Source organism: Bradyrhizobium sp. STM 3843, assembly GCF_000239815.1.
Lineage (GTDB): Bacteria > Pseudomonadota > Alphaproteobacteria > Rhizobiales > Xanthobacteraceae > Bradyrhizobium.
Map to the genome: position 1 here is coordinate 1 of NZ_CAFK01000006.1, position 51,198 is coordinate 51,198.

The following is a 51,198-nucleotide window of genomic DNA, read 5'->3' on the forward strand; positions in this document are numbered from 1 at the left end:
CGCTGTGCCGCGGCACGGTCGAGCAGAAGGACATGGCGCAGGATGCGCTGAACCGCTGGTGGTGGCCGGTCCTGATGATGTTCGGGCCGCCCGACAGTGCGAGCCAGCACAGCGATGCCTCGACGAGATGGAAGATCAAGCGCTTCTCCAACGATGAGCTGCGCCAGAAATTCATCGATGCCACGGTGCCCCAGGCCCAGTATCTCGGCCTCACTATTCCTGATCCCAAGATGAAGCAGGACGAGGACGGGCATTGGAGCCACGGCCCGATCGACTGGAACGAGTTCAAGCAGGTGCTCGCCGGCAATGGTCCCTGCAACCGCGATCGCATGGCGGCGCGGCGTAAGGCGCATGCCGACGGCGCCTGGGTGCGCGAGGCGGCCGCCGCCTATGCGCAGAAGCGGAATTATCGCGCAACCGCGCAGGCGGCCGAATAGAGCCGGCGAATTAACAGGGAGGGTGTGATGGCCACGCCGAACACGCCGCTGTGGGAGGTCTTCATCCGCAGCCGCAACGGACTTGCGCACAAGCATTGCGGCTCATTGCATGCGCCCGATGCCACCATGGCGCTGCAGGCGGCGCGGGACATCTACACGCGCAGGGGCGAGGGGCTGTCGATCTGGGTGGTGCCCTCCAGCGCAATCACCGCGTCGGATCCCGCAGACAAGGACATGATGTTCGAGCCCGCGCAGTCGAAAATCTATCGCCACCCGACCTTCTACGAGGTGCCGGACGAGGTCGGGCATATGTAGCTCGATCTGTTTCTCCTCATGGTGAGGAGGCGCGAAGCGCCGTCTCGAACCATGAGGCCCGATTGGTTCTTGGCCTCGTCCTTCGAGACGCCGCTGTGCGGCTCCTCAGGATGAGGAGTTACAGCGGATAGTAAATGGCCACGCCCTCCATCACTGTTTCCGAAACACCGCTGGTGCTCTACACGTTGCGCCGCGCGGACGATGCGCTGATCCTCGGCCATCGCCTGTCCGAATGGTGCGGCCACGCGCCCATGCTGGAAGAGGACATGGCGCTATCCAACATGGCGCTCGACCTGATCGGCCAGGCGCGCGAGCTCTACAGCTACGCGGCCAAGGTCGAGGGACGCGACAATGACGAGGACAAGCTCGCGTATCTCCGGGACGTGAGGCAATACCGCAATCTGCTGCTGGTCGAGCGTCCGAACGGCGACTTTGCACAGACCATGGTGCGGCAATGGCTCTATTCGACCTTCGCGGACCGCTACTGGCTGAAGATGATGCGCTCCACCGACCCAACGCTTGCGGCCATTGCGGCGAAATCGGAGAAGGAAAGCGCTTATCACCTTCGGCATGCATCGGAATGGATCATCCGGCTCGGCGACGGGACCGATGAGAGCCACGCCCGGGCACAGGCTGCGATCGACGATCTCTGGGCCTATACCGGCGAGATGTTTGGGGTCGACGACAGCGAGCGCGGGCTGATCGATGCCGGCATCGCGATCGATCCGACCGAGCTGCTGCCCGAGTGGCTGGCTGCCGTGGCGGATATCGCGCGCGAGGCGACGCTGGTTCTGCCTGAGAACGACTGGATGCAGCAGGGCGGCCGCGACGGTTGCCACAGCGAGCATCTCGGCCATCTCTTGAGCGAGTTGCAACACATGCAGCGCAGCTTTCCGGGTGCGTCATGGTAGCGGTCGCGAGCAGCGATGCCGATCTGCGCCGGCGCGCCTGGGACGCGGCCGCTGGTGTGACCGATCCGGAAATTCCGGTGCTGACCATCGACGATCTCGGCGTGCTGCGCGAGGTCGACGTGAACGGCGACCGTGTCGAGGTCGCGATCACGCCGACCTATTCCGGCTGTCCGGCGATGAACATGATTGCATTGGAGATCGAGCTCGCGCTGTCGCGTGCCGGCTTCCGTGAGATCCATGTGCGCACGGTGCTGTCGCCGGCCTGGACCACCGATTGGATGAGCGAGCAGGGCCGCCGCAAGCTGAAGGAGTACGGCATCGCGCCGCCGCTGCCTGCGAGCACGCGTCGTGCGCTGTTCGGCGTGGAGCAGGTGACCTGCCCGCAATGTGGCTCGGGGGATACCGAGCTGTTGTCCGAATTCGGCTCGACCTCCTGCAAGGCGCTCTGGCGGTGCAAAACCTGCCGCGAACCGTTCGATTATTTCAAGTGTCACTAGCCCATGTGCATCCGTCATTGCGAGCGCAGCGACTTGTCCGCCATAGCCCGAAGGGCAACGGCGGAAGCAATCAAGAATGCCGGGATGGAAAGAGTCTGCATTGCTTCGTCGCTTTGCTCCTCGCAATGACGGAGGGATAAGTTCGATGTCCACCCCACGCTTCCATCGCCTTGCCGTCAACGATCTCCGCCGCGAGACGCCTGACGCGGTGTCGCTGACCTTCACGATCCCAAAAGAGCTCGCCGACGATTACCGCTTCGCGCCCGGCCAATATCTCACGCTGCGCGCGATGCTCGGCGGTGAAGAGGTGAGGCGCTCTTATTCGATCTGCTCCGGCCCTGACGATGGTGAAATCCGCATCGCGGTGAAGCGGGTCGATGGCGGCGCGTTCTCGGGCTTCGTCACCGACGAATTGAAGCACGGCGACGAGCTCGAGGTGATGACGCCGACCGGCCGCTTCGGCGTGATGCTGCAGCCGGATACGGCGCGCATCCACGTCGGCTTTGCCGCAGGCTCCGGCATCACGCCGATCCTGTCGATCGTCAAGGCGGTGCTGGCGCGCGAGCCGAACAGCCGCTTCTTCCTGTTCTACGGCAACCGCACCACCGCAGGCATTCTGTTTCGCGAACAGCTGGAGGAGCTGAAGGACCGCTTTCTCGACCGGCTGTCGGTGTTTCACGTCATCTCCGGCGAGGACCAGGACATCCCGATCCTGCACGGCCGGCTCGATGCCGAGAAGGTGAGGGTGTTGCTGCGCGCGCTGGTGCCGGCCGACAGCATCGACCACGTCTTCATCTGCGGTCCCTCAGGATTGAGCGAGGAGGTCGAGCCGACCTGCCGTGAGCTCGGCATTCCAGAAGACCGCATCCATGTCGAGCGCTTCGTCTCCGGGCTCGGCGGCCGGCCGCGGCCGAAAGTGCCGGTGCCCGCGTCGGCGCCGCCGAAGGCGCTTGCCGCCTTGATCATCGACGGCAAGCGGCGCGAGGTGCCGGTCGCCGAAGGCGAGGCGATCCTCGACGCCGCACTCCGCGCCGGCGTCGATCTGCCCTTCGCCTGCAAGGGCGGCATGTGTTCGACCTGCCGCGCGAAGCTGGTCGAGGGCAAGGCCGAAATGGAGCTGAACTACTCACTGGAGCCGTGGGAGCTCAAGGCCGGCTTCGTGCTGACCTGCCAAGCCAAGCCGACCACGGAGCGCGTTGTGGTGGACTACGATCACGTGTGACGGCCACGGTCCTTCCGGAGACGCGTGAGCAAGCTCTTTCCCCTCATCCTGAGGAGCCGCGAAGCGGCGTCTCGAAGGATGCGGCCCGGACTTCGGCCTCATGGTTCGAGACGGCGCTGCGCGCCTCCTCACCATGAGGATTGAGCGCAATGCTCGGACAAATTGGATGTTTTTGGTTTATGATTTGGGATTCACAACCTGCGTTTTTCTTTCCGAAAGCCGCCGAAGCGCGGCCATATCGCCGCGAATGAAGGCCTCCTTTTTCGCCCGCGTCCATCTCTTGAGCCTGCGTTCGTTCTCGATCGCGTCCGTGATCCGTTCAAACCACTGCGAATAGACGAGCGTGACCGGCCGTCGCGTGGAGGTGTAGCCGCCAAAGCTTCCATCATTGTGTTGGGCGACGCGCATTTCCAGGGATGTCCTGGTCGTGCCGATATAGTAGCTGCCGTCGCTGCAACGAACGATGTAGAGAAATGCGCCTTCACTCATTCACTGCTCGCTCCGCTATTTCCCTCATCCTGAGGAGCCGCGAAGCGGTGTCTCGAAGGATGAGGCCCCCGGCCGGGCCTTCATGGTTCGAGACGGCGCTACGCGCCTCCTCACCATGAGGAACTAGCATAAGTAGCCCCGGTCGCTAATCCCGCGGCCGCTTGTCCTTCACGCGCCGCGCCTTGCCGGCGGAGCGCTCCAGCGAGTCGGGGGCGACGACCTGCACCTTGGCGGTGAGGCCGATCGTGTTCTTGATGTGGGTCGAGATCAGATCGGCATGACTGGTCAGCCCGCTGCCGTCCCAGGCCTCAGGCCTCGCTTCGGCGAAGATCGTAAGCTCATCCATGCGGCCGTCGCGCGTCAGCTCGAGCATGAAATGGCCACCGCACCAGTTGGTGGCGAGCAGGATCTCCTCGATCTGGGTCGGGAACAGGTTGACGCCGCGCAGGATGATCATGTCGTCCGAGCGTCCCGTCACTTTCTCCATCCGCCGCATGCCTGGTCGCGCCGTGCCCGGCAACAGCCGCGTCAGGTCGCGGGTGCGATAGCGGATTACGGGGAAGGCTTCCTTGGTCAGCGAGGTGAAGACGAGCTCGCCGATCTCGCCCTCCGGCAGCACTGCGCCCGTATCTGGATCGATGATCTCGGGATAGAAATGATCCTCCCAGATGTGCAGGCCGTCCTTGGTCTCCAGGCATTCCTGCGCCACGCCGGGGCCGATCACCTCGGAGAGCCCGTAGATGTCGGTGGCGTCCATGGCGAAGGCGTCCTCGATCTCGGCGCGCATCGCATTGGTCCAGGGCTCGGCACCGAAGATGCCGAGCTTGAGCGAGCTCTGCCTGGGATCGAGCTTCTGGCGCTTGAACTCGTCGAGGATCGCGAGCATGTAGCTCGGCGTCACCGTGATGATGTCGGGTCGGAAGTCGTTGATGAGCTGCACCTGGCGCTCGGTCATGCCGCCGGAGATCGGCACCACGGTGCAGCCGAGCTGTTCGGCGCCGTAATGCACGCCGAGCCCGCCGGTGAACAGGCCATAGCCATAGGCGTTGTGGATGATCATGCCGCGGCGGCCGCCGGCGGCGCGGATCGAGCGCGCCATCACGCTCGACCATGTCGCGATGTCGGCCCGGGTGTAGCCGACCACGGTCGGCTTACCGGTGGTGCCCGAGGAGGCATGCACGCGCACCAGCTGCTCGCGGGGAACGGCGAACATGCCGAACGGATAGTTGTCGCGCAGGTCGGTCTTCACGGTGAACGGGAATTTGGCGAGATCGGCGAGCTCGCGGAAGTCGGACGGATGCACGCCGGCCTGATCGAAGGCGCGGCGGTAATGCGCGACGTTGTCATAGACGTGCTTGAGCGACCAGGCGAGCCGCTCGGTTTGCAGCGCCATGATCTGGTCGCGCGAGGCGCGTTCGGCATCGTCCATCTCGGGCACATAGCCACCCGGCTGGGATTGGAGCTTGGTGAGGGCCATGGCGCTTCGTCCTCCGAATCAGCTTGGGCCGCCGGTATCGCCGAGCGGCACCAGCATGCCGCCGATGCTGCGGGAATGGCCGCGGAATTCGGCAATGACAGTGTCGCCCGCGGTGACGCGAACGTCGTAGATGCCGGAGCGGCCGGTGCGTGAAATCTCAACGGCACGCGCGACCAGCCGGTCGCCGAGCTTGCCCGGCCGGACGAAGGTGATGCTGCCTTGCGCCGCGACCGTGCGCTCGTTGTGGGTGTTGCAGGCGAAGGCGAAGGCGGAATCGGCGAGCGTGAAGATGAAGCCGCCGTGAGCGATGCCATGGCCGTTCACCATGTGCGGCTGGATGGTCATCTGCAGCGTCGCCCGGCCGGGACCGACCTCGAGGATCTCCATGCCGAGCCCCTGGCTCGCCTGGTCGTCCTTCCACATGGCCTCAGCACAGGCGCGCGCGAGTTCGCCCGGCGTCGCCGGCCTCCCGGCGGTCATCGCCAAATCTCCCGGCGCCGGCGAATCCCCGGATGCGCAGCCACGGCGTTTTCTCCCGCGTGATGCTTGTTGGAACAAGCATTCTGAACTAGTTAAGCACGCATCGTGTCAAAGATTCCGCGCGCGTCAAGCAAAAGACGGTTGTGCGGCGCCGCTCGTTCAGCCCTCGTTTCCAAGCTGTAAAACAAGGACCCCGACATTGCCCGAACCCGCCGATCTGGCTGTCCTGACTGGTCTCGTGATCGGTCTTCTCTATGGCGCGGTCGGACTGCTGAGCGGGTTCTGCATGATGAGCTCCTTGCGCGGCTGGTGGGCCGACGGCGACGGCCGCCTGGTGCGCACCTATGCGTTGGCGATCGGCGTCGCCATGGTCGCGACGCAGCTGTTGGCGACCGCAGGCCTGGTCGATCTCGGCAAGTCGATCTATCTGCAGCCGTCATTCTCGGTGCCGTTGATGTTCGCCGGCGGGCTGTTGTTCGGCTACGGCATGGTGCTGGCGAACGGCTGCGGCTCGCGGGCGCTGGTGCTGCTCGGCCGCGGCAATCTGCGTTCCTTCGTCGTCATCGTCGTGCTCGGCATATTCGCCGAGATGACATTGAAGGGGCTGATCGCGCCGCTGCGCATCGCGCTGTTGCAGGCTTCGCAGACCACCACCGCGGCGACGTCGCTGCCGGCGGTGCTGTCGAGCGGCGGGCTGCATGGTGCGCCGGCGCGACTGCTGCCGGCCATCGTGATCGGCGGCGCCTTGATCGTGTTTGCCGTCGCCCATCGGCCGTTCCGCCGCGCGCCGGGCCAGATCGCAGCTGGGCTCGTGGTCGGACTATTGATCGCGGCGGGATGGTTCGCCACCGGATATCTCGGCGCTGACGATTTCAATCCGGTGCCCGTGGCGTCATTGACCTTCGTGGCGCCGATTGCGGATGCGCTGCAATACGTCATGCTCTCGACCGGGCTCACGGTGAATTTCGGCATCGCCACGGTCGGCGGCGTGTTCGCCGGCAGCCTGCTGACAGCGCTCGCCACGCGTCGTTTCAAGCTTGAAGGATTTCACTCTCCCCGTCACATGCTGCGCTCGAGCGCTGGTGCAGCGCTGATGGGCGCGGGCGGCGTGATGGCGTTCGGCTGCTCGGTCGGGCAGGGGCTCACAGGCCTGTCGACCCTGGCGCTGACCTCGTTCGTGGCCGTGGCCGGCATCCTTGCCGGCACTGCGCTCGGTTTGCGCGGGGCGTTGCGGGTCCGGCCGCTGAAGCATGATGCTGAACCTGCCTTGCAGGGCGAGCCCGCGCGCTGACGCCCGGTCAATCCGCGCGCCGCGTGACGATGCGGATTTCGGAGGTGAGGGTCCGGTGCACCGGGCACTTGTCGGCGATCTCCATCAGCTTGGCACGCTGGGCCTCGTCGAGCGCGCCTTCCATGGTGATCACGCGGTCCAGCTGGTCGATCATGCCGACCCTGGTCTCGCACTCCGCACAGTCCTCAGCATGGATCTTGCTGTGCTTCAGCCGCACGGTGACGCGATCGAGCGGCAGAAACTTGCGGTCAGCATACAAGCGCATGGTCATCGAGGTGCAGGCGCCGAGTGCCGTGAGCAGGAAGTCGTAAGGTCCGGGCCCTGAATCCTGACCGCCGGCTGCGACCGGTTCGTCCGCGGTGAGCTGGTGCGGACCGATGGCGATCGTCTGCTGGAATTTGCTGGCGCGGGTCTCGCGCACGATCACCTCGCGCGGACCATCCTCGGCCGCCGCGGCGGCCGGCTGTGAGATCGGCACGTCGATATAGCGGCTGGCCCAGCTCGCGACGACGTCCGCGATGTAAGCCGCGTCCTGCTTGTTGCTGACGAGATGGTCGGCGTGATCGAGCGAAACAAAGCTCTTCGGATGCTTGGCGGTAACGAAGATCCGGGTCGCATTGTCGATGCCGACGGTGTCGTCGACCGGCGAATGCATCACCAGCAGCGCCCTGTGCAGATGCACGACCTTGTCGAGCAGGCGCTGCTCGGCGACGTCGTCGAGGAAGGACCTGTTGATGCGGAAGGGACGGCCGGCAAGCGAAACCTCCGCTGAACCCTGCGCACGGATGTCCTCGATCCTGTCCTTGAAGAAGCCGGTGACATGGGCGGGATCGGACGGCGCGGCAATGGTGACCACGGCCTTGGCCTCCGGGATCTCTGCGGCGGCGGCGAGCACGGCGGCGCCGCCCAGGCTGTGGCCGATCAGGAGCGCGGGCGCCGTGCGGGTCTCGCGCAGATGATTGGCCGCGCGAACAAGGTCCGCCACGTTCGAGGAGAACGTCGTGTTGGCAAAATCACCTTCGCTGGAGCCGAGCCCGGTGAAGTCGAACCGCAACACGGCAATGCCCTTGGCGGCGAGCGCCATCGCGATCCGCCGCGCGGCGTGGGTCTCCTTGCCGCAGGAGAAGCAATGCGCGAACAGCGCATAGGCATGCGGCGCGCCATCGGGCAGATCCAGCGCAGCGGCGAGCTTGTCGCCACCTGCGCCCTCAAACTGGAAGCGTTCTGTCGGCATCATGTGGTCCCCGTTTGTTGCGTGTTCACTGCCGCTCGAGCGATGACACAGCACGTGCGCCCGACACAGCGATGATCAGTTTCGAGGAGGCAACAGCTGAATCTCCTGTTCGCCGTGCCGGATCACTGACCGCAGGTCTTGGGCGACAATATCGGAAATCCATCGGATGAGCGCTGGAAGGGCTTCTTCCTTCGCTCGCCGACGAAGTTCGGGCAAGTCTCGCTCGATCGCGGTGCCCACTTTGATGTGGAGACGTTCATACAGCACATCGCCGTTTGGCGGCCAGTATCGCGCATCAAACAGACGCCTGCCGTGGCTACGAACGAGATGGATGTGAATTCCGATGTTTGCCTTGGTCAGTGCCTCGACGATGACGCTCGGCTTGAGGAGATAGCCGTAGCCTTTCGGTATCTTGCCCGTCTCTGAGGTGAACTCCATGCTTCATCTCCGGCGCCTTCCCTCATGAAGAGGTTGACCTTCTCACTCCGAATAGCGCTGCTCGGCCCAGGGATCGCCGCGGTTGTGATAGCCGCGCACCTCCCAATAGCCTGGCGCGTCCTTATCGAGGAATTCGATCGCCTTCAGCCACTTCGCACTTTTCCAGAAATAGAGATGCGGCACGACGAGCCGCACGGGGCCGCCATGCTCGGCGGTCAGCGGCGCTCCGGACCAGCTGTGCGCGAGCAGCGCATCCCCGGCCGCAAAATCCTCCAGCGGTAGATTGGTGGTGTAGCCATCATAGGAATGCAGCACGACGAAATCAGCCTCGTCGCGCGGCCGGCAAGCCGCAAGCAGGTCGCGCGTCGCAAGCCCCTCCCACTGGTTGTCGTAACGCGACCAGGTGGTCACGCAATGAATGTCGGAGACGAACTGTCTCTGCTCCTGGGCCAGGAAGGTCGAAAAATCCCAATACAGCGGATTCTCGACCGCGCCGTAGACATCGAGCCGCCAGCGCTCGCGCGAAATCTCCGGCGTGAGGCCGAGATCGAGCACCGGCCAATCGCGTGTGAGGTGCTGGCCGGGGGGGAGCCGCTGGTCCTCCGGGCGCACCATTTTCCCGGTCAGGAACTTGCCCTCGCGCGCCCAGCGCTGCTTGCTGCGGGTCAGCTTGCTCTCGGGCGGAACATCGTCCTCACCGGCCATCCTGCGCCCTCATTCATGCCGATGCATCGCCGAGGCATGCTTGGTGTCGCGCATCGTCGCATAGATGATGAGCGACAGGAAAATCACACCCGAGAGATAATAATAGAACCAGGTCTCGTGCCCGATGGTCTTGAAATACAGCGCGATCGCCGGCGCGGTGCCGCCGAAGATCGAAACCGTCAGAGCGTAGGGAACGCCGACGCCGAGCGCGCGGACATTGGTCGGGAACAGCTCCGCCTTCACCACCGCGTTGATCGAGGTGTAGCCGGCGACGAAGATCCAGGCTCCGCAGATCAGCAGGAAGGCGATGAACGGCTCCTTGGTCTCCTTCAGCAGCGTGAGGATCGGAATCGTCGCGAGCGTGCCGGCCACGCCGAAGAAGATCAGCAGCGGCTTGCGGCCGATGCGGTCGGAGATCGCGCCGTAGATCGGCTGCAGGATGGTGGCGAACAGCAGCGAGCCGAAGATCACCGTGGTGGTCTGGTCCTCGGTGAGGCCGACCGAGAGCTTCACGAAGGTCTGCATGTAGGTGGTGAAGGTATAGAACGCCGCGGTGCCGCCGGCAGTGAGGCCGACCACCAGGAGCAGCTCCCGCGGATATTTAAACAGCTGCACGATCGAGCCTGAGGGGCGGACCTTTTTCTTCGCTTCCACGAAGGCTTCGGTCTCCTGCAGGTTCCGGCGCATCACCGCGACGAAGATCGCGAGTCCCGCGCCGATCGCGAACGGAATGCGCCAGCCCCAGGCCTTCAGCTGGTCGGGGGTCAGAAACACCTTCTGCAGCAGCAGAAGAACGATGATCGCGGTCAGCTGGCCACCGATCAGCGTCACATACTGGAAGCTCGAATAGAAGCCGCGATGCTTGGCATCGGCGACCTCGCTCAGATAGGTGGCGCTGGCGCCATATTCGCCGCCGAGGCTCAAGCCCTCGATCACGCGGGCCAGAGCCAGGATCACCGGCGCAGCGAAGCCGATCGAGGCATAGGTCGGCGTGACCGCGATGATCAGCGAGCCGAAACACATGCAGAGCACGGAGACGGTGAGCGACAGCCTGCGGCCGAAATGGTCGGCGATGTAGCCGAACAGCCAGCCCCCCAAGGGGCGCATCAGGAAGGTCGCCGCGAACACCACGGCAGCGTTGAGCTGCTCGACCACTGGGTCCTTGGACGGGAAGAAGGCCGGTGCAAAATAAAGGGCGAAGGCTGTGTAGGCGTAGAAATCGTACCACTCGACCAGATTGCCGGCGGAGCCGATCAGGATCGCCCGGATCCGGCGCTCCACATCGACGAAAGTCGTGGTTTCTTGTGCGGCAGGCTGCAGCGCCTGGTCGGTCATTGTTCGGGTCTCCCGGAGCGTCTTTTTCTTATTCCCTTCTACGGCAGGAGCCCGATTTGTCAAAATGCGCCAACGGATCGGGCCGGCCCTCATCCCCAGCCGGCGGATATCCCCCCGTCGACGGTGAAAATCACGCCCGACGTGTAACTGGAGCGGTCCGAGGCAAGAAACGTCATCAGGTCGGCGATCTCGCGCGGGTGCGCGGGCCGGCCGAGCGGCAGGCCTTTCTGGAATTCCTTATAGCGGCTCTCGTCGCCGAACTGATGCTTGGCGCGGGTCTTGAGCAGGGTGACATGGCGGTCGGTGCCGACCGGTCCCGGATTGATGCCGACCACGCGGATGTTGTCGGTGAGGCTCTTGCTGCCGAGCGCGCGGGTGAAGGCCATCAGCGCCGCATTCCCGGCGCTGCCGCAGATGTAGTTGGCGTCGAATTTCTCGCCGCCGACGCCGATGTCGTTGATGATGACGCCGGTCCCACGCGCCTTCATCCGTGCATAGACCAGGCGCGCAAGATTGATGAAGCCGAACACCTTGAGGTCCCAGGCATGCCGCCAGGTCGCCTCGTCGATCTTGTCGAGCGCGCCGCCGGGAATGTCGCCGGCATTGTTGACGAGGATATCGATGTCTTCAGCGTCCTGCGCGAGCCTGGCGACGTCTTCGGGCTTGCGCAGGTCGACGGCGTGTGCCGCCGCATCGATCTGGTGTTTGGCGCGGAGCCGTTCGGCAAGCGCTTTGAGCTGATCGCCGCTTCGGGCGGCAAGGCGCAGGTGGCAGCCTTCCTCGGCGAAGGCTTCGGCCGCGGCGGCCCCGATGCCTTTGGAGGCGCCGGTGATCAGGACACGCTTGCCGGACAGATGCAAATCCATGGGATGACTCAGTTGAGGGTGGGGGGAGGCAGGGTGGTGGGATGAATTTCAAGTGACCCGCCGGCGGGGTCAACATTGCAGCGCAGCGTTGCGCTTTACGTTGCTTTGAGCCATTGCATGGGCCGCAGACAGCGGCTGGCCCAACCGGCCCGGAGAACAAGGAACCTCATCGATGAGCGCCAAGAAACCCTATCGGATCGCAGTCATTCCCGGCGACGGCATCGGCAAAGAGGTGATGCCGGAAGGCCAGCGCGTGATCGAGGCCGCCGCGAAAAAGCATGGCGTCGCCGTGCAGTTCGACCATTTCGATTTTGCCTCCTGGGACTATTACGAGAAGCACGGCGAGATGATGCCGGAGGACTGGAAGGAACAGATCGGCAAGCACGACGCGATCTATTTCGGCGCCGTCGGCTGGCCGGCGAAGATTCCGGATCACGTCTCGTTGTGGGGCTCATTGATCAAGTTTCGCCGCGAGTTCGACCAATATGTGAACCTGCGGCCGGTCCGGTTGATGCCGGGCGTGCCGTCGCCGCTCGCCAACCGCAAGCCGGGCGATATCGATTTCTGGGTGGTGCGCGAGAACACCGAAGGCGAATATTCCTCCGTGGGCGGGCGAATGTTTCCGGGTACCGAGCGCGAATTCGTCACCCAGCAGACGGTGATGACCCGCACCGGCGTCGACCGCATTCTGAAATTTGCCTTCGAGCTCGCCCAATCCAGGCCGAAGAAGCATCTGACCTCGGCGACCAAGTCCAACGGCATCTCGATCACGATGCCCTATTGGGACGAGCGGGTCGAGGCGATGGCGAAGAACTATTCGACCGTGAAGTGGGACAAGTACCACATCGACATCCTGACCGCGAATTTCGTGCTGCATCCGGACTGGTTCGATGTCGTGGTCGGCTCCAACCTGTTCGGCGACATCCTGTCTGATCTCGGCCCGGCCTGCACCGGCACCATCGGCATCGCGCCATCCGGCAACATCAACCCGGAGCGGAATTTCCCATCGGTGTTCGAGCCGGTGCACGGCTCCGCGCCTGACATTGCGGGGCAGGGCATCGCCAACCCGATTGGCATGATCTGGTCGGGCGCGATGATGCTGGAGCATCTCGGCGAGAAGACCGCGGCGCAGGCGATCGTCGGCGCCATCGAGCGCACGCTGGCCGAGCGCACGCTGCGCACCCGCGACCTCGGCGGCAATGCCGACACGACCGCCTGCGGCAAGGCGGTGGCGGATATGGTGGAGTAGTTAGACGCTCCTCCGGGCGAGATGTGCCATCTTCCCCCTTGTGGGAGAGGGTGGCAGCCGAAGGCTGCCGGGCGAGAGGTTCTCTCCTCATCGAAGATCTAAGATCGTCGCACCAACCCCTCACCCAAGAGAGTATGTCGCAACCCGTGGTGATGCCCTCTCCCACAAGGGGGCCCACAAGGGGAGAGGGCGCAGCAATGCGCATCGCGGCTGTCGGCTACGGCGTTTCAATCCTGGACCGGCAAAGTTGTAGGGTAGGCAGAGGCTGTTAGTTGGTGTCGCCCCGGCGAACGCCGTAACCGCAAGCCGTCGTTATTCGGCATTTGTAGCCTAGCAGGCGGTATACCCTCTCCCCTTGTGGGAGAGGGTGCACCGAGCAAGCATGCTATCCACCCGCTAGCCGGCGGCAATGCTCCCAGGCGGCGTGGATCAGGTTCTCGCTCGCCTCGGGCGTGCGGAAGGCCGAATGCGCTGATAGCGTCACGTTCGGGATGCTCGTGAGCACGTGATCGGCCGGCAGCGGCTCGATGTTGAAAACGTCTAGGCCGGCATGGCGGAAATGCCCCGATCGCAGCGCCTCGATCATGGCGGCCTCGTCGACGACAGCGGCGCGCGCGGTGTTGACCAGGATCACGCCCGGCCGCATTTGTGCGATGCGCTCGCGCGAGAGAAAGCCACGGGTCTCGTCGTTGAGCAGAAGATGCAGCGAGACGACGTGGCTGGTCGCGAGCAGCTCGTCGAGGTTGACGAAGGTCACGCCTGGATGGCTCTTTGGCGAGCGGTTCCAGGCAATCACCTTCATGCCGCTGCCGGAGGCGATGCGCGCGACCTCCGCGGCGATGCCGCCGAAGCCGATCAGGCCGAGCGTCTTGCCGGTGAGCTGCATGCCGTCGTCACGCAGCCAGTTGCCGGCGCGCATCTCGCGGTCCATCTGCGCGAGGCCGCGCGCGGAGGCCCACATCAGAGCGATCGCGGCTTCGGCGACGGCGGTGTCACCATAGCCCTTGATCAGGTGCACGGTGATGCCGAGCTCAGCCAGCTCTTCCGGGTTCATGTAGCTACGCGCGCCGGTCCCTAGGAACACCACGTGCTTCAGCCCCTTGCATTGCCTGGCGACGTCGGTCGGCAATGCGGTGTGGTCGACGATGCCGATCTCGGCGCCGTCGAGGATCTCAGGCCATTGCTCGGGCGTGATGTTGGGATTCAAGTGCACGCGCACCGGCGGATCGCCGGCTTGGCGCTGCCGCTCGAAAATCTCCGCGAGCGAGTCGTTGGCGTCGATGAAAACTCCGCGCACTGTCAATCTCCAGAAATCACGACGCGACGCCGGCGAGCGCCAGCACCGTGTGCATCAGGACATTGGCGCCGGCCGCGCAGTCGGCTTGCGTCGCGTCTTCCAGCTCATTGTGGCTGATGCCGTCCTTGCAGGGCACGAACACCATCGCCGCCGGCATGATGGTGTTGAGGTTGCAGGCGTCATGTCCGGCGCCGGAGGTGATGCGCCGGTGCGAATAGCCGAGGTTTTCCGCGGCATGCTCGACAGCGTCGACCAGCTTGGGATCGAAATGCGTCGGCGGCTTGCGCCAGACCAGGTCGATCGCGATCTCGACTTTACGCCTGGCCGCGATCTCGGCGGCCGCCGCACGCAGGCTCTGGTCGAGCGCGTCGAGCGTGTCGGCATCCTTGCTGCGGCAGTCGATCGTGAAGGCGATCTCGCCGGGAATGACGTTGCGCGAGGGATTCTGGATCACGGCTTCGCCGATGGTCCCGACCGCATTCGGGCCGAGCCTGATCGCGATCTGCTCCAAGGCGAGCGCAAATTGCGACAGCGTCAGCAGCGCATCGCGGCGCAGCGGCATCGGGGTCGAGCCGGCATGGCTCTCGAAGCCGACAATCCTGCCATCGTACCAGAACACGCCCTGGCCGGAATCGACCACGCCGATGGTCCTGTTCTCCGCTTCCAGGATCGGGCCCTGCTCGATATGCAGCTCGACGAAGCTTGAAAACTTTTGCGTGCCGACCTTGGTCTCGCCGCGATAGCCGATTTTGTCCAAGGCGTCGCCGACCGTGACGCCTTCGGCATCCTTGCGCGAGAGAATGTCGTCGACGGTGAAATCGCCGACATAGGCGGCCGAGGCCATCATCGCCGGCGCGAAGCGCGAGCCTTCCTCATTGGTCCAGTTGACGATGCAGATCGGCGCCTCGGTTTCGATGCCGGCATCGTTCAAGGTGCGGATCACTTCCAGCGCGCCGAGCGTGCCCAGGATGCCGTCGAACTTGCCGCCGGTCGGCTGGGTGTCGAGATGCGACCCGATCCCGATCGGCGGCTTCGACATGTCACGGCCCTTACGAAGTGCGAACATCGAGCCGAGCGTATCGACATGCACCTCGAGGCCCGCGTCCTCGCAGGCTTTGCGAAACCAGTCGCGCACCTGCCTGTCTTCCTCGCTCAAGGTCAGCCGGCGGACGCCGCCTTTCGCGGTGGCGCCGAACTTGGCGGTCTCGTGAATGCTGCCCCAGAGGCGGGCGGAATCGATCTGCAGATTGGTCGCGGCTCGGCTCATTGCGTCATCCATGTCACCCGGCGTGATCTCAATGGCTTGCGACCAATTCGGCGTCAACCGATGCTGGCGCGTGGCTGCTCGTCTGTGCCGTCTGGGCTGCAAGCTCGGCGACGCGCTCGATCGCGATCATCTCGGGCGAGGCGAGCCAGCTCGCGGTGAAGGTCAGCGGTGAAATCCGCATGTCGGTCACAAGCTCCTGCAGGCGCCCGTCGGCGAGCTCGCGCGCGACGATGGCGGCAGGGATGACGGCAACGCCGAGCCCCTCGATCGCCATATGGATCACGGTCGCCAGCGAGGCGCTGGCGTGCAGCCGGATCGGCGGCAGGTCAGGGCGGTTGAATAGCGAGCGCACGTTTTCGTAGGGCTGGGTCTTGCGCGGAAAGGTGATGATCGGAAATCTTGCGATCTGCTCGACCGTGAGCGGCGCGCCGCCGAGACCAAGCGCGGGGCTCGCCAGGAAGCTGACCGGATAGTCGCACAGCACGCGGTTACGGATGCCCGGCGCCGAAGGCGGGCCGAGCGCGAAGGCGAGTTCGATCTCCTGGGCGAGCAGCCGCGCATGCAGGTTCGGCGTGACGTCGACTTCGATCTCCAGCGACAGGTTCGGATAGCTGTCATTGACGCGCTTGATCAGCCGCGGCAGCCAGTCGTGTACGATAGTCTCGGCGACACCCAGCCGAAGCACGCCGCGCATCGCCGAGCGGTCGCCGACCTCGGCCAGCATTTGCGTGCGCAAGCCCATCAGCTTTTCCGCATAGACCAGCATCTGCCGTCCGCTCGGCGTCGGCGAGGCGGCGCGATGATCGCGGTTCAACAGCTTGACGCCGAGCTCGCGCTCGAGCTGGGCGATGCGCTGGGAGATGGCGGGCTGGGTGGTGTTGAGCCGCTGGGCGGCGCCGCGGAAGCTGCCGAGCTTCACCACCCAAAGAAAAGTCTCGATCGAACGGAAATCCAGCATCGTTGCTCGCGTCAGATCAATCGGATTTATCGATTCCGATTAAAAACGAAGATTAGACTTTATAGCATGGCTGGGGTTCAGTACGTTTGTCGAGATAATAGGCAAACAGCTCAAATGACTGTTTCAGCGGCAGTGCAGCATGCTGGTAATGAGGTAGCGGTCTTGCCGAGCCATCAGGCGCGGCTGGAGTATCGGGCGGGCAAGTTCGGCAGCACCGCCGGCATCGCCAATGGCTTCGTGCAGGGCAATCTGGCGATTCTGCCGGAGCAATATGCCGGCGCCTTCCATCGGTTCTGCCAGCTCAATCCGAAACCGTGCCCGATCGTCGGCATGTCCGATGTCGGCAATCCGTTCATTCCTGCGCTCGGCGCCGATCTCGACATCCGCACCGACGTGCCGCGCTACCGCGTCTGGCGCGACGGCGAAGCGGTGGAGGAGCCGACCGACATTTGCGCGCATTGGCGCGACGATCTCGTGGCCTTCGTGCTCGGCTGCTCGTTCTCGTTCGAAGAGGCGCTGATGGCCGACGGCCTGCCGATCCGCCATATCGAGCAGGGCTGCCGTGTGCCGATGTACCGCACCAACATTGCCTGCAGCCCATCGGGTCCGTTCGCCGGACCAATGGTGGTGTCGATGCGACCCTTCAAGCCGGCGCAGGCGATCCGCGCGGTGCAGATCACCACGCGCTTCCCGGCCGTGCATGGCGCGCCGGTGCATCTCGGCCATCCGCATCTCATCGGCATCGCCGATCTCAGCAAGCCGGACTACGGTGATCCCGTGCCGGTGGCGGATGACGAGATCCCGGTGTTCTGGGCCTGCGGCGTCACGCCACAGGCGGTGATAGCAGCGGCGAGGTTGCCGTTTGCGATCACGCACGCGCCGGGGTTGATGTTGATCACCGATCTCAAGAACAAGGACCTTGCCGTGCTCTGAAATAATGAGCAGCCTTTGCCGCTTCTTGAGGCTTTACCGAGGCCATCAATCGTTTCATCGATCCAGCCGTTTGATCAGAGGAACTTGCAATGTCCATCACGCGCCGAAATGTCTTGCTGGGAGCTACTGCCGCTGCCGCGCTCGGGCCGATTGCGGCCCGCGCGCAAGCCTCCGAGGTGAAGATCGGGGTCATCTATCCGTTCTCGGGCGCCAGCGCCCAGATCGGCGTCGACGCGCAGCGCGCCTTCGAGACTGCGGCCGAGATCATCAATAACAAGTATGACTACGATCTGCCGCTGGCGCGCACCGAGGGCCTGCCGGGCCTTGGCGGTGCCAAGGTCAAGCTCATCTTCGCCGACCACCAGGCCGACCCGCAGAAGGGCCGCGCCGAGACCGAGCGCCTGATCACGCAAGAGAACGTCTGTGCCGTCATCGGCTCCTATCAGAGTGCGGTCGCCGTCACCGCGAGCCAGACCTGCGAGCGCTACCAGGTCCCCTATATCTCGGCCGACAATTCCTCGCCGAGCCTGCATCGCCGCGGGCTGAAGTATTATTTCCGCGCGGCGCCGCATGACGAGATGTTCTCGAAGGCGATGTTCGACTTCTTCGATGCGATGAAGAAGAAGGGCACCAAGATCGAGACCCTGGCGCTGTTCCATGAGGACACGATCTTCGGCACCGATTCCGGCAACTCGCAGCTCAAGCTCGCCAATGAGCGCGGCTACAAGGTGGTGGCCGACATCAAATATCGCGCCAACTCGCCCTCGCTCTCGGCCGAGGTGCAGCAGCTGAAGGCTGCCAATGCCGACGTGCTGATGCCGTCGAGCTACACCACTGACGGCATCCTGCTGGTCAAGACCATGGCCGAGCTCGGCTACAAGCCGAATGCGATCGTGGCCCAGGATGCGGGCTTCTCCGAGAAAGCGCTCTATGACGCGGTCGGCGACAAGCTCGAAGGCGTGATCTCGCGCGGCTCGTTCTCGCTCGACCTCGCGGCCAAGCGGCCGATGGTCGGCAAGATCAACGACATGTTCAAGGCGAAGTCGGGCAAGGACCTCAACGACTTCTCGTCGCGCCAGTTCATGGGGCTGATCGTGATGGCGGATGCCATCAACCGCGCCAAGTCGACCGACGGCGAGAAGATCCGCGACGCGCTGGTCGCCACCGACATGCCGGGCGAGCAAACCATCATGCCGTGGAAGCGGGTGAAGTTCGACGAGAGCGGCCAGAACAACGACGCCGACCCGGTGCTGCTGCAATATGTCGGCGGCAAGTTCGTGACGATCTTTCCGGAGCAGGCGGCGGTGGCCCAGGCCATCTGGCCGATGAAGTAAGCGATCGGACTGGTTGTTGAAGCGGCTTCTCACGTCGTCCCGGGCAAGCGAAGCGCGACCCGGGACCCATAACCACAGGCAGCGTTTTTGCGATGATTGGTTGTTATCCTGCTCTACCGAGAAATTCGTGGTTATGGGTCCTGGCGTTCGCCAGGACGACATCGAGACTGGTCTCGAGCATGGAGCGAAGCCAGTGACAGCCGAGACCATCATTCAAAGTCTCGCCTCCGGCCTCCTGATGGGCCTGCTCTACGGCCTGATCGCCGTGGGGCTGGCGCTCATCTTCGGGCTGATGGACGTGGTGAATTTCGCCCATGGCGAATTCCTGATGATCGCGATGTATGTGACCTTCTTCCTGTTCGCGTATTTCGCGCTGGACCCGCTACTCGCGGCGCCGCTGGTCGCTGCCGCGCTCTTCATCTTCGGGGCGGTAGTCTATCTCCTAATCGTGAGATTTGCCGTCAGGGCCAAGGCCAATACCGGCATGGTGCAGATCTTCTCCACCTTTGGCCTCGCGGTGCTGATGCGCGGCCTGGCGCAATATTTCTTTACGCCCGATTACCGCAGCGTCACGCATTCGTGGCTCGGCGGGAAGACGATCTCGGTCGGCGGCATCTATCTGCCGGAGCCGCAACTGGTCGGCGCGCTGATCGCGATCGCAGCCTTTGCCGGACTCTACTTCTTCATCAATCGCACCGATTTCGGCCGGGCGCTTGAAGCGACCCGTGAGGATGCCGGCGCCGTGGCGCTGGTCGGGATCGACAAGAACAAGGTGTTCGCGCTCGGCTGGGGCCTCGGTGCGGCGCTGGTCGGGCTTGCGGGCGCCGTGATGGCGATTTTCTTCTACGTCTTCCCCGATGTCGGCGCGTCATTTGCGACCATCGCCTATGTCACGGTGGCGCTCGGCGGCTTCGGCAGCGTGTTCGGCGCCTTTGCCGGCGGCATCATCGTCGGCCTGGTCGAGGCGGTGACCACGCTGATCCTGCCGGCCTCGTTGAAGACCGTCGGTATCTATGCCGTCTATCTGCTCGTCGTCTTCATCCGGCCACGCGGCCTGTTCGGATCGATCTGATGGACCAGGCTTTCGCTCAACGCCGTCGCCGCGACCTGATCGTTGCAGCCTGCCTTGCAGGGCTGGCCGCGCTGGTGCCGCTGTTCGTCAAGGACGTCTACTATCAGAACATCATGGTGCTGACCCTGATGTACGCGGCGCTGTCGCAGAGCTGGAACATCCTGTCCGGCTATTGCGGCCAGATTTCGCTCGGGCATGCGCTCTATTTCGGGCTCGGCGCCTATACGACCGCGCTGCTCTACACCAAGTTCGGCGTGCTGCCCTGGTTCGGCATGGTCGCGGGCGGGCTGATATCCGCCCTGGTGGCGATGGTGCTCGGCTATCCCTGCTTCCGGCTGCGCGGCCATTATTTCGTCATCGCCACCATCGTGATCGCCGAGATCACGCTGCTCTTGTTCCAGAACTGGGACTGGGCCGGGGCTGCGCTCGGCATCACCATTCCGATGAAGCGCGACAGCTGGCTGACGTTCCAGTTCGCCCGCTCCAAGCTGCCTTACTTCTATTTCGCGCTGGCGCTCGCCTGCATCGCCTGGTTCGTCACCTGGTGGCTGGAGGATTCCAAATGGGGCTATTGGTGGCGCGCGGTGAAGGATAATCCCGACGCGGCCGAAAGCCTCGGCGTGGTCGTGTTCAACTCCAAGATGGGCGCCGCCGCGGTCTCGGCGTTCCTGGTCGCGGTCGGCGGCGGCTTCTACGCCCAGTTCGTCTCCTACATCGATCCTGAGAGCGTGATGGGCTTTCAGTTCTCGCTATTGATGGCGCTGCCCGCTGTGCTCGGCGGCATCGGTACGCTGTGGGGCCCGGCGCTCGGCGCGGTGATCCTGATCCCGCTCACCGAGTTGACGCGCTCCTATATCGGCGGCTCTGGGCGCGGCGTCGACCTGATCGTGTATGGCGGGCTGATCATCGCGATCTCGCTGGCGCGGCCGCAAGGCCTGGTCAGCCTGTTTGCCCGCAAGCCCAAGGCCGATGCCAGGCCGGTCCGGGAGGCGGTGGCGTCATGACGATCCTGCTCGAGACCCGCAACGTCACCCAGCGCTTCGCCGGCCTTGTCGCCAACTCCAACGTGTCGATCTCGGTTCAGCGCGGCGAGATCGTCGGGCTGATCGGGCCGAACGGCGCCGGCAAGTCGACCCTGTTCAACCTGATCGCCGGCGCGTTCCGCCCGACCGAAGGCACGATCGTGTTCGACGGCGAGGATGTCACGGCGTTGCCGGCAGCCGAGCGCTGCCAGCGTGGCATCGGCCGCACCTTCCAGGTGGTGAAGAGCTTCGAGAGCATGACGGTCATCGAGAACGTCATCGTCGGCGCGCTTGTGCGCACCACCGTGATGCGCGACGCGCGGCGCAAGGCCCATCAGGTGCTGGCGTTCTGCGGCCTCGATGCGCGGGCCGACGTGCTCGCCAGCGATCTCGTGCCGTCCGAGAAGCGCCGGCTCGAAGTCGCGCGGGCGCTCGCGACAGAGCCGAAGCTGTTGCTGCTCGACGAGGTGCTCACCGGCCTCACGCCGGTCGAATCGCAGAAGGGTGTCGAACTCGTGCGGCGCGTGCGCGACACCGGCGTCACCGTGCTGATGGTCGAGCATGTCATGGAGATCGTGATGCCGCTGGTCGATCGCGCCATCGTGCTCGATCTCGGCAAGGTGCTGCTCGAAGGCAAGCCCGCCGACGTCGTTCGCGATCCGAAAGTCATCACTGCTTACCTCGGGGACCGCCATGCTGTCGGTGCGTGACGTCACCACAGCCTATCAGGGGCTGGTCGCGATTTCGAACGTCTCGATCGAGGTCGAGAAGGGCGAGATCGTCTGCGTCGCCGGCGCCAATGGCGCAGGCAAATCGACGCTGTTGAAATCGATCGCGGGCGCCGAGCGGCCGCGCGCCGGCAGTGTCACCTTCGACGGTAGCCGCATCGACGGGCTGGCGCAGCACCTGATCACCGCCCGGGGCATCGCCTATGTGCCCGAGAACCGCCGGCTGTTTCCGCGGCTCTCCGTGCGCGACAATTTGAGGCTCGGCAGCTATCTCTATCGCAGCGAGAGCAACCGCGAGGAGCCGCTGGAGTTCGTGTTCAAGCTGTTTCCGCGGTTGTCGGAGCGGCTGGAGCAGCGCGCCGAGACGCTGTCCGGCGGCGAGCAGCAGATGCTCGCCATCGGCCGCGCGCTGATGACGCGGCCCCGGCTGCTGATGCTGGACGAGCCGTCGCAAGGCATCATGCCGAAGCTGGTCGACGAAATCTTCCAGGCGGTCAAGCGCATCCGCGACGCCGGCATGACCGTTCTCATTGTCGAGCAGCGCATGGCCGAGTGCCTGGAGATCGCTGACCGCGCCTATATCCTTCAGACCGGCCGCGTGCTGATGAACGGCAAGGCTGCCGAGATCGCGGTCAATCCTGATGTGCGCAGGGCGTATCTGGGACTGTAAATCGCCGCTCTGTAGGATGGGTTGAGCGAAGCGATACCCATCATGGTCCAACCGATATGAGCGCCGCCATTGATGGGTTTCGCTGCGCTCAACCCATCCTACGCGCTGTCATCACGAGGAGCGAAGCGACGAACGCGCGCGCAACGGGGTGATGGAGGCGACGTTACCTTGAGATGAAGGCAGGCGCGGACATCGACTATCTGCAATTGGAATGGAAGGGGCTTGGCGCCCTCCGGGCTTTCAGTGGAGACCGGAATTTGGCAGGGGCACAGGAAGTTCGCTGCGATTGAAAAAGCGCTATAGTGACCGATCGTGAGGAAACGGTCGAGGATACGATCGATGACGGCTAAAATCGATCTTTTGACACTGCAATTGTTCGTGGCGATCGTCGAGGAGCAGAGTATCGCGAAAGCGGCAGAAAAGAAGAATATCGCCGCGTCTGCAGTCAGCCGCCGCATCTCGGATATCGAGGACCTGTTCAAGGTGGAATTGCTGCATCGCCATTCGAAGGGGATCGAGCCGACAGCAGCCGGTTTTGCCCTGCTGGAGCACGCCCGCATCATCCTGGGAAACCTGAGCAAGCTCGAGACCGAATTGACGGGATACCGGCAGGGCAAGCGCGGGTTGATCCGGATCTGCGCCAACAAGTCCGCGATCCTCGAAGCCCTGGCGGACGAGCTTAGCGTCTTCCTCGAGCGGCACCCGCTGGTCCGCATCGACCTCGAGGAGGATCTCAGCCCCGCGATCGTGCGCGCGGTGGTGGAGAACCGGGCCGATATCGGCATTTTCGGGGGCAACATCGACGGACAGGATCTGGAGTTGCTGCCCTATCGCTGTGACAGCCTGGTCGCGCTGGTCACGCGCGACCACCCGCTGGCGGGCCGCAGCAGCGTTCACTTCCGTGAGCTGGTCGATTTTGACTTCGTCAGCCTGGAGAAGGGCAGCTCGATCGAGACGCTCTGTGTCAGAGCGGCCGCGGCTCTCGGGCAGCACCTCAAAGTACGAATCCGCGTCAGCAGTTTCGATGCGCTGTTTCGCGTCATCGATGCGAGGATGGGGGTCGGTATCGTGCCGCTCGAGATCGTGCGCGGCCGGTACGGCGTCGACAGCCTCGTCACCGTCCCGCTCGAGGAGTCCTGGGCGCGACGTGAACTGTTGATGGGCGTGCGCGATTACAAGTCGCTGCCTTCGGTGACGAAGTTGCTGGTGAAGCATTTGCGAGCCAAGGATGATGCGCGTCCCTTCACGAGCAGCGTTTCCGACCGGCTGACGGTCGTGCCCGGCAGGAGCTGACAAAGCTCAAGCGGCGGCCTGCCATCGCCGGGCGCGATGGCGGGCTGCCCAACCGTCACTGCACATTTCCGGGACCGACCTCTATCCTGCTTCCCAATATGGCTATCGGTCGCAACGATCGAGGCAATGCTTTCGTTGCGGCGGAGGCGGACGGCACGTCAGATGCCGAACAGGGGAGGACGGATCGTGGACACGCGTGGCCGCACGCTGCTGGCCAAAATCTGGGACCAGCATGTCATCGCGCGGGTCAGCGATGATACCGATCTGCTTCACGTGGATCGCCATTTGCTGCACGACCTCGGCGGCTCCCGCGGCCTGATCGACCTCAAAAGCCGCAACATTCCCGTCCACAATCCCGAACTGACCTTCGCGACACCTGATCATGCGATTTCGACGGCGTCCGGGCGTGCCGGCACGATCAAGACCGGGCAGGAGCTGCTGGCGGCGCTGCGGACCGAGACATCCGCCAGCGGCATTCGGCTGTTCGACCTCGACCAGCCGGGGCAGGGCATCGTCCATGTGATCGGGCCGGAGCTCGGTCTTAGTCTGCCCGGCTGCCTGATCGTCTGCGGCGACAGCCATACCTGCACCCATGGCGGCCTCGGCGCGCTGGCCTTCGGCATCGGCTCGAGCGAACTCGCGCACGTGCTGGCGACCCAGACCATCATCCAACGCCGGCCCAAGACCATGCGCGTGACGTTCGATGGCCGGCTGCCGTTCGGTGTAACGGCGAAGGATCTCATCCTGGCCCTGATCGGCCATGTCGGGACCGCCGGCGGCACCGGTTATGCCGTCGAATATGCCGGCAGTGCGATCCGGGACATGCCGATCGAAGGACGGCTCACGATCTGCAATCTGTCGGTCGAACTCGGCGCCAAGATGGGGTTGATCGCGCCGGACGACGCGACCTTTGATTATATTTGCGGCCGGCCCTATGCGCCGCAAGGCGACATGTGGGAGCGCGCCGTTGTGGCGTGGCGGATGCTTCAGAGCGATGGCGACGCGGTGTTCGATCGCGAGGTGTCGATCGATGTCGCGGCGATCATCCCCCAGATCACCTGGGGCACCAGTCCGGAGCATGTCCTTGGTGTCGATGGCCGCATCCCGGATCCCGCAGACATCGCTGATCCGGCACGCCGCAGCGCGGTCGAGATCGCGCTCGATTATATGGGCCTTGAGCCGGGCGCGCCGATCGCCGGCACGCCGGTGGATTGGGTCTTCATCGGTTCCTGCACCAACAGCCGCCTCAGCGATCTGCGCGCCGCGGCCGAGATCGCGCGTGGCCGCAAGGTTGCCCCGGGTGTGCGGGCCTGGGTCGTGCCGGGTTCTGAGACCGTCAGGCGCGATGCGATGGCCGAGGGGCTCGACAAGATCTTTACCGACGCAGGATTCGAATGGCGCGAGCCGGGATGCTCGATGTGCCTCGCCGCAAACGGCGAAACCGTGCCGCCGGGTCAGCGTTCGGTGTCGACGTCGAACCGGAATTTCATCGGCCGGCAAGGGCCGCGTGCCCGCACCCATCTGGCCAGTCCGGCCATGGCCGTGGCGGCGGCGGTATCGGGCGCCATCGCCGACGTCCGAACGATGGAGCGCTAGATGGCGCAGCCTTTCACCAAACTGACAGCAATTGCCGCGCCGATCATGCGCACCAATGTCGATACCGACATCATCATCAGCATCAACCGCATGATCGGAAATTCCGTCCGCGGCAGTCTCGGCAAATGGGCGTTCGGATCGCTCCGCTACCTGCCTGACGGTTCGGACAATCCGGAGTTCATCCTCAATCGCGAGCCTTATCGCGCCGCCGAAATCCTGGTGACCGGGCCCAATTTCGGCTGCGGCTCGTCGCGGGAGGCGGCAGTGTGGGCGCTGCAGGAAATGGGCGTGCGCGCCATCATCGGATCCGGCTTCGGCGATATCTTCTTTGCCAACTGCTTCCAGAACGGCATCCTGCCGGTGGTGCTGGACAAAGCGACCATCGACGGCCTCGCCGCGGAGATCGAAGCGAGTCAGGGCGCGGGACGTCTCAGTGTCGATCTGCAAGAGCAGACGGTCACTTCGCCATCGGGCGTACGGCACGTCTTCGAGATCGATCCGCGCCGGCGTGCGGGATTGCTCGAAGGTCTCGACGAGATTTCGCTGACGTTGCGGCGGGAGCACGAGATCCGCGCCTTTCAGGCATCCGACCGCGCCGCGCGGCCGTGGATTCACTTTGCAGGACAATCGGAATGAACACGCTCTCGAACATGATCAAGGTGGCGGTGGTGGGCGGCGAAGGCATCGGTCCGGAGGTGACCGACCAGTCCCATCGCATTCTGAAATGGTTTTCGGCACGACGTGGCATTCCGATGGCGCTGCGCGAAGCGCAATATGGCCTGATCCCCTATCTGGCGACGGGCAAGGTGCTGCCGGATGACACTGCCGAGGCGATGGAGGAGGCCGACGCGATTCTCTGGGGAGCTACGGGGGGCCCGGAAACCACAGAGGTTCCTCCGGCGGCACGCAAAGCGGGTAGCCTGCTGTCGCTGCGCAGCAAGTACGATCTCTATGCCAATCTCCGGCCTATCGTCGCCAATCCGGCGCTGGCGGACGCCGCGCCGCTCAAGGCTGAAGTGCTGAAGGGCGTCGACTTCATCATCATCCGCGAGCTCACCAGCGGCATCTATTTCGGCGAGCCGCGCGGTATCGAAACGCTGCCCGACGGCCAGCGCCGCGGCTTCAACACCCAGCAATACACCACCAGCCAGATCCGCCGGGTGGCGCGAACCGCGTTCGAACTGGCGCGGACGCGCAAGGGCCGGGTCTGCTCCGTCGACAAAGCCAATGTGCTGGAAACCAGCGTGCTGTGGCGCGAGGAGGTCACGGCGCTGCATGAAGCCGAATTCTCCGACGTGGAGCTGACACACCTCTATGTCGACAACGCCGCCATGCAGATCGTGCGGGCGCCGTCGCAGTTCGACGTCATGGTGACCTGCAACATCTTCGGAGACATTCTCTCAGATTGCGCCGCGATGGCGTCGGGCTCGCTCGGCATGCTGCCGTCGGTCTCGCTCGGGCCGCCGGACCGGCTGGGCCGCCGCAAGGCGCTGTATGAACCGGTCCACGGTAGCGCGCCTGACATTGCGGGCAAGGGCATCGCCAATCCGCTGGGCTCGATCCTCAGCGTCGCAATGATGTTGCGCTTAACCCTCAATCGGCCCGATGATGCCGGGCTATTGGAGAAGGCCGTGGATACGGCCCTCGCTGCCGGCGCGAGAACGGCCGATATCGCCGAACCCGGCGCAAAAAGACTTTCGACCCAGGAGATGGGCGATGCGGTGCTGAACGCGCTGGACAAGGTGGTCGGCAAGGAGAGGGAGCACGCGTGATGAAAACTCGGGTCACCAGACGGGCCGCGTTGACGATCGTCGCTGGCGCCGGTGCCTCCATGGCAGCGGGACGGGCGTGGGCGGATGCCCCGTCCGGCCGCGTGATCTATCCGGTGGCCATTCCGATCTATCAGTCTCAATTCGTCGCCGACCGGGTGGGGTTCTTCAAGGAGGCCGGTCTCGACTGCAAGCTGATCCAGGGCGGCAGCGGGGTGAAGACGCGTGAGATCATCGCCTCATCCCAGGGCGATATCGGTATCGGCGATATCACCCACCCGATGCAGCTCAGCAATCACGGCCGCAGCGCGCGGGTCCTGATGCCGGTCGATACCCGCAGCAACGCCGCGATATTCATCATCCGCAAGGATCTCTTCGATCAGGGTATCACCACCCTCGACGCGCTGGCGAATTGGAAACGGCCCGACGGACGAAAGCCGATCGTTGCGGTGTCGTCGCTGGGCGGCACCAATCACGTCTGGGCCTCCTATTACATGGAAACCATGGGTCTGGACGACAAGGTGACCTGGATCGGTACCGGCAATGTCGACACCATGATGGGCACGCTGAAAACGAAACAGGTCGACGTCTTGATCAACTCGCCATCGATCCTGAAGGATTCGATCGAGCAGGGCTGGGGCGCGCTGTTGTTCGATGGAACGGACGAGACGGTCTGGGCCAAGTACATCGGTGGCAAGGTTCCGGTCACGTCCCACTTCACCCTGCAGGCGACCATCGACAAGGACCCGCAGAAGATGCAGGCGTTCGTCACGGCGTTGTGGCGCGCTACCCAATGGATCAAGGCGCACTCTCCCGAAGAGATCTATGATGCGATCGAGCCTTACGTCGGGAGCACGTCGCGCGATGCGAACATTTTCGACATCGCGATCATGAAGAAGGTTACCGACTATGACGGCCTCATCGACGAGGCCAGCTTTGCGCGCGGCCAGAAGGTCTGGTTTCGCGAAATGACCGGCATCAAGCCGATTGCCATGACCGACGTCGTCAATAACAGTTTCATCGAAGCGGCACGCAAGGCCTATCCGGCTTGACGGTGCAACTCATGCATGAGGCGCGGTCCGTTGCATCGCCCGAGATGCAGCGCATCGACGTGAGCGGCTTGTGCAAGACGTTCCAGTTGGCGGGCACGGCCATCGAGGCGGTACGCGACGTGTCCTTCAGTGTGCGGCGCGGCGAATTCGTCGCCTTGCTGGGGCCCTCCGGCTCGGGCAAGAGCACCGTCCTCAACATGATCGCGACGCTGGTCAAGCCGACAAGCGGTCGAATCCTGATTGACGGGACGCCCGTCGTTCCCGGACACGCGACCCCGAACGTCGGTTATGTGTTCCAGCGCGATACCCTGTTTCCGTGGCGTACCGTCGCCGAGAACATCGGCTACGGCCTGCAATTAATGGGGGTCCCGGCGGCAGAGCGAAAGGAGCGTATCAGTGCTTGTCTGAAGCAAGCCGGGCTGCAGGATTTTGGCAATGCCTATCCGTCTGCCTTGTCGGGCGGCATGCGCCAGCGCGCCGCCTTGATGCGAACGCTGGTCGTTGAACCGCAGGTTCTGCTGATGGACGAGCCGTTCGGCGCGCTCGACACCCACACCAAGATCGAGATGCACGATGTGCTGCTTCGTATCTGGGAACGCGAGCAGCAGACCGTGCTGTTCGTGACCCATGATCTCGGCGAAGCCCTGACGCTGGCAGATCGCATCATCCTGTTTTCCGCGCGGCCCGGTCAGATCAAGGAAAGCTTCGCGGTGGATTTCGCCCGCCCGCGTAATGCCGTGAAGATTCGGGAGACGCCGCGTTATGCCGAGCTGTTCCAATTCATCTGGCACTCGCTCGGCGAAGAATTCATGAAGAGCCGCAGCCGATGAGACGAGCGCGTCGCCCCGGCAGAACCCTGGCCTGGCAGGCGTTGATTTGCGTCAGCCTATTGTCGATCTGGCAATGGGGGTACGATCTGCACGGCCGTCTGCCCTGGCTGGTGCCGGATCTGCTCGACCCCTATTTCGTGTCCAAGCCGTCCGAGATCTTCGAGCATTTCCTGATCCTGAGCTGCCTCAAGTCCAAGCTCGGCGTGTTCAACGGTTGGTTCAATGGCGAATTCGGCCGCTGCATGGCGCGATCGGAAAACAATCTCTGGATCGCGACCGCCGTCACCCTGAAGAATACGTTCTTCGGTTTCCTCACCGGCGTCAGCAGCGGCTTTGCCGCGGGCCTCGTGCTGGGCCGCTCGGACCGGTTGAGCGCGATTTTCCAGCCGTTCATCACGGCAGTGAATTCGATTCCCCGCATTGCGCTCGCGCCAATCATCGTCCTGGCTTTCGGCATTGGCGATACCTCGAAGGTCGTAACGTCGTGGATCGTGGTCGTCTTCCTCGTCTTCTTCAATACGTTCGAAGGGGCGCGCTCGATCGATGAGGGTTTTGTCAACGCGGCCCGGCTGCTCGGCGCCAGCGAGTGGCAGATCACCCGCACGGTGGTCATCCCCTCGACCATGGCTTGGGTCTTCGCGTCGCTGACACCCGCGATTTCCTTTGCCCTGATTGGAGTGATCGTCGGCGAGTTCATCGGTGCGGAACGGGGAATCGGACGTCTGATCATCGAATCCGAAGCGCGGGCGGAGGCATCGGGAATGATGGTCGCCGTCATCGTGCTGATGCTGGTCGGCGTTGCGCTATCCGCGGTGATCTGGCGATTGCAGGCCTATCTGCTGCGCTGGCAGCAGCACAATTTTGTGGAGTAGCTGGGCGGTGGATACCGCCTCAGCGGTCGACCAAATGTCAGGTTCGTAAAACGACATCATTGCGGACTTGAGCTAGCCCAGCACGCGGCATAAGTGCGTGGCCGACGACGTAGCTCGCTCCGGAACTGCAGAACCACAGCAGGCGTGGACACCAGCGCCAAGAGCTGGCGAGTCCGATGATTGCGATGAATATCAACCAGCTATCCTGGTCGTATCCGGGAAAGAGTGCGTGAAGCGAGGTGACTGACGTTGGGCGGGATGAAAATGGGCCGGGCGTGGACTTGATGCCGGCATCTGGTTTTGGTGAAATATCAAGATCGGCGGGACGTGCTGCTGGACTGTCTAGGGAGAAGGAAGCACGAGATGAAAATGATCAAGGGACCGGCGATATTCCTCGCTCAGTTCACCGCGGACGCGGCGCCGTTCAACTCCTTGGACGCGATCTGCAGATGGGCCGCTTCGCTCGGCTATGAGGGAATTCAGATTCCGAGCTGGGATGGGCGGGTCTTCGACCTCAACAAGGCTTCGGAGTCCCAGGATTATGCCGATGAGGTAAAGGGGATCGCGGCCGAACACGGCCTGTCCATCACCGAACTCTCAACCCATCTCCAGGGCCAGCTCGTCGCCGTTCATCCGGCCTATGACGCTGCATTCGACGGCTTCGCCGTGCCGGAGGTGCGCGGCAATCCCCAGGCACGCACCGAATGGGCCGTCGACCAGGTCAAGCGTGCAATTCGTGCATCACACCGCCTCGGGCTCACGGCGCACGCGACGTTCTCCGGCGCATTGGCCTGGCCCTATGTCTATCCCTGGCCGCAGCGTCCAGCTGGCCTCATCGAGGCTGCCTTCGACGAGCTTGCCAGGCGCTGGCAGCCGATCCTCGACTATGCTGACGAGCACGGGGTTGATCTCGCCTATGAGATCCACCCCGGCGAGGACCTTCATGACGGCGTCTCATATGAGATGTTTCTCGAGCGGGTGAAGAACCACAAGCGCGCGAACCTGCTCTATGACCCCTCGCACTTCGTGCTGCAGCAGCTCGACTACCTCGACTACATTGACATCTACCATGAGCGCATCAAAGCCTTCCACGTCAAGGATGCCGAGTTCAACCCGACGGGCCGCCAGGGTGTCTATGGCGGGTTCCAGAGCTGGGTCGACCGCGCCGGCCGCTTCCGCTCCCTGGGCGATGGGCAGATCGATTTTGCCGCGATCTTCTCCAAGCTCACTCAGTACGACTACGGCAGCTGGGCGGTGCTGGAATGGGAATGTGCACTGAAGCACCCTGAGCAAGGCGCGCGCGAGGGCGCGGAATTCATAAGAAGGCACATCATTCGGGTGACCGAGAAGTCCTTCGACGATTTCGCGGGCTCCGGCACCGACGAGCGGATGAACCGCAAGATGCTCGGCCTGTCCTGAGCGAGGAATAAGTCATGGTCATTGAGGCAGGCAGCGAGGGCGCAGGTCAGCGTCGTATCCGGCTGGGCATGGTCGGCGGCGGCCAGGGGGCTTTCATCGGCGCCGTCCACCGCATGGCCGCGCGGATCGACGATCAGTTCGAACTCATGGCGGGGGCGTTGGCGTCGGATCCGGTCCGGGCCAAAGCCTCGGCGAAGGAGCTCGGTATTGCCGACGACCGCGCCTATGGCTCGTTCGAGGAGATGGCCAAGGCCGAGGCCGCGCGGGCGGACGGCATCGAGGCGGTGTCGATCGTGACCCCCAACCACATGCACGGGCCGGTTGCCAGGGAGTTCCTTGAAGCCGGCATCCACGTCATCTGCGACAAACCGCTCACGACGACCGTCGCCGAGGCCGAGGAACTGGTGGAGTTGGTCAAGACGACGGGCAAGGTCTTCGTCGTGACCCACAACTACACCGGCTATCCCATGGTGCGACAGGCCCGCGCCATGATCGCAAACGGGGATCTCGGCGAGATCCGGCTCGTTCGGGCCGAATACTTGCAGGATTGGCTGACCGAGCGATTGGAGACAAGCGGCCATAAGCAGGCCGCGTGGCGCACGGACCCAAGCCGTTCTGGTGCTGGCGGTTGCATCGGCGACATCGGCACCCACGCCTACAATCTCGCCTGCTTTGTCACGGGACTTGAGCTTGACGAGCTGCTCGCCCAACTCTCCACCTTCGTCGGAGGCCGGCGTCTCGATGACGATGTCCAGATCCTCCTCAAATGGAAAGGAGGTGCCAAAGGCATGCTTTGGGCAAGCCAGGTCGCAGTCGGCAATGAAAACGGCCTGACGCTGCGCGTCTATGGCACCAAGGGCGGCCTCGAATGGGCACAAGAGAATCCGAACTATCTCTGGTTCACGCCGTACGGACAGCCCAAGCAACTCCTGACCCGCGGCGGTGCCGGCGCGCTGGGCGACGCCGCCCGCGTCACCCGCGTGCCGTCGGGGCACCCCGAGGGTTATCTCGAAGGTTTTGCAACGATCTATGCCGAGGCAGCGCGCGCCATTCGCGCAAGACAGGCCGGCAAGGCGCCGGATCCGGCGGTCATTTTCCCAACCATCGAGGATGGCCTCGCCGGTGTAAAATTCATCGAAGCTGCGGTGAGCTCATCCGCAAGCAATGGAACCTGGGTACAAATTACGTAGTGGCGGCTTGCTTAATGGCCATTAGCGGATCTCGTTCGAATAGTGGTGGTTTGCCGTGGTTGCGCGATGCTGGCTGCAGATCGCAAGCGCGCCGGTTTGGTCATAGGCTTCCTCGTTGATGACCAGAACCGCGCTCGGCGAGGTGAGCTTGAGCAGGCGGCAATCCTCGTTATTTGCAAGCTCAGCCGCGACTTTCTCGCGCACGGCCGAAATGCGGATGCCGTAGGCCTCGAGGAGATGACGGTAGAGCAGGGCGGGCACTTTGGTGCGCTTGAGTGGAAAGCCGGGAATGCGGCTGGCGACAAGCACGATGCGCGAATGCAGGATCGGCGCGCGGGCAACGCGCCGCACGCGGTGCAGGCGGAGCAGAGGTTCGGCGTCGGGGACGCCAAACAGCGCAGCTTCCGCTGTGGTCGCGGGTTCGATCGCAACTGACAGAACCTCGGCCTCGGACTGGAGCAGGCTGCCGTCCGCGCCCTGCAGCCGGAAATACTGGAAGAAGAAGCGCAGACCATGCTGCGATGCGCGGCCGGTCACCACTGTGCCCGTCTTGCGCCGGCGCATCAGCATGCCGCCGGCGGTGAGATCGGCCAGCGCCCGCCGGATGGTGCCGACCGCGACGCCATATTGGGTGGCAAGCGCGATCTCGCCGGGCAGCACCGTCCCCGGCGCAAGCTCGCCGATCAGAATAGCTTCGGCGATCTGCCGCTTCACGTGCTCGTAAAGGGGTACGGGCAGTCCCTCCGGACCGACACCGGGCACCTCTGCCGATCTGCTGACCAACGCTTGCCTCTTTCCTGGAATTGACAACGCCAAGAATTCTATTTCTATATAGAATATAGTTTTGAGCGCGCCGCAATGGTTTCAACCGCATCCCGCACGGGGCAGACACCGCCAACTCTGGCCGATGCCTTTGCCGTCCTCGATCATTCCGCCGCGATGGCGGTCGATGACCTCGCGCGCATGGTGGCAGTCGATACGTCGTTTCCGCCTGGCAGCGGGTACGATGCCTTCGCCGACCTGATGCAGGAGCTGGTCGCGCCGCTCGGCCTGGAGTGCGAACGTGTTGCGGTGCCCGAGCATCTATGGCGTACCCCGGGCCTGTCGGTTCATGGCGCTCGGACCAATCTCATCGCGCGCCGTCGCTCCGGAAAACCGGTCCTGGGGCTTTATTTCCATGTCGACACCGTGCCGGCTGCGCCGGGCTGGGCCACCGATCCGCTCCGCCTGACGCGCGAGGGCGATCGCCTGATCGGCCTCGGCGCTGCCGACATGAAAGGGACGATCGCCGCGGTTCTGCTGGCGCTGCGTGCGGCCGACGCGACGGCATTGCCGCTGGCCTACGATCCGATGCTGCTGTTGTGCACCGACGAGGAGGCGGGGCTCTATCCGGGCGTGCGCTATCTGGCCGAGCAGGGCCGTCTCGAAGGTCACATCCTCAACTTCAACGGCAGTGCCGCGCCGCGAATCTGGGCCGGCTGCTTCGGACTATTCACTTTGCTGGTGCGCGTGAACGGCAAGGCTGCGCATGCCGGCGAGCAACGCAGCGAAGGTGCCAATGCCATCGAGGCGGCTCTGCCCATCCTCAACGCGCTCGCGGCACTGAAGCCCTCGATCGCGCAGCGCGCCTCAGGCCTGCCGCCGCCGCCACAAGCGACCGGGCCGTTGACGGCGCAGCTCGATATCTCCGCGGCGCATGGCGGCCAATGCGGCGGGCAGATCCCGTCGCTGTTCGAGATCCTGCTGTGCCGGCGTTATGCGCCGGAGGAAGATTTTACAGCCGCACGCGCCGAGATCGAGACAGTCATCGCGAAGGCATCCCGCGGCCTCGATGTCGAGGTGATCCTCACCGGCCATCTGATGCCGACGGCCGATCCGACCGGCCCGCACTGGCCGCGCTGGCAGCGCGCGCTCTCCGCGGGCTTCGGCTATGCGGCTGACGATTTCGCCACGTGGGGCGCGTCGGGCTGCTCCGATTTCGGCTGGGTGCAGCAGACCGGCATGCAGGAGGTGCTGCTGACCGGGCTCGGCCGTCCCGAAAGCCGCATTCATGCGCCCGGCGAATCGACCACGCTGCCCGACATTGTCGCGCTGGCAAAATCGGTGCTGGCCTATCTGTCCGTCGAATTCCGTCCCGATCTCTGTCCCGAAGCTGCTGATATCAGTGAGGACCACCCTGCATGCCGTCCCTGAGCCGCCGTCATGTCCTGGCCGGAACCGCGATCGCGCTGGCCGGTCTGCCGAAAATTGCTCGCGCTGCCGAGGCACCCACGCGCGGCGGCGTGCTGCGCATCTCCGTCGATCAGGGGGCGGCCGTGATCCATCCGCTCCTGGCGCGGGTGAATCCGGAATATCTGATCACCGAGCTGCTCTATTCGAATCTGACCCGGCTGAAGCCGGACATGACGGTCGAGCCGGATCTCGCGCTGTCCTGGGAGGCTGATGCGGGCCTCCTCGACTGGACCTTCAAGCTGCGGCCCCATGTGACATTCCACGACGGCAGCGCGCTTTCGGCCGACGACGTGGTTGCGACCTTCAAGGCGATCCTGGATGCCAAGACGGCCTCGCCAGCCCGCACCAATGTCGGTCCGATCAAGGAGATTACCGCGGTCGATCCGCTGACAGTCAAGTTCTCGCTGTCGAGCGCCTTCGCCGACCTGCCCGTCGCGCTCGCCTACACCAACGCCCGTATCGTGCCGGCGAAGACCATCGCGGGCGATCTCGGCAGCCTCGCGACCAAGCCGAACGGCACCGGGCCGTTCAAGCTCGCGTCCTACGAACCCGACCGCAAGATCATCGTCGAGCGCAATCCCGCCTATTACGATCCCGCGCGGCCTCATCTCGATCGCGTCGAAGTGCTGGTCTATCCCGACCGCACCGCCGAGGCCTCCGCGCTCATCTCCGGGGATATCGATCTGATGCTGTCGACGACGCCGGGCGAGTATGAGCGCCTCGCGAAGGCGGCCGGCGTCAAGGCGCTGCGTACACCGTCCGGCCAATTCCTGAACGTCAACATGGGCTGCGACCAGAAGCCGTTCAACGATGTCCGCGTCCGCCAGGCGCTGGCGCTGACCATCGATCGCGAGGCGATGGCTGGCTTCGTCGCCGGCGGTTACGGCACGCCTGGCAACGACACGCCGTTGAGCCCGGCCTATCATTTCTACAAGGACATGCCGCTGAAGAAGCCGGACATCGCCAAGGCCAAGAAGCTCCTGGCCGACGCAGGCTACGCGAGCGGCCTCGACTTGACGCTGGTCGCCTCGGACAAGCCGGAGACGCGGACGCAGCTCGGAGTTGCGATCCGCGAGATGGCGGCGCCTGCGGGATTCCGCATCAACGTGCAGACCATGCCGCACGCGACCTATCTCGATCAGGTCTGGAAAAAGGGCAACTTCTACGTCGGCTTCTACAACATGCAGCCGACAGCAGACGCGATCTTCAAGCTGCTCTACACCTCGGACGCCGCCTGGAACGAAACGCGCTGGAATAACCCGCGCTTTGACGAGGTCGTCAACGCGGCGCGGGCCGAAACCGCCGAAGCCAATCGCGCCGCGCTCTATGATCGGGCTCAGACGATCATGAACGAGGAGGTGCCGTCGGTCATCCCTGTGTTCTTCGACATCCTGGCGGCGCGGCGAGCCTATGTCGAGGGCTATGTGCTGCACCCGCGGGGGTCGGTTTATCTGCTCGACAGGGTCTCGTTCGGCGCAGGCGCGCCGAAGCGCGCCTGAGCGCGAGGACGGCTGGTGTCGCCCGTCTGGTTGGCGCGTCGATTGTTGTTGATGGTCTACACGGTCATCATCGTCTGCGTGCTGGTGTTTGCCATCACGCAGGCGCTGCCCGCTGATGCCGCCCAGACCCTGCTCGGCGAGAATGCCTCGCCCGACGCGCTTGCGGCGGTGCGTGCCAGGCTCGGTCTGAACGATCCGGTCTGGCTGCAATTCGCTCATTGGGCATCGCGCGCTGCTGTCGGCAATTTCGGCGTCTCCATGCGTACCGGCCTTCCGGTCGCGCCGGAAATGCTGACCGCGCTGTCGCGCTCGCTGCTGCTCGCGCTGTGCGCGATCGTGGTCACGTTGATGGTGGGTGTGCCGCTCGGGATCTTTGCCGCGCTCCGGCAGGGCCGGCTGACCGACACCGTCACCAGTCTGGTCGCCTATCTCGGCGTGTCGCTGCCGGAGTTTGTCACGGCTACGGTTCTGACTTTGGTGTTCAGCGACAGGCTGCCCTGGCTCCCGGCGACCGGCTACGTATCGCCGCTGGAGGATGTGGCCGCGGCGATCGGACATCTCGCGCTGCCTGTCCTTACCGTCTCGGTCATTCTGGTCGCCCATGTCATGCGGATGATGCGATCGGAGACGCTCGACGTCTTGCAATCCGACTACGTCCGGGCTGCGCGGTTGAAGGGCCTGCCCGAGCGCATCGTGGTGGTGCGCCACGTCGTGCGGAACGCGCTGCTGCCGGTCATCACCATCGTCGCGCTCGACGTCGGATATCTGTTAGGCGGCATCATCGTGATCGAGGAGATCTTCGCCATTCCCGGCATTGGTCGCGCGCTGATGATCGCGATCACCACGCGCGACCTGCCGTCGATCCAGGCCGGCGCCATGATCATGGCTGTGACCTATGCGCTCACCAACACCGCGGCCGATGTCGTCTATGCGCTGATCGACAGGCGGATTCGCTATGATTGAACTGCTGGGTCGGCTGGTGCGCAAGCCGCAGGGCGCCATCGGTGTCGTGTTGTTGGTGTTGCTGGCTTTCGCATGTCTGCTCGGGCCGTGGCTTGCGCCTTACGCGCCGGAGAAGATGGATTTCCTCGGCCGCTTTCGTGCGCCGGGCTGGCAGAACTGGTTCGGTGCGGATCAGTTCGGCCGCGACGTGCTGAGCCGCCTCCTGGTCGGCGCCCGCTCGACCGTTCCGATGGCGCTCGCGGCCACGCTGATCGGCAGCGCCTCGGGGGCGGTGATCGGCACCACGTCGGCCTATCTCGGCGGCCGGGCCGACGAGTTCATCATGCGCACCAATGATGCGATCATGGCGATCCCGGGCCTCCTGATGGCGCTGCTTCTGGTCTCAACGCTCGGCAACGGCGCCGGCAATGCCGTCATCGCGATTGCGGTGGCGTTCGCGCCGGGCATGGCGCGGGTGACGCGAGCGGTCGCGCTGGCCGTGCGCAATCAGGACTATGTCAAGGCCGCGATTGCCCGGGGCGAGGGGCCTGGGTGGGTGATCCTGCGCGAGATGCTGCCCAACGCGATGGCGCCGATCGTGATCGAGACCACGATCCGGGTGTCGTTTGCCATCATGCTGTTCGCGACCTTGAGCTTCCTCGGCCTTGGCGCCCAGCCTCCGGCTTCCGAATGGGGGCTGATGGTCGCCGATGCCCGCCAATACATGCACCAGGCTCCCTGGGTGCTGATCGCCCCGTCAGCCGCGATCGCACTTGCCGCCATTGCCTTCAACCTTGTCGGCGACGGTCTGCGCGACGCGCTCAATCCGAGGGACGAGCGATGAGGCCGGCGCTTGCGATCAGCAATTACGGTCTCGACTACATCACGTCAGCCGGCCCCGTGCCGGTGCTGCGCGACATCTCGCTGGAGATCGCGCCCGGCGAGGTGCTCGGCCTGGTCGGTGAATCCGGCTCGGGCAAGAGTTCGCTCGCCTGGGCGCTGATGCGACATCTGCCGGCCAACGCCTGTGAAAAAGGGGGCTCGCTTGCGCTTGGCGACATCGACCTGCAACGCCTGACGGCGAAGCAGCTGACCCAGGTTCGCGGCCGCCGGCTCGGTATGGTGTTCCAGGACCCGTCTACGGCGCTGAACCCGACACTGACCATTGGACGCCAGGTTACGGAAGCGTTGGCCCGGCATCGCGGCTTGCGGCCGCGCGAGGCCGATGCGCTTGCCATCGAACTGCTCGGCCACGTCGAACTGCGCAATCCTGCCGCCCTCATGCGGCGCTATCCACACGAGATATCCGGCGGCGAGAAGCAGCGCGTCATCATCGCCACCGCCTTCGGCTGCAAGCCGGAGGTGATCCTGTTCGATGAGCCGACCACCGCGCTCGATGTCATCACTGGCGCGCGCATCCTCGATCTGTTCACGCGGCTGCGCACAGAGACCAAGGTGGCCGCGCTGTATATCTCGCATGATCTCGCCATGATGACGCGCACAGCGGACCGCGTCGCGGTGATCAAGCATGGCCTCGTGGTGGAGCAGGCACCGGCGTCCGAAATCTTCCGCCGCCCGCGCCAGGCCGACACGCGCGCACTGGTCGCAGCGGTGCCGCGGCCCGAACGTCGGCTGGTTCACGACCGGCCGGAGGAGAGCGTCCTGCTCGCTGCGAACCAGATCGAGGTGCACTATGCACGCCGTGGCCTGTTGCGCCCGGCACCGCCGCCGGCGACGAACGCGGTCGATCTGACCGTCCGTGCCGGCGAGATCCTCGGCCTGGTCGGCGAATCCGGTTCCGGGAAATCCTCGATCGCCCGCGCGCTCACCGGGCTGGCGCGCTTTTCCGGCGACATCGCCTTCGCGGGCCGCACGCTGCGCAGCGGCGACGACATGGACCGGGCCTATCGGCGCGATGTCCAGATCGTGTTTCAGCACCCGGATTCCTCGCTCAATCCGCGCCACCGGATCGGTGAGATCCTGTCGCGCCCGCTGAAGCTGTATGGCGGCAATCCGGTCGACGTCGCCCGTCTGCTGGAGCAGGTGCGGCTGCCCGCATCCTACGCGTCGCGCTGGCCGCATCAGCTGTCCGGTGGCGAGAAGCAGCGGGTGGCGATCGCGCGCGCCTTCGCCGCTCGCCCGAAGCTCGTGATCTGCGACGAGATCACGGCGCCGCTCGACGTCTCGGTCCAGGCCCAGATCATCGAGCTGCTGCTCGCGCTGCGCGCCGAAACGGGCGCCGCTTATCTCTTCATCACCCACGACCTCAACCTGATCCGCCAGATCGCCCACCGCATCGCCGTGATGCGGCGCGGCGAACTGGTCGATTGTCTGCCCGTCGAAGCCTTCGATGCAGACCATGTTCATCCCTACACACGCGAGCTGATGGCCGCCTCACCGACGCCGGTCGGCTGATTGCAAGGATCTGACATCATGGACCACACGGCGCTTCTCGACCGGATCGACGTCGCGGGATCTCTGGACCTGCTGTCGCGCATGGTCCAGCACAAGAGCTACTCCAGGACGGACGGCGAAAAGCAACTCGCGACCTTCATGGCCGAGCGGATGCGCGAGATCGGACTAGAGGCCGAGCTGGCGCCGTTCGGCAGTGATGGCCGCGTCAACGCGGTCGGCCGCTGGAAGGGAACAGGTGGCGGCAAGAGCGTGCTGTTCAACGGCCATGTCGATACGAACCCCGTCACCGAGGGCTGGACGGTCGATCCCTGGGCCGGCAAGGTCGACGATCGCTTCATCTATGGCATCGGCGTGTCCAACATGAAGGCCGGTGATGCCGCCTATTTTTGCGCGGTCAAGACGCTGATCGACGCCGGCGTGAAGCTGAGGGGCGACGTTATCCTCACCTACGTTGTCGGAGAGCTGCAGGGCGGGGTCGGCACCTATTCGCTGGTCGAGCAGGGCCTGCGGGCAGATTACTTCATCAACTCCGAGCCGACCGATTTGAAGGCGATGACGATGCACGCCGCCGCGTTCATGTTCATCATCGAGCTGGTCGGCAATACGCGCCATCTGTCGAAGCGCGAGGAGGCGGTCGATGCCATCGCCGCGGCCTGCGATCTCATTCCGCGTCTCAACGCGATGAAGTTCTCAGGCGCTCGATCGCCCGCGCACGAGCAGATCAACCGTGTCCATGTCGGTGTCGTCCACGGCGCGTTGGGGCGCGAGTTGCACGAATGGCGCACGCCGCAGGTTGCTGACTTCGTCCGCATCAAAGGGTCGGGACGCTATGCGCCGGGGCAGACCGAGGCCGGCGCCATCGCCGACATCCGCCGTGAGCTCGATGCGCTTCAGGCGCGCTTTCGAGGGCTGAAGGCCGAGATCATGTCGGAGGATCGCGCCGGCGTGCCGACCATGCCGCCTTTCGAGGTGGCGCCAGAAAGCCCGATTGTGAAGGCGATCAACAATGCCTATCGCGCGGTGCGGGGCGAGGCCCAGCCGACCGGGCCGGTTGCGCCGAGCTGTTTCTATGGGACCGATGCCGGGCATCTTTATGCGTATGGTTGCATGGAAGGCATCGTCTGCGGCCCTGGAGGCCGGTACAACACGATGCCCGACGAGCGCGTCGACATTCCCGACTTCCTCGACATGATCCGCATCTACATATTGACGATTCTCGAGATCTGCGGCTGAGCAGCTTGCTGGGACAGCGAGCAATCGACACGCGAGATAGTCCCTCGACCGTCATCGCAGGAGCCGGCCGCTTCGTCGCGCTATCCTATTCGGGCTGAGCGCCGGCCGGGTTTGATGAGCCGCGGGCCGCTTGCTCAGCGGGCCTCGTCGCGCAGGTGATACCAGTGATAGAGCATGCGCTGGCCGATGCGGCGGAAGGGCGAGAACGGATGCGTTGGCAGCGCCGAAGTAAAGATCGGCAAGTCCTGGTTCTCGAACCTTTGACCCGCCAACATCTGAGCCATGCGGCGTCCGGCCTGCGCCGAATAGGATACGCCGTTCCCACCGAAGCCGAGCGCGTAGACCAGTTTTTGTGCAGGATCAGGCCGGAAGATGCGCGGCATCATGTCGTGGCTGACATCGACCCAGCCCCACCAGGAATATTCGATGGCGATGCCCTGCAGGGGTGGAAACTTGCGGTGCAGTCCGTCGATCAGAAGCTGCAGATGCCGGTCATGGGACGCATCGACGCCGGTGATGGCGCTGCGGCTGCCGATCTGCAGCCGGTTGTCCGGCAGCAGCCGATAGTAGAAACGCAGGGTGCGGGTGTCGGTGATGACCTCCCGAGTCTTGAAGCCGGTGGCATTTAGCTCGGCCTGCGTCAGTGGCCGCGTCACCAGCGAATTGGAGAGGATAGGCATGCAGCGGCCGGCGAGCAGGGACGTCAATCCGAGCGAAGTATAGGCGCCGGTGGCGATGCCGACGGCATCGGCCTTCACCACGCCGCCGGGTGTACGCAGGACGAAGGCACCGTCGCGGCGCTCGATCTCCAGCACCGGGCTTGCGGTGTGCACACGCGCGCCGAGGTCGCGAGCCATTTTGAGATAACCGAAGGCAAGCTTGGCCGGATGCACGCCGGTGCCGAGCGGCTCGTGCACGGCGCCGACCGCTTCCGCCTCGTCGACAAAGTCGCGGCGCAGTTCCTCGCGCGACAGAACGCGGGAGGCGTAGCCGAATACATCGTTCAGCACCTTCGATTCGGCAGCAATCTTGTCGAGGTTGCGCTGGCGATGGGCGATATAGAGATGGCCGCCGCGCTGCGGCTCGCAGTCGATCGGGCTCGATTGGACCAGCTCTTCAAATGTCTCGAAGCCTTCCGTGACCTCCGCATGCATCCGACGCGCGACGTCGAGGCCCCAGCGCTTGATCCATTGCGACCGCGTCAGGCGCCCGGATGCGTTCTGGCCCTGGCCGCCATTGCGGGTGCTGCAGCCCCAGGCGACGCCGTTGGCTTCGAGGACCGTAGCCTTGATGCCGAATTCGCGCGCCAGGAAGATCGCGCAGGCAAGGCCCGTATAGCCGGAGCCGACGATCGCGACCTCGGTCGCCGTGCCGGCGGTGACGGGTCCGTCGCTCTCCGGCGGCGTACCCGCGGTCGCGATCCAGTAGGTCGGCGCGTATTGACGGTTGCGGCCGGGGCCGTCGGAGACCAGCGGATCGTAATGCGGATCATAGGGCGCGGGCGGCGCCGCGTGCATGTTCATCGCGGCGCGCCCGTGCTGGCGGCCGGCTGCGGCGGCCGGTCCTTGCGGAACGCGCTCTTGCTGCAGATCCTGTCGCCGCGGAATTCAAACAGGTCGCAACCCTGCACCTCGATGCGCTGTCCGTTCGCTGCTGTCGCGCGAAAGATCCATTCGGACAGGGCGCGGTCGCCGAACACCGCGTGGCGCGTGCACTCCCAACTGACATCCGGCATGCTGGTCCAGGTCGCCTCGAAGGTGCCGCGAACTTCGGAGGCGCCGGCGAGACGGCGGCCGCAGATATCGGGGCCGGCGGCAGCATCGAACACGATGTCGTCGGTCATGCAGGCCATGACGCCCGTGCCATCATGCCGGTTGAAGGCAGAGAACAGAGAGTTGAGAAGGTTGCGCCTGACGGTGTCGAGATCGGCCATGTCGCTGTCCTCCGCCGTCCGCGCGGCTTTTGCAGTTCATGCCCGTGTGCCAGCGATTGGACGCCAGCCCTAGAACCAGACCGGTTGGCATCTTGCGGCCAGAACTGGCATGGTAGGCGAGGGGCCGCTGGCTCTTTTCCGATATGGCCTGGCCTGCAGATTGCGGCGGATGATCCAGCCCGGCGCCACGCATTTCCGCGCGACGACTTGACGATGACCATGCAGGACATGGCCGTCGCGATCTGCGATATCGCCGTCACCGCGCTGCCGACGCCCGTCGTGATGCTGGGCGCGGCGATGTCGATCCTCGCCGCGGCCCTGGTGCGCGGCTTTACCGGCTTTGGCTTTGCCCTGACAGCGGTGCCGCTGCTCGGCCTGTTCCTTACGCCGTTGCAGGCAGTTCCGATCGCCGTGACCCTGCAGCTTCTGATCGGAGTGACCGACTTTCGTCGCGCCTCGCGGGACAGCGATTGGCCGTCATTGCGCTGGCTGATCGTCGGCGGCGTCGCCGGCTCGCCGGTCGGCGCGCTGGTGCTGAGCGTGGTCTCGGCGCCGGTGGCGCGCGTGCTGATCGCGGGGATCACGATCGGTGCCGTGGTCGTGCTCAATGCCGGGTTTCGCCTGGCAGCCGTGCCCTCGCGGGGCAGCACCGCGCTGGTCGGTCTGGCGGCAGGGCTCTTCAACGGGCTCGCTGCCATGCCGGGGCCGCCGGTGATCGTCTACTATACGGCGGGACCGTTCAGCCGGATCGCGGCACGTGCCTCGATGATGGTGTTCTTTCTCGTCTCGTCGATCGCCGCCTTGGTGAGCGTGGCGATGCTCGGCCTCATGGACTTGCACGCGGTGGTGCTGACCGTGCTTGGCATTCCGATCATGCTGGTCGGGACCTGGCTCGGCGACATCGGCTTCCAGCGCGGCAGCGACACGCTGCACCGGCGCGTCTCGATCGTGAGCCTTGCCGTGGTCGCGCTCGGCAGCGCGATCAGGGGATTGAGTGATTTATTGTAGTCACGCCGTCATCGTCGCGCGAACACCTCGCCGAGCTTGGTGACCCCGGGCGCGATGCGGTCGGTGCGGATCGATGAGAAGCCGAGACGGAAGCAGTGCCGCGTGGCATCGGGATTGATCGAGAACACGTCGCCAGGTTCGATCACGACGCCCTCGGCGCGTGCGGCCTCTGATAGGCGCCTGGTATCGGTGCCGTCGGGGCAGCTGATCCAGTAGCTGGTGCTGCCGGCGCCGCGCTGCCAGCGGCAATCAGGCAAGGCACGCGGCAGCAGCTCGTCGAGCAATCTGGCGCGCTCCAACAGCACGCGGCCGACCTGCTGCAGATGCGAGCGGTAGTGGCCGAGCCCGATGAACAGTGCGGCGACGCGCTGATTGTTCAGCGGCGGATGGCGCAGCATCAGCCGGCGCAGCGCGCGCAACTCGCGGATCACTGGTGCCGGCGCCACGACGTAGCCGAGCCGAAGTCCCGGCGCGAGCGCCTTGGACAGGCTGCCGACATAGAGCACGCGCTGGTCGCGATCGAGGCTCATCAGCGGCGGCAGCTCATTCCCCTCGGGGATCAGGTCGCTCTCGTAATCATCTTCGACCAGCACGATATCCCGCGTCTTCGCGATATCGAGTATCTCCTCGCGGCGGGCGCGCGACATCGCCGCCGTCGTCGGGCATTGATGGCTTGCAGTAACATAGGCCAGCGTGCAGCGCGCAAAGGCATCATCCGGCAGCACGCCCTCGCCATCGACCCGCAACGGCGTGACATTCGGTGTCAGCAGGCCAAAAATGTTGCGCGCATCCGGATAGCCCGGATCTTCCATGCCGACGAGCGTGTCGCCCCGCACGAACAGTTTTGCGATCAGGTAGAGCGCGTGCTGTGCGCCGATCGTGAGCATGATCTCATCGGCGCGGGCGCGAATGCCGCGTCGCGGCAGAACTTGGCGCTGCAGCTGCTCAATAAGCGCCGGATCGTCGCCGTCGATCATGTCGCGTGCCCAGTTATTGATTTCGGGCACGCTGAGGGCCGCGCGGGCGCTTTCGCGCCAATTGTTGGTCGGAAACAAACTCGGGTCGAACTGACCGAAGATAAACGGATAAGGATAGGCTTGCCAGTCGAGCGGCTTGACGATGTTGCGGAAGGTCGACGGGCGCAACGCGAAGCGCTCGGTCCAGCGCCGGCTGTCGACTTCGCTGGCGGCCGGCTCTTGGGCGGCGCCGATCTGCTTGGGCAGGCCAGTTACGAAATAGCCGCTGCGTTCGCGCGACACCAGGAAGTTCTGGTCGACGAGTTGCTCATAGGCAATGACGATGGTGTTGCGCGATACCTTCAGCAGTGCTGCCAAATCGCGGCTCGAGGGCATGCGTACACCGAGCGGCAGGCGACCGTCCTCGATCGCCGATACGATCATCTGGCGAATCTGCAGTTGCAAGAAGCTGCCGCCGCGGTCCAGACCCCGGAACAGCGATCCCCAGAATAGGAAATCGTTGAGCGGCACAGCGGAGGGCTGTCCAGCCGCTTCGGATCGACGCAGGGGAGCAAATTTTCCCATCGAGAACCTGAACTGGTAAAACTGATCTGTCAGAAAAACTAAGCAAAAACTGCGCCATAGCAGCCGCAGAGAGGGACCCGACGCATGGGCTGGCTCCATTTGTGCATGGCATCTGGCGCTGGTGCGGCCAAGCCCTTCACCGCAGGCTCTTGACCAGGCGCATGGGAGTTCGTGGTGATCGAGGATACCGTCGTTTATTCGGCTCGCAAGATCATAACGATGAATCCGTCGCGCCCCCACGCGACGCACGTTGCAGTTCGCGACGGCCGTATCGTCGCGGTCGGCGGCGAGGCCGAAATCACGCAATTTGCGACTGACGGCAAGATCGACGATCGTTTCCGCGACAAAGTGCTGTTGCCCGGCTTCGTCGAAGGCCATGCTCACATCATGGAGGGTGTGGTCTGGACGATGCCGTATGTCGGCGCTGGCGATCGCCACTCACCCGTAGGCAGGCTGGTTCCGGGTGTCCGTGACCTGGACGCGATCGTGGCGCGGCTGCGCGACGCCGAAGTCGCAATGACCGATCCGGACGCGCCGCTATTCGCCTGGGGCTTCGATCCCCTGCATATCGACGGCCAGAAGCTGACTCGTAAAGATCTCGACCGCGTCTCGACGACGCGCCCGGTGATGGTGATCCATGCCAGCTTCCACATCAGCAACGTCAACACCTTCGTGCTGGAGCGCACGCAGCTGCTGCGGGCCACCGACATTACCGGCGTTGTCGCCGGTGCTGATGGCCTCGCCTCCGGCGAGCTGCAGGGCGTTGCAGCGCGGTTACGCGCATTCCGGGCGCTCGGCGGCAATCCGTTGTCGGAAAAGCTGACCGCTGCCGACGTGCAGCGCTATGCGCAATCGGCTTGTATCCAGGGCGTCACCACCACCACCGACTTGCACGCTGATCTCGTAGACAACACCGTCGAGCTCTATCAGCGGACGACGCAGGAGCCGGACTTCGGCATCCGCCTTGTCCCTGCGCTTGGTGGCCTGTTCCATGCGCCGGAGCAGGCAATCGAGAAGCTCGAGGTCCTGCGCGACCAAACCGAAGCCAACGACAAGCTCCACTACGGCATCGTCAAGCTCGTCATCGACGGTTCAATTCAGGGCTTCACCGCGAGGCTGCGCTGGCCGGGCTATCACAACGGCGCGCCGAATGGGCTCTGGTATATTGCGCCGGGGGAACTGCCGCGTCTGGTCGCGGCCTATCACAAAGCAGGCTTCCAGCTGCACATTCATACCAATGGGGATGAAGCGACCGAGGTCGCGCTCGATGCCCTGGAGGCGGCGCTCACGGAGGCGCCACGTCCCGATCATCGCCACACACTGCAGCACTGCCAGATGGCCGATGCGGCGCTATTCCGGCGCATGAAGGCGCTCGGGGTCTGCGTCAATCTGTTCGCGAACCATCTCTATTACTGGGGCGATTCCCACTACGAGCTGACAATGGGGCCGGAGCGTGCCGGGCGGCTCGACGCCACCGGAACTGCGCAACGCATTGGCGTGCCGTTCTCGATCCATTCGGACGCGCCGGTGACGCCGCTCTCGCCGCTGTTCACGGCCTGGTGCGCGGTCAACCGCACGTCGTCCTCCGGCCGCAAGCTCGGCGCCGAGACCGAGGCTCTGACGGTCGCGCAGGCGCTGGCCGCGATCACGATCGGGGCCGCCTACACATTGAAGCTCGATCATCTGGTCGGCAGCATCGAATCCGGCAAGCTTGCCGATTTCGCCGTGCTCGACGATGATCCGCTCACGGTCGCGCCCGACAAGCTCAAGGACATTCCAGTCTGGGGCACCGTGACCGGCGGGATCGTTAAGGAGGCTCCGCGCGCATGATGGCGGCCGCGCCCATCCCCAATCCTGTTCCGATGACGGTGATCGGCGGCTTCCTCGGCGCCGGCAAGACCACGTTTCTCAATCGTCTGCTGGCCGAAAGCACTGAGCGCTGCGCGGTGCTGGTGAACGATTTCGGCGAGATCAATGTCGATGCCGCGCTGATCGAGAGCCATGACGGCACCACGATGTCGCTCGCCAATGGCTGCGTCTGCTGCAGTACGGGCACCGGCTTCCTCGATGTGCTGGCACGGCTGCTCGACGATCTCGACCGCTTCGATCGCGTCGTCATCGAGGCCAGTGGTGTCGGAGACCCCTGGCGCATCGCCGAGATCGCCCTGGTGGAGCCGGCGCTGCGGCTCGATGGCGTCATCACGCTGGTCGATGCGAGCCACATCGCAATGCTGATCGACGACGTCAAGGTGGGCGACACTGTGCGCCAGCAACTCGCCAAATGCGACGTCGCGCTGCTCAGCAAGAGCGATCTGGTCGACGCCGCGCAACTGGATATTGCCCGTCGCGCTGTGCGAGCTGTGCGTGCGGATATGGCGATCGCGGTGCTGTCGGGCGACGCGCTGCTGGATCTGACGTCATTCGGACGCAAGCAGGTGTCGCGCTTCCGGGCCGAGGATGTCATCGAGCAGGCCGACCACGAAGCCGGCTTCAGGCGCTGGACCTACCGGCGCGAGGGTTGCTTCAACCGCGAACGTCTCATTGCTGCTGTCAAACAGCTGCCGCCGCAATTGCTGCGTCTCAAGGGCACTTGCCGCGTCGCCGGCGACGCCAGCCCGCAGCTTTTCCAGATGGTGGCGCAGGCCTGGTCCTTGACGCCAGCCAGCCGGGAGGGCGTACAATTCCCCGACGCAATCATGCTGGTCGGCGTGGGCACGTCCGATCTGCCTGATCATCGCGAGCTTGACGCTGTTCTCGATTCCGCGCTCGCCGCTGTCTCGGTGGCGTCATGAGGGCAGGGCGCATGCAATGCCGATCATGTTGTTTCAGTCCCACTATGTTTCAGTCCCATTGCCGGTCATCGACAGAAAGCGGGGTAGAGCCATGCTGATCAGACGAAATTTTGTGCTGAGTGCCCTCGGTCTCGTTGCGGCCGCGATGGTTACGCCGCGCGCTGCTGCGCAGCAGGTCGGTGCGAATGCGCTTATCATCGGGACGACGCAGGTGCCGCGTCATTTCAACGGCGCGGTGCAATCCGGCATGGCGACGGCGATGCCGACTGCGCAGATCTTCGCGAGCCCGTTGCGCTATGACGACAAGTGGAATCCGCAGCCTTATCTGGCGCAGTCCTGGGAGGTCGCGCCGGACGGGCTGTCGGTGACGTTGCATCTGGTCACGAACGCGGTGTTCCATGATGGGCATCCTGTGACATCGGAGGATGTTGCGTTCTCGATCATGGCGATCAAGGCTAACCATCCCTTCCAGACCATGCTGGCGGCGGTCGAGAAGGTCGAGACACCGGACCCCATGACCGCGATTATCCGTCTGTCACATCCGAGCCCATCACTGCTGCTCGCAATGTCGCCGGCGCTGATGCCGATCCTGCCGAAGCATATCTATGGGGACGGCCAGGATTTGAAGACCCATCCGGCCAATCTGAAGCCGATCGGTTCTGGCCCGTTCAAGCTGACCGAATACAAGCAAGGCGAATATTACACGCTGGAGAAGTTCGACAAGTTCTTCATCCCCGGCCGGCCCAAGCTCGACAAGATCGTGGTGCGGCTGGTATCGGACCAGAACGCCGCCCTGGTGTCGATGGAGCGTGGCGATTTCAATGCGCTCCCATTTGTCGCCGGTGCGCGCGACATTGATCGGCTGCAGAAGTCGCCGAATCTGATCGTCACCGACAAGGGTATGGAAGGTGTCGGCCCGCTCAACTGGCTCGCCTTTAACACCAAGAAGAAGCCACTCGATGACCTCAGGGTGCGGCAGGCGATCGCCTATGCCGCAAACCGCGACTTCATCATCGCCAAGCTGATGGGCGGCAAGGCGACGCCGGCGCTCGGACCGATCGCACCGGACTCGCCACTCGCCGAGCCCGGGGTCGAGCCGTACAAGGTCGACCTTGTCAAGTCGGCGGCGCTGCTGGATGCAGCCGGCTATCAGAAGGGTGCCGATGGCTCGCGCTTTGCGTTGACCATCGACTACATTCCTGGCGCCGACGAGCAGCAGCGCAATGTCGCCGAATATCTGCGCTCGCAGCTGAAACGCGTCGGCATCAATCTCGAGGTAAGGGCGGCGCCGGATTTCCCGACCTGGGCGCAGCGCGTCTCGAACTACGATTTCGATCTGACAATGGACACCGTCTACAATTGGGGGGATCCGGTGATCGGCGTGAACCGCACCTATCTGTCCTCCAATGTCCGCAAGGGCATCATCTGGTCGAACACCCAGCAATATTCCAACCCGAAGGTCGATGAGCTGTTGCAGCAGGCGGCGGTCGAGACCTCGCCGGAGAAACGCAAGGCGCTGTATTCGGAATTCCAGAAGATCGTGGTCTCGGACGTGCCGATCTACTTCATCAATGTCACCCCGTACTACAACGCCTTCAGCAAGGGGCTCGGTAGTCTTCCGACCACGATCTGGGGCATGATGTCGCCGCTCGACGAGCTGTATTGGGAAACGCCGCCGAAGACCTGAGACGAGACGTAGCCACGCGACCTTAGGAGACCGGCCAGTCCATGGCGCTCGCCATTCATTTTGCCAGGCAGATCGTCAACGCCGCAATGCTCCTGCTTGCGGTGCTCGTGCTGAATTTCTGCCTGATCCATCTCGCGCCCGGCGATCCCGTCCAGGTGATCGCCGGAGAGATGGGCGGCGCGTCAGCCGACGTCGTTGCGGCGTTGCGTGCCAAATACGGTCTCGACCAGAGCCTGACCGAGCAACTCGCGATCTACCTGCGCAACGTCGCATCAGGTGATTTCGGCTATTCCTATTATTTCAACGCGCCGGTGCTCGGGCTGATCCTGGAGCGCCTGCCGGCCACGCTCTATCTTGCCTTCACCGCGCTGATCGCGGCACTCGCGATCGGCACTTCGCTCGGCGTGGTCAGCGCCCGCAGGCCGAACGGTCTGCTCAGCCACACCGTCACGGTATTCGCGCTCGCAGGCTATGCGGCGCCGATCTTCTGGACCGGGTTGTTGCTGCTGCTTTTGTTCGGCTCGGTGTGGCCGATCCTGCCCGTGGTCGGCATGACCGATGTCGCACATCCCACGCAGGGCATCGCTTATGCGCTCGACGTCGCGCGGCATCTCGTGCTGCCGTCGCTGACGCTTGCCGTGGTGTTCATCGCCCAATATAGCCGACTCGCGCGCGTCAACATGATCGATGCCCTGTCGGCGGACTATGTGCGGACAGCGCGCGCCAAGGGCCTGCCGGAATGGATCGTGATCGGCAAGCACGCGCTGCGCAATACGCTGATCCCGATCGTTACCGTTGCGGGGCACCAGTTCGGCAATCTGTTTGCCGGCGCCGTGCTGGTCGAGACCGTATTCAGCTGGCCGGGCATGGGGCGGCTGGTGTTCGATTCGATCCTGCGCCGCGACTATCCGACCCTCATGGCAGTCTTGTTCTTTTCCGCGTTGATGGTGATGGCTGCCAACATGCTCACCGACATGGTTTATCGCCTGGTTGACCCCCGTATCCGGACGAGGCGGTGATGACGACAATGGAAGCCGCTACGCCGCTGGTCCCCGCGAAGGCGACAGATCCGATCCGACCGGCAGCTTCGCCGGGGCGCATCGCATTGCGCCAGTTTCTGAAGAGCCCGTCCGGCGTCGGTGGCGCCTGCCTGTTGATGCTGATCGTCGTGGCGACCCTGATTGGTCCGCTGCTCTACCCCGTCGATCCGCTCGACATCGCCGGCGCACCGTTCGCGCCTCCCGACGCCGATGCCTGGTTGGGCACCGACTATCTCGGCCGCGACGTGCTTGCCGGCCTGATCCATGGCGGCCGCGCGACGCTGACGGTGGGTGCTGTCGCGGCGCTGATCACGATCGCGATTGGAGTCCTGGTCGGCGCTCTCGGTGGTTTCTTCGGCGGCGCGATCGACGCCGCGCTGGTAAAGATCACGGAATTCTTCCAGATCCTGCCGCCGCTATTATTCGCGATGGTGCTGGTGACGTTGTTCGGTGCCAAGCTGTCGATCATCACGGTCGCGATCGGAGTGGTGAGCTGGACCTCGGTGGCACGGCTGACGCGCGCCGAGTTCATGCGGCTTCGCGACCTCGATTTCGTCAAAGCGTCGCGCGCCGCCGGCGCCGGCAGCCTGCATCTGATGTTGCGCGTGCTGCTGCCGAACGCGCTGCC

At 64.3% G+C, this 51,198-nt stretch carries 49 protein-coding genes; 34 read left to right on the forward strand and 15 right to left on the reverse strand.

Going from position 1 to position 51,198, the window contains the following annotated elements; all coding sequences use genetic code 11:
* The 5 genes from BRAS3843_RS00710 to paaE all read left to right on the forward strand — a co-directional run.
* The coding region (locus BRAS3843_RS00710) for a Phenylacetic acid catabolic protein (protein WP_035980476.1) at positions 1-437 on the forward strand (437 nt) is incomplete at its 5' end.
* A 27-nt stretch (positions 438-464) separates the two neighbouring features.
* The gene (gene paaB, locus BRAS3843_RS00715; protein ID WP_008966753.1) at positions 465-752 is read left to right on the forward strand and encodes a 1,2-phenylacetyl-CoA epoxidase subunit PaaB; all 288 of its coding nucleotides are present in this window, start codon (positions 465-467) and stop codon (positions 750-752) included.
* 134 nt (positions 753-886) lie between these two features.
* Positions 887-1,663 carry a 1,2-phenylacetyl-CoA epoxidase subunit PaaC gene (gene paaC / locus BRAS3843_RS00720; RefSeq protein ID WP_008966754.1) on the forward strand — a complete coding sequence of 259 codons (777 nt, stop codon included), beginning with the start codon at positions 887-889 and terminating at the stop codon, positions 1,661-1,663.
* Positions 1,657-2,160, forward strand: a complete 504-nt coding sequence (paaD, locus tag BRAS3843_RS00725) for a 1,2-phenylacetyl-CoA epoxidase subunit PaaD (protein WP_008966755.1) — start codon at positions 1,657-1,659, stop codon at positions 2,158-2,160. The genes paaC and paaD overlap by 7 nt, the downstream gene beginning before the upstream one ends.
* A gap of 145 nt (positions 2,161-2,305) precedes the next feature.
* Complete coding sequence (paaE, locus tag BRAS3843_RS00730) at positions 2,306-3,382, forward strand: 1,2-phenylacetyl-CoA epoxidase subunit PaaE (protein WP_035980478.1); 1,077 nt, start codon at positions 2,306-2,308, stop codon at positions 3,380-3,382.
* Between the two features lie 177 nt (positions 3,383-3,559).
* On the opposite strand, the gene BRAS3843_RS00735 is transcribed toward paaE, so the two are convergent.
* From BRAS3843_RS00735 to paaI, 3 genes are all read right to left on the reverse strand, one after another.
* Positions 3,560-3,871, reverse strand: a complete 312-nt coding sequence (locus tag BRAS3843_RS00735) for a GIY-YIG nuclease family protein (protein WP_008966757.1) — start codon at positions 3,869-3,871, stop codon at positions 3,560-3,562.
* Positions 3,872-4,016: 145 nt separating this feature from the next.
* A complete protein-coding gene (gene paaK / locus BRAS3843_RS00740; protein ID WP_008966758.1) occupies positions 4,017-5,348 on the reverse strand; it encodes a phenylacetate--CoA ligase PaaK in 1,332 nt (443 codons plus the stop codon).
* Between the two features lie 18 nt (positions 5,349-5,366).
* Positions 5,367-5,828, reverse strand: a complete 462-nt coding sequence (gene paaI / locus BRAS3843_RS00745) for a hydroxyphenylacetyl-CoA thioesterase PaaI (RefSeq protein ID WP_008966759.1) — start codon at positions 5,826-5,828, stop codon at positions 5,367-5,369.
* Positions 5,829-6,054: 226 nt separating this feature from the next.
* Here paaI and BRAS3843_RS00750 point away from each other — a divergent pair, with 226 nt between their 5' ends.
* Positions 6,055-7,119, forward strand: coding sequence for a YeeE/YedE family protein (locus BRAS3843_RS00750; RefSeq protein ID WP_035980487.1), 1,065 nt, complete (start codon positions 6,055-6,057; stop codon positions 7,117-7,119).
* A gap of 7 nt (positions 7,120-7,126) precedes the next feature.
* On the opposite strand, the gene BRAS3843_RS00755 is transcribed toward BRAS3843_RS00750, so the two are convergent.
* The 5 genes from BRAS3843_RS00755 to BRAS3843_RS00775 form a co-directional block, all read right to left on the reverse strand.
* Positions 7,127-8,353, reverse strand: coding sequence for a bifunctional alpha/beta hydrolase/OsmC family protein (locus tag BRAS3843_RS00755; protein ID WP_035980488.1), 1,227 nt, complete (start codon positions 8,351-8,353; stop codon positions 7,127-7,129).
* Between the two features lie 75 nt (positions 8,354-8,428).
* Entirely contained in the window at positions 8,429-8,791 is a 363-nt protein-coding gene (locus BRAS3843_RS00760) for a hypothetical protein (protein WP_008966762.1), read from the reverse strand.
* A gap of 42 nt (positions 8,792-8,833) precedes the next feature.
* A complete protein-coding gene (locus BRAS3843_RS00765; protein ID WP_008966763.1) occupies positions 8,834-9,496 on the reverse strand; it encodes a sulfite oxidase-like oxidoreductase in 663 nt (220 codons plus the stop codon).
* 9 nt (positions 9,497-9,505) lie between these two features.
* The gene (locus tag BRAS3843_RS00770) at positions 9,506-10,831 is read right to left on the reverse strand and encodes an MFS transporter (protein ID WP_008966764.1); all 1,326 of its coding nucleotides are present in this window, start codon (positions 10,829-10,831) and stop codon (positions 9,506-9,508) included.
* 89 nt (positions 10,832-10,920) lie between these two features.
* Complete coding sequence (locus BRAS3843_RS00775; protein WP_008966765.1) at positions 10,921-11,697, reverse strand: SDR family oxidoreductase; 777 nt, start codon at positions 11,695-11,697, stop codon at positions 10,921-10,923.
* Positions 11,698-11,869: 172 nt separating this feature from the next.
* Between BRAS3843_RS00775 and BRAS3843_RS00780 the strand changes: the two genes are divergently transcribed.
* Positions 11,870-12,946, forward strand: a complete 1,077-nt coding sequence (locus BRAS3843_RS00780; protein ID WP_008966766.1) for a tartrate dehydrogenase — start codon at positions 11,870-11,872, stop codon at positions 12,944-12,946.
* Between the two features lie 385 nt (positions 12,947-13,331).
* On the opposite strand, the gene BRAS3843_RS00785 is transcribed toward BRAS3843_RS00780, so the two are convergent.
* From BRAS3843_RS00785 to BRAS3843_RS00795, 3 genes are read right to left on the reverse strand one after another with little or no spacing between them, the layout of a single operon-like run.
* Positions 13,332-14,243, reverse strand: a complete 912-nt coding sequence (locus BRAS3843_RS00785) for an NAD(P)-dependent oxidoreductase (RefSeq protein WP_008966767.1) — start codon at positions 14,241-14,243, stop codon at positions 13,332-13,334.
* 16 nt (positions 14,244-14,259) lie between these two features.
* Positions 14,260-15,510: a Zn-dependent hydrolase gene (locus BRAS3843_RS00790; protein ID WP_008966768.1), complete on the reverse strand. Its 1,251-nt coding sequence runs from the start codon at positions 15,508-15,510 to the stop codon at positions 14,260-14,262.
* A gap of 28 nt (positions 15,511-15,538) precedes the next feature.
* The gene (locus BRAS3843_RS00795; RefSeq protein WP_008966769.1) at positions 15,539-16,468 is read right to left on the reverse strand and encodes a LysR family transcriptional regulator; all 930 of its coding nucleotides are present in this window, start codon (positions 16,466-16,468) and stop codon (positions 15,539-15,541) included.
* Positions 16,469-16,582: 114 nt separating this feature from the next.
* On the opposite strand from BRAS3843_RS00795, the gene BRAS3843_RS00800 reads away from it, so the two are divergent.
* The 15 genes from BRAS3843_RS00800 to BRAS3843_RS00870 all read left to right on the forward strand — a co-directional run bounded on the left by BRAS3843_RS00800 (position 16,583) and on the right by BRAS3843_RS00870 (position 32,248).
* Positions 16,583-17,401 (forward strand): putative hydro-lyase, encoded by an 819-nt coding sequence (locus BRAS3843_RS00800; protein ID WP_035980480.1) that lies wholly within the window; start codon positions 16,583-16,585, stop codon positions 17,399-17,401.
* Positions 17,402-17,490: 89 nt separating this feature from the next.
* The gene (locus BRAS3843_RS00805) at positions 17,491-18,735 is read left to right on the forward strand and encodes an ABC transporter substrate-binding protein (RefSeq protein WP_008966771.1); all 1,245 of its coding nucleotides are present in this window, start codon (positions 17,491-17,493) and stop codon (positions 18,733-18,735) included.
* Positions 18,736-18,928: 193 nt separating this feature from the next.
* Positions 18,929-19,807, forward strand: a complete 879-nt coding sequence (locus BRAS3843_RS00810) for a branched-chain amino acid ABC transporter permease (protein WP_035980490.1) — start codon at positions 18,929-18,931, stop codon at positions 19,805-19,807.
* Positions 19,807-20,811, forward strand: a complete 1,005-nt coding sequence (locus BRAS3843_RS00815; RefSeq protein WP_008966773.1) for a branched-chain amino acid ABC transporter permease — start codon at positions 19,807-19,809, stop codon at positions 20,809-20,811. The genes BRAS3843_RS00810 and BRAS3843_RS00815 overlap by 1 nt, the downstream gene beginning before the upstream one ends.
* Positions 20,808-21,539 carry an ABC transporter ATP-binding protein gene (locus tag BRAS3843_RS00820; protein ID WP_008966774.1) on the forward strand — a complete coding sequence of 244 codons (732 nt, stop codon included), beginning with the start codon at positions 20,808-20,810 and terminating at the stop codon, positions 21,537-21,539. Before BRAS3843_RS00815 ends, BRAS3843_RS00820 begins: the two co-directional genes overlap by 4 nt.
* Positions 21,523-22,227 carry an ABC transporter ATP-binding protein gene (locus BRAS3843_RS00825; RefSeq protein ID WP_008966775.1) on the forward strand — a complete coding sequence of 235 codons (705 nt, stop codon included), beginning with the start codon at positions 21,523-21,525 and terminating at the stop codon, positions 22,225-22,227. Before BRAS3843_RS00820 ends, BRAS3843_RS00825 begins: the two co-directional genes overlap by 17 nt.
* Positions 22,228-22,566: 339 nt before the next feature.
* On the forward strand, positions 22,567-23,520 hold the full coding sequence (locus BRAS3843_RS00830; RefSeq protein WP_008966776.1) for a LysR family transcriptional regulator: 954 nt from the start codon (positions 22,567-22,569) through the stop codon (positions 23,518-23,520).
* A gap of 183 nt (positions 23,521-23,703) precedes the next feature.
* On the forward strand, positions 23,704-25,116 hold the full coding sequence (leuC, locus tag BRAS3843_RS00835) for a 3-isopropylmalate dehydratase large subunit (RefSeq protein WP_201768834.1): 1,413 nt from the start codon (positions 23,704-23,706) through the stop codon (positions 25,114-25,116).
* Entirely contained in the window at positions 25,117-25,752 is a 636-nt protein-coding gene (gene leuD / locus BRAS3843_RS00840) for a 3-isopropylmalate dehydratase small subunit (RefSeq protein WP_008966778.1), read from the forward strand.
* A complete protein-coding gene (gene leuB / locus BRAS3843_RS00845) occupies positions 25,749-26,888 on the forward strand; it encodes a 3-isopropylmalate dehydrogenase (protein ID WP_008966779.1) in 1,140 nt (379 codons plus the stop codon). Before leuD ends, leuB begins: the two co-directional genes overlap by 4 nt.
* Positions 26,888-27,937, forward strand: a complete 1,050-nt coding sequence (locus tag BRAS3843_RS00850) for an ABC transporter substrate-binding protein (RefSeq protein WP_008966780.1) — start codon at positions 26,888-26,890, stop codon at positions 27,935-27,937. Before leuB ends, BRAS3843_RS00850 begins: the two co-directional genes overlap by 1 nt.
* A gap of 44 nt (positions 27,938-27,981) precedes the next feature.
* Complete coding sequence (locus tag BRAS3843_RS00855; RefSeq protein ID WP_244425084.1) at positions 27,982-28,767, forward strand: ABC transporter ATP-binding protein; 786 nt, start codon at positions 27,982-27,984, stop codon at positions 28,765-28,767.
* The gene (locus tag BRAS3843_RS00860) at positions 28,764-29,639 is read left to right on the forward strand and encodes an ABC transporter permease (RefSeq protein WP_008966782.1); all 876 of its coding nucleotides are present in this window, start codon (positions 28,764-28,766) and stop codon (positions 29,637-29,639) included. Before BRAS3843_RS00855 ends, BRAS3843_RS00860 begins: the two co-directional genes overlap by 4 nt.
* A 363-nt stretch (positions 29,640-30,002) precedes the next feature.
* A complete protein-coding gene (locus BRAS3843_RS00865) occupies positions 30,003-31,058 on the forward strand; it encodes a sugar phosphate isomerase/epimerase (RefSeq protein WP_008966783.1) in 1,056 nt (351 codons plus the stop codon).
* 68 nt (positions 31,059-31,126) lie between these two features.
* Positions 31,127-32,248 carry a Gfo/Idh/MocA family oxidoreductase gene (locus BRAS3843_RS00870; RefSeq protein WP_244425085.1) on the forward strand — a complete coding sequence of 374 codons (1,122 nt, stop codon included), beginning with the start codon at positions 31,127-31,129 and terminating at the stop codon, positions 32,246-32,248.
* A 21-nt stretch (positions 32,249-32,269) separates the two neighbouring features.
* Here the strand turns inward: BRAS3843_RS00870 and BRAS3843_RS00875 are convergent, their stop codons facing one another.
* Positions 32,270-33,031 (reverse strand): GntR family transcriptional regulator, encoded by a 762-nt coding sequence (locus tag BRAS3843_RS00875; RefSeq protein ID WP_008966785.1) that lies wholly within the window; start codon positions 33,029-33,031, stop codon positions 32,270-32,272.
* A 75-nt stretch (positions 33,032-33,106) separates the two neighbouring features.
* Here BRAS3843_RS00875 and BRAS3843_RS00880 point away from each other — a divergent pair, with 75 nt between their 5' ends.
* From BRAS3843_RS00880 to BRAS3843_RS00905, 6 genes are read left to right on the forward strand one after another with little or no spacing between them, the layout of a single operon-like run.
* On the forward strand, positions 33,107-34,441 hold the full coding sequence (locus BRAS3843_RS00880) for a M20/M25/M40 family metallo-hydrolase (protein ID WP_008966786.1): 1,335 nt from the start codon (positions 33,107-33,109) through the stop codon (positions 34,439-34,441).
* On the forward strand, positions 34,429-35,979 hold the full coding sequence (locus BRAS3843_RS00885; RefSeq protein ID WP_008966787.1) for an ABC transporter substrate-binding protein: 1,551 nt from the start codon (positions 34,429-34,431) through the stop codon (positions 35,977-35,979). Before BRAS3843_RS00880 ends, BRAS3843_RS00885 begins: the two co-directional genes overlap by 13 nt.
* Positions 35,980-35,994: 15 nt before the next feature.
* Positions 35,995-36,942, forward strand: coding sequence for an ABC transporter permease (locus tag BRAS3843_RS00890; RefSeq protein ID WP_035980482.1), 948 nt, complete (start codon positions 35,995-35,997; stop codon positions 36,940-36,942).
* Positions 36,935-37,765 carry an ABC transporter permease gene (locus BRAS3843_RS00895; RefSeq protein WP_008966789.1) on the forward strand — a complete coding sequence of 277 codons (831 nt, stop codon included), beginning with the start codon at positions 36,935-36,937 and terminating at the stop codon, positions 37,763-37,765. Before BRAS3843_RS00890 ends, BRAS3843_RS00895 begins: the two co-directional genes overlap by 8 nt.
* Complete coding sequence (locus tag BRAS3843_RS00900) at positions 37,762-39,336, forward strand: ABC transporter ATP-binding protein (protein WP_008966790.1); 1,575 nt, start codon at positions 37,762-37,764, stop codon at positions 39,334-39,336. The genes BRAS3843_RS00895 and BRAS3843_RS00900 overlap by 4 nt, the downstream gene beginning before the upstream one ends.
* Before the next feature lie 18 nt (positions 39,337-39,354).
* Positions 39,355-40,569 carry a M20/M25/M40 family metallo-hydrolase gene (locus BRAS3843_RS00905; RefSeq protein WP_008966791.1) on the forward strand — a complete coding sequence of 405 codons (1,215 nt, stop codon included), beginning with the start codon at positions 39,355-39,357 and terminating at the stop codon, positions 40,567-40,569.
* A gap of 134 nt (positions 40,570-40,703) precedes the next feature.
* Here the strand turns inward: BRAS3843_RS00905 and BRAS3843_RS00910 are convergent, their stop codons facing one another.
* The gene (locus BRAS3843_RS00910) at positions 40,704-42,092 is read right to left on the reverse strand and encodes an FAD-binding oxidoreductase (RefSeq protein ID WP_008966792.1); all 1,389 of its coding nucleotides are present in this window, start codon (positions 42,090-42,092) and stop codon (positions 40,704-40,706) included.
* Positions 42,089-42,502, reverse strand: coding sequence for a nuclear transport factor 2 family protein (locus BRAS3843_RS00915; protein WP_008966793.1), 414 nt, complete (start codon positions 42,500-42,502; stop codon positions 42,089-42,091). The genes BRAS3843_RS00910 and BRAS3843_RS00915 overlap by 4 nt, the downstream gene beginning before the upstream one ends.
* Positions 42,503-42,715: 213 nt before the next feature.
* Here BRAS3843_RS00915 and BRAS3843_RS00920 point away from each other — a divergent pair, with 213 nt between their 5' ends.
* Positions 42,716-43,510, forward strand: coding sequence for a sulfite exporter TauE/SafE family protein (locus tag BRAS3843_RS00920; protein WP_244425086.1), 795 nt, complete (start codon positions 42,716-42,718; stop codon positions 43,508-43,510).
* A gap of 8 nt (positions 43,511-43,518) precedes the next feature.
* Here the strand turns inward: BRAS3843_RS00920 and BRAS3843_RS00925 are convergent, their stop codons facing one another.
* The gene (locus tag BRAS3843_RS00925) at positions 43,519-45,051 is read right to left on the reverse strand and encodes a PLP-dependent aminotransferase family protein (RefSeq protein ID WP_008966795.1); all 1,533 of its coding nucleotides are present in this window, start codon (positions 45,049-45,051) and stop codon (positions 43,519-43,521) included.
* Between the two features lie 174 nt (positions 45,052-45,225).
* Here BRAS3843_RS00925 and BRAS3843_RS00930 point away from each other — a divergent pair, with 174 nt between their 5' ends.
* From BRAS3843_RS00930 to BRAS3843_RS00950, 5 genes are all read left to right on the forward strand, one after another.
* Positions 45,226-46,881, forward strand: a complete 1,656-nt coding sequence (locus tag BRAS3843_RS00930) for an amidohydrolase (RefSeq protein ID WP_008966796.1) — start codon at positions 45,226-45,228, stop codon at positions 46,879-46,881.
* A complete protein-coding gene (locus tag BRAS3843_RS00935; protein WP_008966797.1) occupies positions 46,878-47,843 on the forward strand; it encodes a CobW family GTP-binding protein in 966 nt (321 codons plus the stop codon). Before BRAS3843_RS00930 ends, BRAS3843_RS00935 begins: the two co-directional genes overlap by 4 nt.
* Positions 47,844-47,934: 91 nt before the next feature.
* Positions 47,935-49,530, forward strand: a complete 1,596-nt coding sequence (locus BRAS3843_RS00940; protein WP_008966798.1) for an ABC transporter substrate-binding protein — start codon at positions 47,935-47,937, stop codon at positions 49,528-49,530.
* A 41-nt stretch (positions 49,531-49,571) separates the two neighbouring features.
* Positions 49,572-50,549 (forward strand): ABC transporter permease, encoded by a 978-nt coding sequence (locus BRAS3843_RS00945; protein ID WP_008966799.1) that lies wholly within the window; start codon positions 49,572-49,574, stop codon positions 50,547-50,549.
* Positions 50,549-51,198: ABC transporter permease (locus tag BRAS3843_RS00950; RefSeq protein WP_035980486.1), on the forward strand; the 650-nt coding region annotated here is incomplete at its 3' end. The genes BRAS3843_RS00945 and BRAS3843_RS00950, both read left to right, overlap by 1 nt.

Coding starts and splice junctions, on each gene's coding strand:
- paaB (WP_008966753.1), top strand. CDS start 465: ATGGCCACGCCGAACACGCCGCTGTGGGAGGTCTTCATCCGCAGCCGC.
- paaC (WP_008966754.1), top strand. CDS start 887: ATGGCCACGCCCTCCATCACTGTTTCCGAAACACCGCTGGTGCTCTAC.
- paaD (WP_008966755.1), top strand. CDS start 1,657: ATGGTAGCGGTCGCGAGCAGCGATGCCGATCTGCGCCGGCGCGCCTGG.
- paaE (WP_035980478.1), top strand. CDS start 2,306: ATGTCCACCCCACGCTTCCATCGCCTTGCCGTCAACGATCTCCGCCGC.
- BRAS3843_RS00735 (WP_008966757.1), bottom strand. CDS start 3,871: ATGAGTGAAGGCGCATTTCTCTACATCGTTCGTTGCAGCGACGGCAGC.
- paaK (WP_008966758.1), bottom strand. CDS start 5,348: ATGGCCCTCACCAAGCTCCAATCCCAGCCGGGTGGCTATGTGCCCGAG.
- paaI (WP_008966759.1), bottom strand. CDS start 5,828: ATGACCGCCGGGAGGCCGGCGACGCCGGGCGAACTCGCGCGCGCCTGT.
- BRAS3843_RS00755 (WP_035980488.1), bottom strand. CDS start 8,353: ATGCCGACAGAACGCTTCCAGTTTGAGGGCGCAGGTGGCGACAAGCTC.
- BRAS3843_RS00760 (WP_008966762.1), bottom strand. CDS start 8,791: ATGGAGTTCACCTCAGAGACGGGCAAGATACCGAAAGGCTACGGCTAT.
- BRAS3843_RS00765 (WP_008966763.1), bottom strand. CDS start 9,496: ATGGCCGGTGAGGACGATGTTCCGCCCGAGAGCAAGCTGACCCGCAGC.
- BRAS3843_RS00770 (WP_008966764.1), bottom strand. CDS start 10,831: ATGACCGACCAGGCGCTGCAGCCTGCCGCACAAGAAACCACGACTTTC.
- BRAS3843_RS00775 (WP_008966765.1), bottom strand. CDS start 11,697: ATGGATTTGCATCTGTCCGGCAAGCGTGTCCTGATCACCGGCGCCTCC.
- BRAS3843_RS00780 (WP_008966766.1), top strand. CDS start 11,870: ATGAGCGCCAAGAAACCCTATCGGATCGCAGTCATTCCCGGCGACGGC.
- BRAS3843_RS00790 (WP_008966768.1), bottom strand. CDS start 15,510: ATGAGCCGAGCCGCGACCAATCTGCAGATCGATTCCGCCCGCCTCTGG.
- BRAS3843_RS00795 (WP_008966769.1), bottom strand. CDS start 16,468: ATGCTGGATTTCCGTTCGATCGAGACTTTTCTTTGGGTGGTGAAGCTC.
- BRAS3843_RS00800 (WP_035980480.1), top strand. CDS start 16,583: ATGACTGTTTCAGCGGCAGTGCAGCATGCTGGTAATGAGGTAGCGGTC.
- BRAS3843_RS00805 (WP_008966771.1), top strand. CDS start 17,491: ATGTCCATCACGCGCCGAAATGTCTTGCTGGGAGCTACTGCCGCTGCC.
- BRAS3843_RS00815 (WP_008966773.1), top strand. CDS start 19,807: ATGGACCAGGCTTTCGCTCAACGCCGTCGCCGCGACCTGATCGTTGCA.
- BRAS3843_RS00820 (WP_008966774.1), top strand. CDS start 20,808: ATGACGATCCTGCTCGAGACCCGCAACGTCACCCAGCGCTTCGCCGGC.
- BRAS3843_RS00825 (WP_008966775.1), top strand. CDS start 21,523: ATGCTGTCGGTGCGTGACGTCACCACAGCCTATCAGGGGCTGGTCGCG.
- BRAS3843_RS00830 (WP_008966776.1), top strand. CDS start 22,567: ATGACGGCTAAAATCGATCTTTTGACACTGCAATTGTTCGTGGCGATC.
- leuD (WP_008966778.1), top strand. CDS start 25,117: ATGGCGCAGCCTTTCACCAAACTGACAGCAATTGCCGCGCCGATCATG.
- leuB (WP_008966779.1), top strand. CDS start 25,749: ATGAACACGCTCTCGAACATGATCAAGGTGGCGGTGGTGGGCGGCGAA.
- BRAS3843_RS00850 (WP_008966780.1), top strand. CDS start 26,888: ATGAAAACTCGGGTCACCAGACGGGCCGCGTTGACGATCGTCGCTGGC.
- BRAS3843_RS00855 (WP_244425084.1), top strand. CDS start 27,982: ATGCAGCGCATCGACGTGAGCGGCTTGTGCAAGACGTTCCAGTTGGCG.
- BRAS3843_RS00860 (WP_008966782.1), top strand. CDS start 28,764: ATGAGACGAGCGCGTCGCCCCGGCAGAACCCTGGCCTGGCAGGCGTTG.
- BRAS3843_RS00865 (WP_008966783.1), top strand. CDS start 30,003: ATGAAAATGATCAAGGGACCGGCGATATTCCTCGCTCAGTTCACCGCG.
- BRAS3843_RS00870 (WP_244425085.1), top strand. CDS start 31,127: ATGGTCGGCGGCGGCCAGGGGGCTTTCATCGGCGCCGTCCACCGCATG.
- BRAS3843_RS00880 (WP_008966786.1), top strand. CDS start 33,107: ATGGTTTCAACCGCATCCCGCACGGGGCAGACACCGCCAACTCTGGCC.
- BRAS3843_RS00885 (WP_008966787.1), top strand. CDS start 34,429: ATGCCGTCCCTGAGCCGCCGTCATGTCCTGGCCGGAACCGCGATCGCG.
- BRAS3843_RS00895 (WP_008966789.1), top strand. CDS start 36,935: ATGATTGAACTGCTGGGTCGGCTGGTGCGCAAGCCGCAGGGCGCCATC.
- BRAS3843_RS00900 (WP_008966790.1), top strand. CDS start 37,762: ATGAGGCCGGCGCTTGCGATCAGCAATTACGGTCTCGACTACATCACG.
- BRAS3843_RS00905 (WP_008966791.1), top strand. CDS start 39,355: ATGGACCACACGGCGCTTCTCGACCGGATCGACGTCGCGGGATCTCTG.
- BRAS3843_RS00910 (WP_008966792.1), bottom strand. CDS start 42,092: ATGAACATGCACGCGGCGCCGCCCGCGCCCTATGATCCGCATTACGAT.
- BRAS3843_RS00915 (WP_008966793.1), bottom strand. CDS start 42,502: ATGGCCGATCTCGACACCGTCAGGCGCAACCTTCTCAACTCTCTGTTC.
- BRAS3843_RS00920 (WP_244425086.1), top strand. CDS start 42,716: ATGACCATGCAGGACATGGCCGTCGCGATCTGCGATATCGCCGTCACC.
- BRAS3843_RS00925 (WP_008966795.1), bottom strand. CDS start 45,051: ATGGGAAAATTTGCTCCCCTGCGTCGATCCGAAGCGGCTGGACAGCCC.
- BRAS3843_RS00935 (WP_008966797.1), top strand. CDS start 46,878: ATGATGGCGGCCGCGCCCATCCCCAATCCTGTTCCGATGACGGTGATC.
- BRAS3843_RS00940 (WP_008966798.1), top strand. CDS start 47,935: ATGCTGATCAGACGAAATTTTGTGCTGAGTGCCCTCGGTCTCGTTGCG.
- BRAS3843_RS00945 (WP_008966799.1), top strand. CDS start 49,572: ATGGCGCTCGCCATTCATTTTGCCAGGCAGATCGTCAACGCCGCAATG.